48 protein-coding genes and 1 tRNA gene are annotated in these 47,375 nt (G+C 34.2%); 27 read left to right on the top strand and 22 right to left on the bottom strand.

The genetic code is table 11. From position 1 onward, the window contains the following. Positions 1-242, bottom strand: a 242-nt coding sequence (locus ES677_RS12560; protein WP_148381428.1) for an ISAon1 family transposase N-terminal region protein, incomplete at its 3' end; no start/stop codon positions are given. A gap of 62 nt (positions 243-304) precedes the next feature. Between ES677_RS12560 and ES677_RS12555 the strand changes: the two genes are divergently transcribed. The 7 genes from ES677_RS12555 to ES677_RS12525 all read left to right on the top strand — a co-directional run bounded on the left by ES677_RS12555 (position 305) and on the right by ES677_RS12525 (position 6,270). Continuing rightward, positions 305-562, top strand: coding sequence for a hypothetical protein (locus ES677_RS12555; protein ID WP_148381427.1), 258 nt, complete (start codon positions 305-307; stop codon positions 560-562). 357 nt (positions 563-919) lie between these two features. Then, positions 920-992, top strand: a tRNA-Lys gene (locus tag ES677_RS12550). A gap of 438 nt (positions 993-1,430) precedes the next feature. Next, a complete protein-coding gene (locus ES677_RS12545) occupies positions 1,431-2,345 on the top strand; it encodes a MerR family transcriptional regulator (RefSeq protein WP_148367983.1) in 915 nt (304 codons plus the stop codon). A gap of 13 nt (positions 2,346-2,358) precedes the next feature. Continuing rightward, complete coding sequence (locus tag ES677_RS12540) at positions 2,359-3,825, top strand: phytoene desaturase family protein (RefSeq protein WP_148367984.1); 1,467 nt, start codon at positions 2,359-2,361, stop codon at positions 3,823-3,825. Next, on the top strand, positions 3,825-4,664 hold the full coding sequence (locus ES677_RS12535; protein WP_148367985.1) for a phytoene/squalene synthase family protein: 840 nt from the start codon (positions 3,825-3,827) through the stop codon (positions 4,662-4,664). The genes ES677_RS12540 and ES677_RS12535 overlap by 1 nt, the downstream gene beginning before the upstream one ends. Then, entirely contained in the window at positions 4,664-5,113 is a 450-nt protein-coding gene (locus ES677_RS12530; RefSeq protein ID WP_148367986.1) for a sterol desaturase family protein, read from the top strand. The genes ES677_RS12535 and ES677_RS12530 overlap by 1 nt, the downstream gene beginning before the upstream one ends. Next, the gene (locus ES677_RS12525) at positions 5,068-6,270 is read left to right on the top strand and encodes a lycopene cyclase family protein (RefSeq protein ID WP_246124537.1); all 1,203 of its coding nucleotides are present in this window, start codon (positions 5,068-5,070) and stop codon (positions 6,268-6,270) included. The genes ES677_RS12530 and ES677_RS12525 overlap by 46 nt, the downstream gene beginning before the upstream one ends. Here the strand turns inward: ES677_RS12525 and ES677_RS12520 are convergent. From ES677_RS12520 to ES677_RS12495, 6 genes are all read right to left on the bottom strand, one after another. Continuing rightward, positions 6,265-6,828, bottom strand: coding sequence for a TlpA family protein disulfide reductase (locus ES677_RS12520; RefSeq protein ID WP_148381425.1), 564 nt, complete (start codon positions 6,826-6,828; stop codon positions 6,265-6,267). The genes ES677_RS12525 and ES677_RS12520 overlap by 6 nt on opposite strands. 129 nt (positions 6,829-6,957) lie before the next feature. Then, entirely contained in the window at positions 6,958-9,222 is a 2,265-nt protein-coding gene (locus ES677_RS12515) for an aconitate hydratase (protein ID WP_148381424.1), read from the bottom strand. Between the two features lie 349 nt (positions 9,223-9,571). After that, positions 9,572-10,525, bottom strand: coding sequence for an AAA family ATPase (locus tag ES677_RS12510; protein WP_148381423.1), 954 nt, complete (start codon positions 10,523-10,525; stop codon positions 9,572-9,574). Positions 10,526-10,538: 13 nt separating this feature from the next. Further along, entirely contained in the window at positions 10,539-11,987 is a 1,449-nt protein-coding gene (locus tag ES677_RS12505) for a peptidylprolyl isomerase (RefSeq protein WP_148367991.1), read from the bottom strand. After that, the gene (locus ES677_RS12500; protein WP_246124535.1) at positions 11,950-12,774 is read right to left on the bottom strand and encodes a peptidyl-prolyl cis-trans isomerase; all 825 of its coding nucleotides are present in this window, start codon (positions 12,772-12,774) and stop codon (positions 11,950-11,952) included. The genes ES677_RS12505 and ES677_RS12500 overlap by 38 nt, the downstream gene beginning before the upstream one ends. 16 nt (positions 12,775-12,790) lie before the next feature. Continuing rightward, positions 12,791-14,728, bottom strand: coding sequence for a peptidylprolyl isomerase (locus ES677_RS12495; protein ID WP_148381422.1), 1,938 nt, complete (start codon positions 14,726-14,728; stop codon positions 12,791-12,793). Between the two features lie 221 nt (positions 14,729-14,949). On the opposite strand from ES677_RS12495, the gene ES677_RS12490 reads away from it, so the two are divergent. The 3 genes from ES677_RS12490 to ES677_RS12480 all read left to right on the top strand — a co-directional run bounded on the left by ES677_RS12490 (position 14,950) and on the right by ES677_RS12480 (position 16,382). After that, positions 14,950-15,411: an SRPBCC family protein gene (locus tag ES677_RS12490; protein WP_148367994.1), complete on the top strand. Its 462-nt coding sequence runs from the start codon at positions 14,950-14,952 to the stop codon at positions 15,409-15,411. After that, entirely contained in the window at positions 15,398-15,637 is a 240-nt protein-coding gene (locus ES677_RS12485) for a hypothetical protein (protein ID WP_148367995.1), read from the top strand. The genes ES677_RS12490 and ES677_RS12485 overlap by 14 nt, the downstream gene beginning before the upstream one ends. 127 nt (positions 15,638-15,764) lie before the next feature. Beyond that, positions 15,765-16,382, top strand: coding sequence for a hypothetical protein (locus ES677_RS12480; protein WP_246124533.1), 618 nt, complete (start codon positions 15,765-15,767; stop codon positions 16,380-16,382). Here ES677_RS12480 and ES677_RS12475 read toward each other — a convergent pair. Next, complete coding sequence (locus ES677_RS12475; protein ID WP_148381421.1) at positions 16,379-17,899, bottom strand: GH3 family domain-containing protein; 1,521 nt, start codon at positions 17,897-17,899, stop codon at positions 16,379-16,381. The genes ES677_RS12480 and ES677_RS12475 overlap by 4 nt on opposite strands. 264 nt (positions 17,900-18,163) lie before the next feature. Further along, positions 18,164-19,636 (bottom strand): IMP dehydrogenase, encoded by a 1,473-nt coding sequence (gene guaB, locus ES677_RS12470; RefSeq protein WP_148367997.1) that lies wholly within the window; start codon positions 19,634-19,636, stop codon positions 18,164-18,166. 234 nt (positions 19,637-19,870) lie between these two features. Between guaB and ES677_RS12465 the strand changes: the two genes are divergently transcribed. The 7 genes from ES677_RS12465 (at position 19,871) to ES677_RS12435 (ending at position 24,722) form a co-directional block, all read left to right on the top strand. Continuing rightward, positions 19,871-20,434, top strand: a complete 564-nt coding sequence (locus ES677_RS12465) for a TetR/AcrR family transcriptional regulator (protein ID WP_148367998.1) — start codon at positions 19,871-19,873, stop codon at positions 20,432-20,434. A gap of 66 nt (positions 20,435-20,500) precedes the next feature. Then, positions 20,501-21,052, top strand: coding sequence for a carboxymuconolactone decarboxylase family protein (locus tag ES677_RS12460; protein WP_148367999.1), 552 nt, complete (start codon positions 20,501-20,503; stop codon positions 21,050-21,052). A gap of 97 nt (positions 21,053-21,149) precedes the next feature. Beyond that, positions 21,150-21,464 (top strand): EthD family reductase, encoded by a 315-nt coding sequence (locus tag ES677_RS12455; RefSeq protein ID WP_148368000.1) that lies wholly within the window; start codon positions 21,150-21,152, stop codon positions 21,462-21,464. Positions 21,465-21,621: 157 nt separating this feature from the next. Further along, complete coding sequence (locus ES677_RS12450; protein WP_148381420.1) at positions 21,622-22,290, top strand: hypothetical protein; 669 nt, start codon at positions 21,622-21,624, stop codon at positions 22,288-22,290. Between the two features lie 32 nt (positions 22,291-22,322). After that, positions 22,323-22,967, top strand: coding sequence for a DsbA family oxidoreductase (locus tag ES677_RS12445; RefSeq protein ID WP_148368002.1), 645 nt, complete (start codon positions 22,323-22,325; stop codon positions 22,965-22,967). Between the two features lies 1 nt (position 22,968). Continuing rightward, a complete protein-coding gene (locus ES677_RS12440) occupies positions 22,969-24,051 on the top strand; it encodes an L-dopachrome tautomerase-related protein (RefSeq protein ID WP_148381419.1) in 1,083 nt (360 codons plus the stop codon). A gap of 2 nt (positions 24,052-24,053) precedes the next feature. Further along, positions 24,054-24,722 carry a haloacid dehalogenase type II gene (locus ES677_RS12435; RefSeq protein ID WP_148368004.1) on the top strand — a complete coding sequence of 223 codons (669 nt, stop codon included), beginning with the start codon at positions 24,054-24,056 and terminating at the stop codon, positions 24,720-24,722. Between the two features lie 181 nt (positions 24,723-24,903). Here the strand turns inward: ES677_RS12435 and ES677_RS12430 are convergent, their stop codons facing one another. The 7 genes from ES677_RS12430 to ES677_RS12400 all read right to left on the bottom strand — a co-directional run bounded on the left by ES677_RS12430 (position 24,904) and on the right by ES677_RS12400 (position 34,076). Beyond that, complete coding sequence (locus ES677_RS12430) at positions 24,904-27,330, bottom strand: TonB-dependent receptor domain-containing protein (RefSeq protein ID WP_148368005.1); 2,427 nt, start codon at positions 27,328-27,330, stop codon at positions 24,904-24,906. Continuing rightward, a complete protein-coding gene (locus tag ES677_RS12425) occupies positions 27,311-28,678 on the bottom strand; it encodes an HTTM domain-containing protein (RefSeq protein ID WP_148381418.1) in 1,368 nt (455 codons plus the stop codon). Before ES677_RS12425 ends, ES677_RS12430 begins: the two co-directional genes overlap by 20 nt. 76 nt (positions 28,679-28,754) lie before the next feature. After that, positions 28,755-29,870, bottom strand: coding sequence for an imelysin family protein (locus ES677_RS12420; protein ID WP_148381417.1), 1,116 nt, complete (start codon positions 29,868-29,870; stop codon positions 28,755-28,757). 150 nt (positions 29,871-30,020) lie between these two features. After that, positions 30,021-31,235, bottom strand: a complete 1,215-nt coding sequence (locus tag ES677_RS12415; RefSeq protein WP_148381416.1) for a DUF4856 domain-containing protein — start codon at positions 31,233-31,235, stop codon at positions 30,021-30,023. Positions 31,236-31,394: 159 nt separating this feature from the next. Next, positions 31,395-32,258 (bottom strand): hydroxymethylglutaryl-CoA lyase, encoded by an 864-nt coding sequence (locus ES677_RS12410; protein ID WP_148368009.1) that lies wholly within the window; start codon positions 32,256-32,258, stop codon positions 31,395-31,397. 124 nt (positions 32,259-32,382) lie between these two features. Further along, complete coding sequence (locus ES677_RS12405; protein ID WP_148381415.1) at positions 32,383-33,000, bottom strand: LysE family translocator; 618 nt, start codon at positions 32,998-33,000, stop codon at positions 32,383-32,385. Between the two features lie 38 nt (positions 33,001-33,038). Further along, complete coding sequence (locus ES677_RS12400; RefSeq protein WP_148381414.1) at positions 33,039-34,076, bottom strand: quinone-dependent dihydroorotate dehydrogenase; 1,038 nt, start codon at positions 34,074-34,076, stop codon at positions 33,039-33,041. Positions 34,077-34,204: 128 nt separating this feature from the next. On the opposite strand from ES677_RS12400, the gene pepT reads away from it, so the two are divergent. Further along, positions 34,205-35,446: a peptidase T gene (gene pepT / locus ES677_RS12395; protein ID WP_148368290.1), complete on the top strand. Its 1,242-nt coding sequence runs from the start codon at positions 34,205-34,207 to the stop codon at positions 35,444-35,446. Between the two features lie 435 nt (positions 35,447-35,881). Further along, on the top strand, positions 35,882-36,091 hold the full coding sequence (locus ES677_RS12390) for a YdeI/OmpD-associated family protein (RefSeq protein WP_148381413.1): 210 nt from the start codon (positions 35,882-35,884) through the stop codon (positions 36,089-36,091). Positions 36,092-36,230: 139 nt separating this feature from the next. Here ES677_RS12390 and yajC read toward each other — a convergent pair whose 3' ends face one another. The 4 genes from yajC to ES677_RS12370 form a co-directional block, all read right to left on the bottom strand. Further along, the gene (gene yajC, locus ES677_RS12385; RefSeq protein WP_148368013.1) at positions 36,231-36,515 is read right to left on the bottom strand and encodes a preprotein translocase subunit YajC; all 285 of its coding nucleotides are present in this window, start codon (positions 36,513-36,515) and stop codon (positions 36,231-36,233) included. Then, a complete protein-coding gene (locus ES677_RS12380) occupies positions 36,515-37,012 on the bottom strand; it encodes a DUF1573 domain-containing protein (RefSeq protein WP_148368014.1) in 498 nt (165 codons plus the stop codon). Before ES677_RS12380 ends, yajC begins: the two co-directional genes overlap by 1 nt. 54 nt (positions 37,013-37,066) lie before the next feature. Beyond that, positions 37,067-37,978 carry a transcription antitermination factor NusB gene (gene nusB, locus ES677_RS12375; RefSeq protein WP_148368015.1) on the bottom strand — a complete coding sequence of 304 codons (912 nt, stop codon included), beginning with the start codon at positions 37,976-37,978 and terminating at the stop codon, positions 37,067-37,069. Positions 37,979-38,109: 131 nt separating this feature from the next. Then, complete coding sequence (locus ES677_RS12370; protein ID WP_148368016.1) at positions 38,110-39,216, bottom strand: Glu/Leu/Phe/Val family dehydrogenase; 1,107 nt, start codon at positions 39,214-39,216, stop codon at positions 38,110-38,112. Positions 39,217-39,361: 145 nt separating this feature from the next. On the opposite strand from ES677_RS12370, the gene ES677_RS12365 reads away from it, so the two are divergent. Continuing rightward, a complete protein-coding gene (locus ES677_RS12365) occupies positions 39,362-41,119 on the top strand; it encodes an ABC transporter ATP-binding protein (protein ID WP_148368017.1) in 1,758 nt (585 codons plus the stop codon). A 76-nt stretch (positions 41,120-41,195) separates the two neighbouring features. Then, positions 41,196-41,603: a PUR family DNA/RNA-binding protein gene (locus ES677_RS12360; protein WP_148368018.1), complete on the top strand. Its 408-nt coding sequence runs from the start codon at positions 41,196-41,198 to the stop codon at positions 41,601-41,603. A 78-nt stretch (positions 41,604-41,681) separates the two neighbouring features. On the opposite strand, the gene ES677_RS12355 is transcribed toward ES677_RS12360, so the two are convergent. Beyond that, complete coding sequence (locus ES677_RS12355) at positions 41,682-42,017, bottom strand: tRNA-binding protein (RefSeq protein ID WP_148381412.1); 336 nt, start codon at positions 42,015-42,017, stop codon at positions 41,682-41,684. A 168-nt stretch (positions 42,018-42,185) separates the two neighbouring features. Between ES677_RS12355 and ES677_RS12350 the strand changes: the two genes are divergently transcribed. The 6 genes from ES677_RS12350 to ES677_RS15815 all read left to right on the top strand — a co-directional run bounded on the left by ES677_RS12350 (position 42,186) and on the right by ES677_RS15815 (position 46,994). Beyond that, entirely contained in the window at positions 42,186-42,512 is a 327-nt protein-coding gene (locus tag ES677_RS12350; protein WP_148381411.1) for a DMT family transporter, read from the top strand. Between the two features lie 480 nt (positions 42,513-42,992). Beyond that, positions 42,993-43,685 (top strand): hypothetical protein, encoded by a 693-nt coding sequence (locus ES677_RS12345; RefSeq protein ID WP_148381410.1) that lies wholly within the window; start codon positions 42,993-42,995, stop codon positions 43,683-43,685. A 145-nt stretch (positions 43,686-43,830) separates the two neighbouring features. After that, positions 43,831-44,868, top strand: a complete 1,038-nt coding sequence (locus ES677_RS12340; RefSeq protein ID WP_170235066.1) for a hypothetical protein — start codon at positions 43,831-43,833, stop codon at positions 44,866-44,868. Between the two features lie 58 nt (positions 44,869-44,926). Then, a complete protein-coding gene (locus ES677_RS12335; protein WP_148381408.1) occupies positions 44,927-45,550 on the top strand; it encodes an outer membrane beta-barrel protein in 624 nt (207 codons plus the stop codon). A gap of 208 nt (positions 45,551-45,758) precedes the next feature. Continuing rightward, positions 45,759-46,145 carry a hypothetical protein gene (locus ES677_RS12330; RefSeq protein ID WP_148381407.1) on the top strand — a complete coding sequence of 129 codons (387 nt, stop codon included), beginning with the start codon at positions 45,759-45,761 and terminating at the stop codon, positions 46,143-46,145. A 36-nt stretch (positions 46,146-46,181) separates the two neighbouring features. Continuing rightward, entirely contained in the window at positions 46,182-46,994 is an 813-nt protein-coding gene (locus ES677_RS15815; RefSeq protein WP_148381406.1) for a M23 family metallopeptidase, read from the top strand. A gap of 257 nt (positions 46,995-47,251) precedes the next feature. On the opposite strand, the gene ES677_RS15885 is transcribed toward ES677_RS15815, so the two are convergent. Beyond that, positions 47,252-47,375: IS3 family transposase (locus ES677_RS15885; protein WP_394349293.1), on the bottom strand; the 124-nt coding region annotated here is incomplete at its 5' end.

Here is a 47,375-nt window from a genome sequence, read left to right as displayed (position 1 = left end):
AGAGTCCATCGTCTACGCTTTATATGGAGCAGTACCGATTTGCCTCTTAAAGGGAAATCTTCAACGGTTATCTCAGGCAAGAAGCCTTTGGATTGCGCTAATTCTGATTGGTACTCCTTGGGCAGCAAGTTCTTTTCTTCTAGGTAAAAATGAACATTACCTTCTGATGATTTATGGTCTACAATTTCAAAATAATCCATAACGCCTTCCGGTAACAAATACTGTGCTAATTTTATATCCAAGATCTAATCTGTTTTTGTCAAAGATAAAGTTTCTCCCCAAGTTTTACGTTTGATCCGTCGTTGTGCCAACCTTAAATGCAGAGTTAACAATAGGATTAAATAAAGGGTATTTTAGTAGGCGCTGGAGCTTAAATGAGCTAAAAAGCATAGTAACGCATGCGCAACTAATACTGAAAGGAACTAAAGCCTATTTTTTAAGTGCGAAAGTAACTTTATGCGATATCGTGTATTTATATAATAAAGAACCTTCTGTAACCGTAAACTTTATAAATTACCCTAAATTTCCTTATAAAGAAGCATCCTTTAAAAGTGGCGTGTAATAGATTGCCAAAATACTAATGCGTACACTAAAACAAAATCGTATGATCATTTATTCTATAATAAAATATAGAAGTACTTAAACACCGTAACATTTTAGCTTCTGCTTTTATACATCGACTTGTATTTTAATCGCTTTTGTTTCCAATTAAGGTTAATCAATTTCCCGAAAACACAATTTTAAGCTAAATTAATATCCTCAAATTGGTTAACCCTATTTTATTATTATTTGTAAATAGTTGTTATGATGTAAGTTGTGTTTTTTTTGAATATTTATTAAATTATAGGTGCTATATATTAATAAAAGATACTATCTTTGCACCCTCAATAACATAGGTTATTATTGATAAAAACAAAATGACCTGGTAGCTCAGTTGGTAGAGCATCTCCCTTTTAAGGAGAGGGTCCTGGGTTCGAGCCCCAGCCAGGTCACTAAAAAAAGTTAAGCATCGCTTAACTTTTTTTTTGCTTTATACTCAACGTAACGTTTTATGGATCATTCCTAAATACTGTGTTTAGCCTCCTCTATGTGTTGATCTTTGCGTTAAATTAAAGCGCAAAATTCTATACAGATTTAAAAAGTATTAAATTGATCCCAACGAGCGCAGTCTAGAGATGACTTATAAGAATGAAACAGTAAATAATTACTAATTCTACTAATTGATAGTTTTATTTTATGCTCAGGACTAACGAAGATTTCAATCGGTAGTAAAGACAATAATTAAATATTCTATTTTGGCTGTTTAAAATGCAGACCAAATCAACATCTACAAACAATTTTTAAAAATGATCTAATACTTCTCCCCTATTTAGTTTTTAAAATTAAAAAATAGCGCTTATTTAATTTTGTTTAACTATTTTTGCTAAACAATGAACAATATTAAGACTCAATTTAGCATAAAAGATTTAGAAAATCTATCAGGCATTAAAGCGCATACCATTAGAATATGGGAAAAAAGATACGCCTTATTTGAGCCAAAGCGTACTGAAACAAATATCAGATATTACGACCTAAAAAGTCTTCAAAAGGTTCTAAATATCTCATATTTAAACAGAAACGGCTATAAAGTATCTAAAATAGCAGATTTAAACACCGCAGAAATTTCCAATCTCGTAAAAGAAATAGCTTTAAAAAAAGATCGTAATCGTTACAGTGTAGATAAATTTAAAATGTCTATGTTAAATTTCGACCACCATTTATTTGCGTCTACCTATAACGAGTTAATCAAAGAGCATAATTTAGACTTTATCTTTTTGGAGGTCTTTACCCCCTTGCTTAGCGACATTGGTTTCCTTTGGCAAACCGATTCTATAACACCTGCGCACGAACATTTTATCGTAGAATTAATCAAACAGAAAATTCTTTTAAACACAGATAAAAGAATAAATCATTCGCTGGCTAAAGAAAGTAAAACTACATACGTTTTATTTTTACCAGAAAACGAAGTTCACGAATTAGGTTTGCTTTTTATCAATTATAAACTCGCTGAAAAAGGCTGCCACAGCGTCTATTTAGGTCAAAGTGTTCCCATTGCAAGTTTAGAGCATCTTTTAACACACTTTAATAATATTACATTTATTTCATCATTTACCGTTAGTCCGGATAAATTTAAAATTAATGATTACCTTAAAAACTTTTACCAATCCCTTTTAAACAATACAAACAATAAGCTAATAGCTTTCGGGTTTCTTACCCAATATGTGGAAATTGATACATTAAACGATCAAATATCATTGCACAACTCTACAAAAGACGTTGTTAACGTATTAACGCCACAAGTGTAAACATTTACTAATTATGACTAAAAAAATTTCTATAATAGGTTCTGGTTTTGCTGCCTTATCTGCGGCTTGCTATCTTGCAAAAAGCGGACATAATGTTACCATTTTTGAAAAAAACGAAACTATTGGAGGGCGGGCTAGACAATTTAAAAGAGAGGGTTTTACTTTCGATATTGGACCCAGTTGGTATTGGATGCCAGATGTTTTCGAGCGCTTTTTCGCCGATTTTAACACAACCCCAGAAGCCTATTATTCACTAGAAAAGTTAAACCCAGCTTACAGTGTTTACTTTGGCAAGGACGATTTTATTACGATAGAAGACACCTTAGAGAAAATATACAAAGCTTTTGAAGCTGAAGAGCCTGGCAGCTCAAAAAAGTTAGTAAAGTTTATTGCGAATGCACAAGACAACTATAATGTTGCTATTAAAGATTTGGTATATAGACCTGGATTGTCTCCTTTAGAATTGGTAACACCAGTAACTATCAAAAAAATCAATCAATTTTTTGGCACAATAAAAAAGGATGTAAGAAAAGAGTTTAAAAACAATCGTTTAGCGATGATTTTAGAATTTCCTGTTCTATTTTTGGGTGCCAAACCTGGCAATACCCCTTCGTTTTATAGTTTTATGAATTATGCCGACTTCGGAATTGGCACCTTTCATCCTAAAAAGGGAATGTATCAAGTTATTTTAGCTATGGAATCCTTAGCAAAATCCTTAGGTGTAATTATAGAAACCGAAAAACCTATCGATAAAATTATAGTTAGTAACGGTAAAACTGAAGCTATTGTTTCAAAAGGAATGACATACCCATCAGATATTGTTTTGAGTGGCGCTGATTATCATCATACGGAAACACTATTAGAACCACAGTATCGTCAATACTCAGAGTCGTATTGGGAAGGTAAAACATTTGCGCCCTCCTCATTGCTATTTTATATCGGTTTTGATAAAAAAATTAAAAATGTAAATCACCATACTCTATTTTTTGATGTTGATTTCGAAGCGCATGCAAAAGATATTTACGATGAACCTAAATGGCCAGACAACCCTTTATTTTATGCGAATTTCCCCAGTATTACCGATGATAGCGCCGCACCTGCAGGCAAAGAAGCGGGGTTCTTTTTAATACCATTAGCACCGGGTCTGGAAGACACTGAAGCCTTAAGAGCTACTTATTTTGATAAAATAATGACAAGATTTGAAAATTTAACCTCGCAAGATGTAAGAAAATCAATTATCTTTAAAGAGTCCTTTTGTGTTAATGATTTTATAAAAGATTACAATTCTTACAAAGGAAACGCTTATGGAATGGCAAATACGTTATTGCAAACTGCTTTTTTAAGACCAAATCTAAAAAGTAAAAAACTAAGTAATCTTTATTTTACAGGACAATTAACCGTGCCTGGACCGGGAGTACCTCCGGCACTTATTTCGGGAAAATTGGTAGCAGATTTAATTAACAAACACCATAAAAATTAATGAAAACTTTATTTGATTCGGTTTCCTATAATTGTAGTAAAATAGTTACGCAATCTTACAGCACTTCGTTTTCTATGGCCACAAAAATGCTATCGCACACGATACGTCAGGATATTTACAATATTTATGGTTTTGTACGTTTCGCAGACGAAATTGTAGATTCTTTTCATGATTACGATAAAAAAGAGCTATTTACGAATTTTGAAAAAGAACTCGAATACGCTTTAACTCATAAAATAAGTTTAAATCCTATTCTCAATGCTTTTCAGCATACGTATCATAAATATAATATTGAAAAGCATATGGTAAATTCCTTTATGGAAAGTATGCGGTTAGACTTATATAAATCAGAATACTTAACCGTAAACGAATTTAAGAACTATATTTACGGCTCGGCTGATGTTGTGGGTCTAATGTGTCTTAAAGTATTTGTAAAAGGGGATGACGATAAATATAACGCCTTAAAAAGTGGCGCTATGTCTTTGGGCTCTGCGTTTCAGAAAGTAAACTTTTTAAGAGATTTAAAAGCCGATTTCCATGATTTAGAACGCTCATATTTTCCAAATACAGATTTAAATAATCTAGATGAAGAAGCCAAACAAATTATTATTAAAGACATTGAAAAAGACTTCGAGTTAGGCCTAGCCGGAATTAAGTTATTACCGATTGAAGCCAAATTTGGTGTTTTTATGGCCTATAGATATTATAATCAATTGCTTAAAAAATTAAAGAAGACACCTGCTTTAGAGATTAAAAACACACGAATTCGTGTACCCAACTATAAAAAATTTGAGCTTCTTACCCGAAGCTATGTAAAATATCAACTTAAATTATTGTAATGCAAACACTATATTGGATACTTATATTTTTAGGAACTTTTGGTATAATGGAGTTTAATGCGTGGTTTACGCATAAATATATTATGCACGGTTTTTTATGGAATTTACACAGAGACCACCATAGAAAAGACCACGGCAGCTGGTTCGAGCGCAACGACGTTTTCTTTATCTTTTATGCCGTAGTAAGTATGACCTGCTTTTATTTATGGAGTTATGAAGGTGTATGGTATGGCTTACCTGTAGGCTTAGGCATTATGTCTTACGGCGCTGCTTATTTTTTAGTTCATGACATCTTTATTCATCAACGGTTTAAAATTTTTAGAAACGCTAACAACTGGTACGCTAAAGGCGTACGACGTGCTCATAAAATGCATCACAAACATATTGGAAAAGAAGAGGGCGAATGCTTCGGAATGCTTATCGTACCCTTCAAGTACTTCAAACGCTAATTATAGTTCATATTATGGTTACTAACCACTTCGATTATATTATTGTCGGCAATGGTTTAGCCGGTTTCCAACTTGCTTTAGCACTTTCTAACGATCCGTATTTTAAAAACAAACAGATCGCCATAATCGATAAAAATCCTAAAACAACGAACGACAAAACGTGGTGTTATTGGGAAAAAGGTGTTGGTAAATGGGACCATCTAATTACCAAATCATGGAAAACTGCTCATTTTTTTTCCTCTAATAAAGCCTTAAAATTACACTTAGAACCATACACCTATAAAATGCTAGAGTCCATTCATTTTTATAATGATGCACGACGCGTTCTCTCTAAAAACGAAAATATTCACAGTATTTTGGAAGCAGTGATTTCTGTTGAAGAGCAGTCTAAAATTACAGTAATAACTTCTGAAGCTAATTACACCGCAACACACGTTTTCGATAGTAGAATTACACCAGATTTTAAAGCGCAGAAAGACAGCTATATATCCATTGCTCAGCATTTTAAAGGGTGGACGATAGAAACAGAAACGGCTGTTTTCGATACCAAAGCGTTTACGATGATGGATTATAGAATAAAACATAACAACCAAACAACCTTTACCTATGTTCTGCCCATTACACCAAAGAAAGCACTAATAGAGTTTACCTATTTCACTCCAGAACTTGTTGCCGATAATGTCTACGATATTTTTTTAAAAAGATACATTTCTGAAATTTTAAATATTAATAACTATACAGTCACCGAAGTTGAAAAAGGCATTATACCTATGACGAATTTCCCATTTAAGTCCTACTCTACCTCAAACGTTACGAAAATTGGTACCGCTGGCGGATGGGTAAAAGGGTCGACAGGATATTCCTTTAAGCACACAGAGAAGAAAGTACACCAGATTATTGTAAATCTAAAAGCAAACCGTTTACCTTCGGCACACTTGTTTCAGGAAAAATATGGTTTTTACGACAAAGTTTTTCTAAAAGTACTTCAAGATAACAACGAAATGGGCGAATGGATTTTCGAACAATTCTACGCTAAAAATCCCGTGCAAACAATGTTTCAGTTTTTAGATGAAGAATCGTCTTTTAAAGAGGAGTTTAAAGTTATGAAATCATTGTTTTCAATCGCTTTCATTAAAGCCTTTTTTAAAACACTATAACACTAATAATTCGTCTATTTTTGCGCGGACTTTATCGCTATTCCAATTCGCGGCGCCAGTCTCATCAATAATAATATTACCTTGTCTATCTATTAAAAATGTACGTGGAATACTACGACCGCTAAATGTTTCAGGACTTTTGCTAATCGCGGAATACACAGGAAATGTAAACGCATTATTATTTAAAAACTTAGAGATTATGTCCTTGTTTTCATTGGAGACTAAGACAAAATCTATTTTATCTCTGTAATCGTCATGTAATTCTTGAATTGAAGGCATTTCGGCAATACAAGGAGGGCACCACGTTGCCCACAAATTCACTAAAACTACTTTGTTTTTTGTTGTCTTAAAATCGAAGGTTTCTCCATCTAAGCGTTGCAAATCCCAGTTATAACTACTTATTTGTTCAGCATCTTCCGTCGCCTTAATACTCGGTCCAAATAACGCTTTCCCTTTATTTAAAACAATCTGTATCTGTTTACGCGATTGCGGAACGATAAGCGCTACAATAATAACTAGGTAAATAATATTTTTAATCGAAAATGTGCTTTTTTTCATATTCTAAAGATAAAAAATGAATCTGTTCTAGATCCTTTTATGTGATAAAATTAATGAATTTAAAAATGAGATAAAAAAAAACTCCTGAAGCATATTCAGGAGTTTTTATAATGTGACGTTCTTAACGAATTAAGAAACGTTTTGCTTTTTGATTAAGTTTAAAGCCGAACCTTCTTTATACCAGTCTATTTGTGCTTGGTTATATGTATGGTTTACTTTAATAGTGTCTTTACTACCATCTGCGTGCACTAACTCAATAGTTAACGTCTTGTCTGGTGCAAATTCGTTTAAATCTAAGAAGTTAAAGGTGTCGTCCTCTAAGATTAAATCATAATCTGCTTCAATAGCAAAAGTTAAACCTAACATACCTTGCTTTTTAAGGTTTGTTTCGTGAATTCTAGCAAAAGACTTTACTATTACAGCGGCAACACCTAGGTGTCTTGGCTCCATTGCTGCGTGCTCTCTAGAAGAACCTTCACCGTAGTTATGATCTCCTACTACTAATGTTTTAATTCCTGCTGCTTTGTATTCGCGGGCAACATCTGGTACACCACCAAATTCTCCTGTTAATTGGTTTTTAATGAAGTTTGTTTTCTTACCAAACGCATTAACCGCTCCAATTAAACAGTTGTTAGAAATATTATCTAAATGCCCTCTATAACGCAACCAAGGTCCAGCCATAGAAATATGGTCGGTAGTACATTTTCCGAAAGCTTTAATTAATAGTTTAGCACCTTTAATTTCGGTACCGATAGGCTCGAATGGTGTTAATAATTGTAAACGCTCTGATGTTGGACTTACCACAATATTTACTCCAGTTCCATCTTTAAGAGGCTCTACGTAACCCGTTTCTATAACATCAAATCCTAATGGCGGTAATTCTATACCTTTAGGCTCATCTAATTTCACTTCTTCACCATTTTCATTGATTAATGTATCGTTCATTGGGTCGAAATCTAAACGACCTGAAATGGCGATAGCAGCAACCATTTCTGGAGATCCTACAAAGGCATGTGTGTTCGGGTTTCCGTCCGCACGCTTAGAGAAGTTTCTATTAAAAGAGTGTACAATTGTATTTTTCTCATCACCTTTTTTATCACTTCTATCCCATTGTCCAATACAAGGGCCACAAGCGTTAGTGAATATAGTTGCATCTAAGTCTTCAAATACTTTTAAGATACCATCTCTTTCTGCTGTAAAACGTATTTGTTCTGATCCTGGATTGATTCCGAAATCTGATTTTGCTTTAATGTTTTTATCTACAGCTTGCTTAGCGATAGAGGCAGCACGTGTTAAATCTTCGTAAGACGAGTTTGTACAAGAACCAATTAATCCCCAATCTACTTTTAGTGGCCATCCGTTTTCTTTAGCTTTAGGTCCTAATTCTCCTACAGGTGTAGCTAAATCTGGAGTAAATGGTCCGTTTAAATGCGGACGTAAAGTATCTAAATTGATTTCGATAACTTGATCAAAATGTTTTTCTGGATTTGCATATACTTCAGCATCCCCTGTCAAGTATTCTCTAATTTTATTAGCTTCATCTGCAATATCGCTTCTATCGGTAGCACGTAAATAACGCTCCATAGAATCGTCGTAACCAAACGTTGAAGTTGTTGCTCCAATTTCGGCACCCATATTACAAATCGTTCCTTTTCCTGTACACGATAAGTTGTTAGCACCTTCGCCAAAATATTCAACTATAGCACCAGTTCCTCCTTTTACAGTAAGGATACCCGCTACTTTAAGGATAACATCTTTCGACGAGGTCCATCCGTTTAATTTTCCTGTTAATTTAACACCAATAAGTTTTGGGAATTTAAGCTCCCAAGCCATACCAGCCATAACATCTACAGCATCTGCTCCTCCCACTCCAATAGCGACCATTCCTAAACCACCTGCATTTACAGTGTGAGAATCAGTACCAATCATCATTCCTCCAGGGAAGGCATAGTTTTCTAAAACTACTTGGTGAATAATTCCTGCTCCTGGTTTCCAGAAACCAATACCGTATTTATTAGATACTGAAGCTAAGAAATCAAACACTTCGCTACTTACATCGTTAGCACGTTTTAAATCTATTTCAGCGCCTTGTTTTGCTTGAATTAAGTGATCACAATGTACCGTTGTTGGCACTGCTACTTGCGTTTTACCAGCTTGCATAAATTGCAATAAAGCCATTTGTGCAGTTGCATCTTGACATGCAATACGATCTGGAGCAAAATTTACATAATCTTTACCTCGAGTAAACGCTTTTGTCGCTTTACCATCCCAAAGGTGGTTGTATAATATTTTTTCAGAAAGTGTTAATGGTTTACCAACAACGTCACGCGCAGCATCTACACGCTCAGCCATTTGGTTGTAAACCTCTTTTATCATATCAATATCGAATGCCATAGAGTATAATTTTATAGTTATATTTAATAATCATTTTAAGTCTCGCAAATTTACGAAAATTAAAAGTATTTAGAAAGTATTTAATAAAAACGAGGAAAGCTTAAACATAATTCATTATTTCCCCCAATCTACTACTTTTAATTAGCAAAAAAACAAGATAATGATCAAAATAATTATAATTTAACAAATTACCTTGTGTAAAACCTCTATTTTTTATGCAGAATCATTTTAAACTAGGCTCTGTTTTAATACTTTAATTTCTGTTATTTCTACTGCTCATTTTTTATGTGGAAGCGAAAAAATTAAGAATAACACTTCAGAGAGAGATTCTGTATCGTAAGATAGTTCCTTAAAACAAACTCGTAATAATCTGTTCTTCAGTGACTCCTTCAGCCTCAGCTTTGTAGTTTTTTATAATTCGGTGTCTTAAAACACTAAAGGCTACGGCTTGCACGTTTTCTATATCTGGAGAAAATTTCCCTTGTATCACCGCGTGCGTTTTCGCAGCTAGTATTAAGTTTTGAGAAGCTCTTGGTCCTGCTCCCCAATCGATATATTTTTTTACTAATTCGCCAGCCGTATCTTTATTAGGTCGCGTTTTAGCCACCATAGAAACGGCATATTCGATAACATTATCTGCTACTGGTATTCTTCGGATAAGGTCTTGAAAATCTACAATCTCTTGAGCAGTAAACAGCGCATTAACGCTTGATTTCACATTAGAAGTTGTCGCTTTTACCACATCTACTTCTTCTTGAAACGACGGGTAATCTAAATGTATGGCAAACATAAAACGGTCCAATTGTGCTTCTGGTAACGGGTAGGTGCCTTCTTGTTCGATTGGGTTTTGCGTTGCCAACACAAAATAAGGTAAATCTAATTTATAATGATGTCCAGCAACTGTTACCGAACGCTCTTGCATTGCCTCTAATAAAGCTGCTTGTGTTTTAGGAGGTGTACGGTTAATTTCATCAGCAAGAATAATGTTAGAAAATATTGGTCCTTTTAAGAATTTAAAGGTTCTATTTTCGTCCAAAATTTCACTCCCTAATATATCACTAGGCATTAAATCAGGTGTGAATTGTATGCGTTTAAAATCTAACCCTAAAGCTTTGGCAATCGTGTTTACCATTAACGTTTTTGCCAAACCGGGCACTCCAATTAATAACGCGTGACCTCCAGAGAAAATAGAGATTAATATTTGATCGACTACAGCATCTTGCCCAACAATAACTTTGGCAATTTCCTGCTTTAAATCGGTATATTTTTTTACTAGTTGATTAATTGCTGCTACGTCTGACATACTTTAAACTCTACTATTTTTTTAACCAGTTACTATTAAATTCGCAATCTTTATGACTATCACTTATTTTAATATAAGTGTCCATTATTTTTTCTTGCTGCCATTTATCGATAACGTTTAAGCGTTTTTCGTTTAACGCTAGTTCTTTAATTTTCAAGTAATCGCGAGCGTAATTCGCTTCGTGTTCGTCTATTCTATCGGTTACCGTAATTATCTTAAACTTTACATCTCCAGTTCTGTCTTGATCGGTAATTACTTTAGATATCTCGTTATTTTCTAACGCTTGAAGTTGGCCATACAATTCAGGATCCATTTTCGTTAATTCGAAATTATAATCTTGCGTTTGCGGATTAATTAACTGTCCGCCTTGAAACTTTGTCTTAATTTCGTCACTAGAGTCTTTAGCGGCGTCGGCGAAGGTAATATTTCCATTAATAATGTTTTCACGAATATTTTCAAGCTTATCTTTTGCTGCTTTTACTGCTTCCGAGGACACTTCTGGAATTAATAAAATATGGCGTACATCGTACTCCTGACCTCTAATTTTTTCTAATAAAACAATGTGGTAACCAAACTCCGATTTGAAAGGGTCTGAAATTTGTCCTTCTTGTAACGAAAATGCTACTTCTCTAAATTCCTTTACCATTTGTGGCTTGTTACGGTTTAACGTGTACAATCCTCCTTTTGCTTTGGATGCTAAATCGTCTGTATATAAAACAACTTTAGATCTGAAGTTAGCTCCATTTTCTTCAACGTCTGTTTTAAATTCTTTAAGACGATCGATAGCTCGTTGTACACTTTCTGGCGCGACTACAGGCTCTACGACAATTTGTGCCACTTTAAGTTCTGTACCAAATACAGGGCGCTCATCGACGGGTATATTGTTGAAAAATACGCGCACTTCTTCGGGCGTTATTTCAACTTCATTAATAATTTTCTTTTGCATTTCTGAAGCTAACTTGTTCGCCTTATTAATTTCGAACATTTCATCTTTTAACGCTTTTTCTGTATCCTTTTTATAAAAATCTAAGACTTCTGATAAATCTCCCTTAAACTGAATCTTAAACTGCTCAACTTGCTGGCTTACTACAGATCTTATTTCGGCATCGCTCACCACAATACTATCTTGAATAGCATGATGTGCGTATAATTTATCTTCTAAAAGCTTCCCAAAGAGTTCACATCTGGTAAAGTTTGAAGGGTCACCGCCCTGTGCTTTAATTTGCAATTCGGTTTTATCAATATCAGAATCTAAGACGATAAACTCGCCAACTACCGCGGCAACACCATCTATTTTAGATTCTTTAAATGGCTGTACACTATCTTTTACTATCGTTTCTTCTGGTGTATCTTCTATTATTTCTTGTGCAAAAAGTCCTGTTGCAGCAAAAAGAGAGATGCTTAACGCAATAATATGTTTCAAATTAATTGTAGATTTCAAATTGTTTATTTTTAATAGCATCTTTTGTGATGTCTTTTTCTAATTGTTTTATCAGTTCTAATTTCCTTCTATTTACCACTATCTGGCGTATTGTAGGTTTTACATACTCTAATGGCGCTGTATCATTTCTTAAAAGGACGTCGTTAATTTGCATCAAATATAATCCTAATGAGTCGTCGAGTTGTATAAAATTAGATTTTTTTAACAGTTTGTCTTTGTTTTCCAGATTTAACACCGGTATTTTATTAACCACTTGACTTAAACGAATCCATACCGAGTCGTTCAAAGAAAAGGATCTAAGCTGAATAGAAATAGAATCTAGTTCGCGTCGGTCTTTTTTATTAAAGCGTTTAAACTTAGTTTCTACGCTGTTTAAATCTAACCGATTAGGATCTAACTTTATATATCTAAATTTAATTAACTCTTCGTTTAATTTAAAAACACTTTTATTTTCTTCGTAATAAGCGGCAGCTTCTTTAGTGCTAACTACGGTGTCTAAACTCTTATAAACTAAAGCCTCTAGATAGGCTTTACTGTACAAATCGGTTTTGTATTGTGCGACTAATTCGTCAAATTCTTCTTGCTTTTCTTCTTTTAAGTTAAGCTCGGCACCTCCAACCAATAACTTACGAGTTGCCCATTGATTAATGTAATTATTAACCAAAACAATACTATCTTCTTTGCTATAATTTTCTGGTAAAACGTCTTCCAAATCACTTCTATATAAATAGGAATCGTTAGCCCTTGCCACAGCATCGTCTTCTTTGGGTTTAAAATACGCACAAGAAGACACTAGGGTAGCGAGCAATATGTAGATTATATTTTTAATTGTTTGCGGGTTTTAGTAGTGTATTTACGTCCTTTAAAACGTCATCGTTTATTTTTATTGTATAAGAATTGGCTAAGTTTACAAGCCATTCTTTTTCTTTTTGAGCTTGATAATCGCTAATAACCTGCCCTTTAGACTCTTTATAACTTTTTTGCTTAGCCTCTGTAATGCCCTCTATTTTTACCACAACATAAGCATCGTTATGTTTGTAGACCTTAGAAACGCCTTGAGCAATTTTTAATTTCTTAGGGAACGCCTGATGATCGATTTCTAAATCGCCTATTGTAAAGCTTACAGCGATAGTGTTTTTAGTATTTAACTCTTTTTTAATCGCTGTAACGGACGTCTCTTTTTTTAAGGCTTTCGCTACCGATTTAATAGTGCGCTTTTCAGCTGAAGACGCCACTATTGCGTTAACCGTTTTAAGCGTTACATAGTTGTTTTTGTGCGTATCGTAATAATTTTTAAGACCAAGACTATCGTTTTTAGCGGCATTCCAAATTTCAGTTTGCATTAAGTTGAACAATAAAATACCATCTCTATATTCTCCTATAATATTAGTATATTCTTTATTTTCGTTAATTAAATGGTCTTCTTGGTATTTAAAAAGCGCTAATTCAAGGAATGTTTTATAAGCTTGTTCTACCCATTTGCGTCCGTCTTTTTCGGTTAGATTTCTATATTGATAACCGACTAAAAACGTACCAAAATCACTGTTTTTAAACTGTTTGTCTTCGATTTTTAAGAACATTTTTTCTGCTTTAAAATCTGAGGGGAGCTCCCATTTTCTTTTTAGAAAATCTGGCGTTAGGATCGACACGAAATAACTTAAATCGGCAGTTTCTTCATTAATGGTGTAACGCGCTTTTAAACCTTCTAACCGCGATGCATTAATAAGTTGGGAACGCGAATCGCGTTTAATTTTACTAATCAATTCATTTTTTAAGTCACTTAACGGCGGTATGCCTTTCTTTTCGTATAATTTGATAATATGCCAACCGTATTCACTTTTAATAGGCTCTGTAATATCTCCAACCGTTTTTATATTGAAAGCCGCATCTTCAAACTGAGAAGAACTCAACGCGCCGCTAGAAAACGGTTTTAATTTACCGCCGTTATCCGAAGAACTCGGATCTTCTGAAAACTGCTTAGCTAACGACTCAAATTCTTCGCCTTGCTGGATACGTTTATATATTTCTCTTACTTTAGACGCATCATTTTTAATCATAATGTGCCCCACAGTAATCTCTCCTTTAGTTTTTCTTTTATCCAAAACGTTTACAATATGATAACCAAAACGTGTTTTAAAAGGCATAGACACCTCTCCTACCGGCGTTGTATAGGCTATATTCTCAAATTCGTAAACCATTTTTAGAGCTGTAAAATACCCTAAGTCTTCGGCAAATACGGTTTTGCCATTATGCACTTTTTGCTTAACCGCATTAAAACCATACGTTTTAATATCGTTACGTATGTTTAATAACGTGTTATAAGCTGTCAGCGTATCTTGTGGCGTAGCCGACGCGTCTAGCATTATTAAAATGTGGTTCGCGGCAACCTCATTCTTTAATCGGAAATAGGCCTCGTTTACCAATTCTTCAGTAACCTCGGTGTCGAAAATAAAGTTTTTAGCTAATTGTTTTTTATAACCGTCAAGTTCTTTAACATAGTCTGCTGCTTCGTCCAACTTTAATTTTCTAGCTTCCGCTAATTTTAACTTATATTGAATGAAGAGCTTTAAATAAACAGCAACATTTTTTTGAGATTCGTCTTGAACTAAATCTAGATTTTTATTATAAACTCTAACAAATTCTGAAGCAAAAGCAGGTGTTCCGTTTACGGTAAACAATACTTTCTCGTTATCTTGAGAAAACCCATTAAAGGCGAAGCCTAAAAACAAACAAATAAAGCAAAGGACGTTTTTTAATCTCATTATATCTTTTGGTTTTAATAATTGCAAAAATAAGAATATTAGACTAGTAAGCAAACAGATTTACAACGGACTCTAAACTTTCTTTCTTATTATAATTAGCGTAACAAGATAGTTACTAATTTAGAATTAAAAGTAGCTTTTATCGATTAAAACACGTCTTAATCGAGACTTTATCGACAGTTGTAAAAAAACACATATATTAGCCGTTTATATCTCATTTTATGAAGTATACACACACCATTATCATTAACATTTCGTTACCTGAATTTGTTAAAGTACTAACAGACTACAACGCCTTAAAATATTGGCAACGTGGTTTTATTAGTTTCGAACATCTCTCGGGCGATTTTAGTCGTGTAGGGGGTAAAATTAAACAAAATTATAATTTTGGAAAAGATAGTATATCTGTAATACAAACTGTTACGCATAGTAATTTACCGTACGAAATTTTCGTAAATTATGATACGGAAGGTATGTGCAATCGCCAAAAAAATCATTTTAGCCAGCTTTCAGAAAACCAAATAAAATGGGTGTGTAAAACACAGTGCATTCCAACGTCGCTATACACGCGAATGCTTACCGTTTTTATGCCTAGAGTATTTAAAAAACAAACCGCCATTTACCTCAACGATTTTAAAAACTATGCCGAAAAAGGCTTATCTGTAAACAATGAGAAAACTTAAACTAATTTGGGACTTTAAAGGACCTGATGGTCTAAAAACTGCCGAACATCATGAAATTCATCTTAAAGAGTATATCGCGCTTGAAAAGCTAAGCTTAAATATAACGGGTTTTGATGCGATAAATGAGGGGCATAGCATCGCTTTTATGGTGGTAAATGATGACGAAATGCGTCCCGTTCGCGATGCTCTTAAACCACATCGTGGGCAATTATACACCGAAGACTAACGAAAGCGTAGTGTATTGGTTTTGCCAATGGCTAGTGCTTAGCAGTGATTATAACGTTAAAATAGTTAGCGATTTACGTTAAATATTTTCTGAATTTAAGGATATCTTTTATATTATAATACATAAAATGAAATATATACTAATATTTACAGCAATCATAATTTATATGCCAATACACGCTCAACGTAGTATTCCTAAAGTTATAGCCGAAGAGATTGAAACTGCTCTCACCTATTATCCAGAGCTAGAAAATACACGAATAGAATTTAAGTTTAAAAAGAATATCAAGAAATCTACAATGCAGGCACAGCCTACCTTAGGTAGCTTTTTTAGGAATAAAAAAAAACGAAGTTATGTTATTTTAATTAGTGAAACAATTAAAATTTCAGACGCTACCTTTTTCACTAAAGATATACCCAGTCCAATTTTAATTGGGTGGATCGGTCACGAATTGGGGCACGTGATGGACTATAGAACACGAAGTAACCTCAACCTACTATGGTTTGGTATTAAATACTTGTTTTTAGATAAACATATTGTTGAAGCCGAACGCACAGCCGACACCTTCGCCGTACAATCTGGGATGGCCGATTATATTTTGCAAACAAAAGATTTTATTTTAAATAACTCTAGTATTAACGACGACTATAAAAAACGTATCGTTAAATATTATTTGTCGCCTGAAGAAATAATGCATCTTATTGAAAAAAAGGACAAAACTGAGGCAGCAAAGAAGCCACTTTAGGGAGCGACAAAATCTTCCCAGTCTTTAAATTTATCTTCACCCATTACACGTTCCATTTTTACTTGACCGCCTTTCTTTTTATTGGCACCACTCCAGTTGAGAAAAACGTCGGGCGATATCACAGTCACTTTAACCCCCTCTAAAGCTTTCCCTCTAGCTACTTTATAATTTTTATTAGCCGATTTTAGAAAGGCATCTAAAGCGCTCGCAATAACGGACGCATCTGCTTTCAAATCGTTAGAGCCTATGTACCACGTATGGTAAAAACCGTCATTAAAACGTTTGGCACATAGGGTATATTCTGGAATGGTAGTCGAGAACTCTGCTTCTAAAAACTGGATTGCATCATCTAATTTATTAACCGATAATTGCGAACCGACCGTATTTAAAAAGAATTTGGTACGGCCTGTAATTTTAATTTCCGCCCGTTCTACATCTGTAAACGCAATGGTATCCCCTATTAAATAACGCCAGGCACCACTCACTGTACTAATTATTAATACGTAGTCTTGATCCAATTTAACGTCTTTCAAGGTAACGCTCGGTGCGTTTTCTACAATAGATCCGTCTGGTTTAATATAATCCGGATGGAACGGAACAAATTCGAAATACACCCCATTATTAGTTACTAACTGCATCGCCTCTGTTTCTGGTCGGCTTTGAAAAGCAATAAATCCTTCGGAAGCCAAATAGGTATCGATAACCGTAATTGGTTTTTCCAAAAGCGCATTAAAACTCTTTTCATAAGGCCCGAAAGCCACGCCTCCCGAAGTGAACACTTGTAGATTAGGCCAAACCTCATGAATATTTTTTACCTTATGGTACTTAATGACTTCTTTCATCATTAGTTCAATCCACGATGGAATGCCACTCAGTGCACCTATATCCCAACTTTTTGCACGCTTTGCAATGGTTTCAACCCGTGTTTCCCAGTCGTCAATTTTAGCAATATCTTCTCCTGGTTTGTAATACCCTTTAAACCAAAACGGAATATTACTCGCGCTAATACCACTAATTTCTCCTTCTAAATGATTGTCTTTTTCAGCTAGCTTCGTAGAACTCCCTAACATCATCACTTCTTTACTAAAAAAATCGGCAGGCAAATCGAAATTATTTAAAGCGGTAACTTGTTGTATTCCGGCATGACGAATAGCATCGACCATTGCATCGGTAACCGGAATTCGTTTACTTGAATTTCCTGTCGTTCCAGAGCTTAATGCATAATACGACGGTGTTCCTGGCCACGTCACATTCTCTTCACCATTGTGCAATTTACGCCACCACTGCTCAGATATCTCGTTGTAATCAAAATACGGAATAGTAGCTGCAAACGCTTCAGCAATCGTATCACTTTCTAAAAGGCTCTTAAATTTATAGGCTTTACCAAACTGCGTGTCTTTTGCTGTTTCTAGCAAGTGTTTTAAAACCTGTTCTTGCGCTTCAATAGGATTTACTTCGGGAGTTAATTTATCTTTTAAATTTATTGCTCCTTTAATTAAATTACCTAAAATTTCCATTGCAGATTTGTTTTCGATTCGTTTGATTAAATATAGAAATATCGCCCAACATTTCTACTTACTTTAATGTAATCTTAACAGAAAAATAGATTCCGCTCATTATTGTACGTGTTGCCCTTCAATTAAGGATTAGTAAGAAAATTTGGTTGTAATAAAGTGCTATGTCTACATTTTAACATAATACTCATTGTAAACCCTTCCGCTTAGACCAAAAAAAAGCCGCAACTATTAGTTGAAGCTTTAATCTATAAACTACCACTTGAATTATCGTGAATAATTAGGCGCTTCTTTTGTAATAGTAACATCGTGCGGGTGACTCTCGTTGATTCCAGAGGCTGTAATTTTTACAAAACGCCCGGTTTCTTTTAAGGTCTCGACATCTTTAGCACCGCAATAGCCCATACCAGCGCGTAACCCGCCAATAAATTGATGAATACTTTCATTCAACTCACCTTTATAGGCCACACGACCAACAATACCTTCTGGTACTAATTTTTTAATATCGTCTTCAACATCTTGAAAATAACGGTCTTTACTCCCTTTTTTCATAGCTTCCACAGATCCCATTCCGCGATACGATTTGTATTTTCTACCTTCAAAAATAATAGTTTCTCCTGGAGATTCTTTTGTGCCCGCTAAAAGCGATCCTAACATGACACAGTCGGCTCCTGCAGCAATAGCTTTTGGAATATCTCCAGTATAGCGAATACCACCATCGGCGATAACAGGAACGCCGCTACCTTTAATTGCCGCTGCTACTTCTAGTACAGCAGAAAACTGAGGAAAACCAACGCCTGCCACCACACGAGTTGTACAAATAGAACCGGGGCCTATTCCTACTTTAACCGCATCGGCTCCAGCGTCTACTAAATATTTAGCCGCTTCGGCAGTTGCAATATTACCGACTATAACGTCTAGTTTTGGGAATTTACTTTTAATTTCTTTTAATACGGTCACCACTCCTTTTGTATGACCGTGAGCGGTATCGATAATAATAGCATCTACACCAGCATTTACTAACGCTTCTGCGCGCTCTACGGCATCTCCTGTTACCCCAATAGCAGCGGCTACGCGCAAACGTCCAAAAGTATCTTTATTTGCAATAGGCTTTTGTGTGACTTTAGTAATATCTCTAAAGGTGATTAAGCCTTCCAGTTTATAATCGTCGTTTACGATTAATAACTTTTCAATTTTATATTCTTGAAGAATTAATTCTGCATCACTTAATGAGGTACCAACCGCTGCAGTTACTAACCTTTCTTTAGTCATCACTTCGGTAATTGGGCGCTCTTTTTTGTGTTCGAAACGTAAATCTCTATTTGTAACGATACCTTTTAAAATCCCCTTCTCATCTACAATAGGAATACCACCAATGTTATGTTCTTTCATCGCTTTATTGGCATCCTCGACAACCGCAGTTAGTGGTAAAGTTACAGGATCTAGAATCATACCGCTTTCGGCACGTTTTACTCTCCTGACTTCTTGAGCTTGCTGCTTAATAGTCATATTTTTATGTAACACACCTATCCCGCCCTCGCGAGCCATAGCAATAGCTAAAGCACTCTCGGTAACGGTATCCATCGCTGCAGAAACGATAGGAACGTTAATTGTAATATTTCTAGTAAATTTTGTTTGAATGTTGACTTCTCTTGGAAGTACTTCGGAAAAAGCAGGAACTAAAAGGACGTCGTCATACGTTAATCCTTCACCAACTATTTTATTTTCGTGTGCTGTCATTGCAATTGGAATTAATTGCGTGCAAATTTAAACTATTTATTTTATTATGTCTCTATCAAATTAAATTAATATGAAATGCTATTCATTTAACTCTTCATTTTGAGTATTATTATTAACGTCTTGTAAATGAAACACCTTTTAGTTTGTTGCTCGTTTTTCACCTTATTGTTAAAATTTTATAAAATGTTTTTCTATTTCAAAGCAAGTGCTTAGTTTTGCTAAGTAATAAAAACAATGGCACGTAAAAAACAATATATAGAAGAAGAGGTTATCGAAAAAGCAATGCATCTTTTTTGGCGTAATGGTTACGAGGCTACCTCTGTACGTATGCTTGAAAAAGAAATGGGCATAAACCAATTCTCTATCTACTCTAGTTTTAAAAACAAACAAGGAGTTTTTTTAGAAAGCATTAAATATTACAAAAAGGAAATAAATAGTATTAAAGACACGCTGAGACGCTCCAATAACGGTATCACTGGTATTAAACAGTATTTTTATAATTTTCTAGACTTCTCTACAGAAGGCACTTTATGTAAAGGCTGTTTAGTAACCAATTCTGTTAATGAAATAAAAGACGCTGCAGATCTTGAAGTTATGATTGTCTTGAAACAATTTGCTTCAGAAATTAGAGATTTGTTTGTAAGCAATTTAGAACAAGACGACCAAAGAGCAACTATCGAAATAGAAAAGCAAGCCGATTTTTTAATGAATTCTATTCTTGGACTCTCTATCGCATCAAAAGTATTTAATAAAAATCAGTTAGAAAATATAATAGAAGTTACATTCACAAATTTGTAACTTTTTTTTACAGCCTAACTAAGCGATTGCTTAGTTATAATTAGAATAAAATTAATAAAAGAAATTATGACAACTTTAAAAGTTCACAACCTTGAAACTGCTCCAGAAACTAGTAAACCATTAATAGAAATCTCTCAAAAATCTTACGGTATGATTCCTGGATTACACGGGGTTTTAGCAGGAGCTCCAAAAGCTTTAGAAGCGTACCAAACGTTACACGAATTATTTGTAAACTCATCATTTAACGAAGAAGAGTTAACCGTCGTTTGGCAAACCATTAATGTAGAGCACGCTTGCCATTATTGTGTGCCAGCACATACAGGTATTGCACAAATGATGAAAGTTGATGATGCAATTACAGAAGCTTTACGTAGCGAAACCCCTCTTGAAGACTCTAAGTTAGAGGCGTTACGTACTATGACTTTAACTATTGTTCGCAACCGAGGCCACGTTACTCCAGACGATTTAAACACTTTTTACGCTGCTGGATTCGGCGAACAACAGGTCTTAGAAATAATTTTAGGGGTCTCTCAAAAAGTAATTAGTAACTATACTAATCACATTGCAAATACGCCAGTAGACGCCGCATTCCAAAAATTTGCTTGGTCTAAAAAATAAACTCTAAAATTATAAACACAGTATAACTATTGGTAAATTTGAATGGCGCTATTTGTCAGTTTTAAATTTACCAATAATTATATAAAATATAAAAATTATGATTAAAGTATCCGTTATGTATCCGAACAGTAAAGAGGTGCAGTTTGATGCAGACTATTATAAAAACAGTCATTTACCAATGCTTATTGAAGCGCTGGGAGCGGCTTTAAAAGGAATAGAATTAGATTTAGGAGTAGCGAGTAGAATTCCAGGAGAGTTGCCGCCTTATGTGGCTATCGCCCATTTAAAATTTGATGATGTAACTGCTTTTCAAACCGCGTTTGGTCCGCACGCAGAAACCTTTGCTGCAGATGTTAAAAATTACAGTAATGTACAAGGAGAGCTTCAAATTAGTGACTTAGTACCATTTTAAAAAAGAAAAAATAAGAGTGAATTAATAAAAACAAATACCTAAAGTTTTTTCTTTGATATAAATAAACGCTTTTAACTTTATCAAAATCATAAAATACTGTAATGAAGTTTTAAAGGATAAAAGGATTTCAAAAAAACAAGAGATTACTTAAGTTAGTATGGAAATAAAAAAGATCAACATAAAAAAGATTGCGCAGTATTGTATTACAAATGTGCTTAGAACAGATACCGACAAGCCGGGATTTGTTCATCTTGACTTTGGCAATGATCTCACCTCCTATAAACTTAGGTCTATTATGGTTGCTTTAAAAGAAGAACTATCAAATTTCACTACTCAAAGATTCAATAGTAGATTAACCTATCATTGGCTAGTACGCTTTGACCAGCAAGTAAATACACCGTTCCATTTAGATAATGCTGAAGAGCAATCACTCTTGATGCTAGGATACGAGCCCAGTGAAATAAAAAGTGAGCTATACCTAGCCGATTTTTTTAAATATGCCAAAGATAGCAAGGCAGTTCCAAAAGAGTATATTAAAGAAATTACTCCAATATTTAAAGACGATGAATCATTACTTGCTTCTTATACCACCAAAGTAAACCCTTTTTATAGAGATTCTTATAGTATTGTTTTGATTAACAATAGCAACCCAAAGTCACATTCAGAAATGCTAGGCGTTTTCCATAAAGTAATAATTATGACACCCGATTTAAATAAGAGCAGAATAGTAAACTCTATGATTCTTAATATGTTACCAAAAGGCGAAGTCAATAAAAACGAACCTAATGAAGCTGAATTTTTGAACACTAATGCAATAAGCAAATAGCTTTTCAAAAAAAATATACTAAAACAGAAATTATGAAGACTAAAATTAAAATAGATGTCGTTTCAGATGTTGTTTGTCCGTGGTGCGCCATTGGTTACAAACGGTTAGAACAAGCCATTACAGAAATGGGTATTCAAGATAAAATAGAATTAGAATGGCAACCGTTTGAGTTGAATCCTAATATGCCTGCTGAAGGGCAAGATGTAGAGGAGCATATTATAGAAAAATATGGTTCTACGCCAGCACAGCAAAAAGAGTCGCAAGAACAGATGACTGGTTTAGGAGCCGAACTCGGTTTTAAATTCGATTATTTTAAAGGGATGCGTATGGCAAATACTTTTGATGCCCACGTATTATTAGAATATGCCAAAGAAAAAGGCAAGCAAACAGAACTTAAAATGCGTTTAATGAATTCATTCTTTGGAGAACGCAAAGACGTTTCAGATAAAGACGTGTTAAAACAAGCACTATTAGATGTGGGTCTAAACGCTGAAGAGGCTTTAATAAGATTAGATAATGAAGAAATGCGTGCTAATGTAAAATCTGTAGAAAGTTACTGGCAAAATTTAGGAGTGAGCTCTGTACCCACCGTTGTTTTTAATAGAAAAAGTGCTGTTAACGGCGCGCAGCCTGTAGCTGTTTACAAGCAAATATTGACCGAATTATTAGAATCTTAATATGAAAAATTTTAGCTACATTTTACTCCTTTCAATGCTACTTTTCTCTTGTAAGGATAAACCGGTGAACACGTTAGAAACGACTGCTTCTACAAGACCAATAGAGGCACCAGAGGTTATAGAGGTTGCCTCTTTTAAAGGCCAGCAAGTAACTGGTGTTTCCGTTACTAATGAAGGACGTGTTTTTGTAAATTTCCCGAGATGGAGAACAGGGGTTACTAATTCTGTTGTAGAACTTTTAAATACAGAGACACATTCTCCGTTTCCGAATAAAGAGTGGAATTCGTGGGAGGTTGGAGATAAAGTTGAAGCTAATAAATTTGTCGGCGTACAATCGGTCATTGCTTTCGAGGATCTATTATATGTTTTAGACACTAGAAGTGCGCTGTTTCAAGACGTACTAGAGGCGCCCAGAGTGTTTGTTTTCAACTTAAACACCAACGCTCTAGTAAATACACATATTTTAAACAACAATAGCTATCACCCCAACTCTTATATTAACGATTTACGAGTCGATAAAAAGAACAATAGAATTTACTTTACAGATTCTGGCAATTCTGGACTTGTAATTTTAGATTTAGAAACGGAACAGTTTACAAGAGTTTTAGACAATCATAAATCCACAAAGGCAGAACTAGAGTATCTAAGATTTGGTGAGACAAAATGGACAAACACCGTCCATTCTGATGGTATTGCTTTAGATACCAAAAATGATAAATTATACTATCACACACTTACAGGTTACAGTTTATATAGTATATCTACAGCTGCTTTGGTTTTAGATAATGCTATGGAAATTGCAAACGCCGTCACTTTTGAAGCCAAAACATCGGCCCCAGACGGAATGATTTTTGACGACAATGGCAACTTATTCTATGCCAATTTAGAACACAATAAAATTATGTACCGCAAACCAGATGGTAGCACTCATACTTTTATTGTAGGAGAAAAAGTGAGATGGGCAGATTCGTTTAGTATCTACGATAACCATTTATACTATACTAATTCTAGGATTAATGAAGTAACAGCAGGCATCTCTGCTATGAAATTTACGCTTAATAAAGTAGCTTTACCAAATAATTAATTATGAAATACACTTTAGCTTTCGATGTTTACGGCACATTAATAAATACCGATGCCGTACTAACTTCTTTAAAAGAACGAGTCGGTAATACTCTTGCTAAACCTTTTATGGACACGTGGCGAGACAAGCAATTAGAGTATTCGTTTAGACGCGGATTAATGGACAAGTACATAGATTTTTCTGTATGTACAGACAATGCACTCAATTATGCGTGTAAAAAATTCGACGTTGATTTAAGTTCCGAACAAAAAGCAGCGCTTTTAAACGACTATAAAGTGTTACCTGCTTTTAATGATGTTGCACAAGGTTTAGAGGCTCTTAAAAATGCTGGTCACCTGTTATTTGCTTTTTCTAACGGAAGTAAAGAAGCGGTAACGAAACTACTTACAACGGCTAATATTTTACATTATTTTGAGGATGTTGTTAGTGTAGAAAATGTAAAAATGTTTAAACCTAGTCCGATTGTTTATGACTATTTTTTAAAAACTGCTAAGGCAAAAAAATCTGAAAGTTGGTTAATTTCTAGTAACAATTTTGATGTTATTGGTGCTAAAATGTTTGGTATGCATTCTGCTTGGGTGCAACGCACACCAGATTCAATTTTTGATCCTTGGGGAGTAGAACCAACCACTGTAATACATAAACTAACAGATTTAGCTAAAAACTTATAATTTTTGCATTCAGAATTCATTTACACCCCCTATTCTTCACGATTTTAGCACCATTAAAATACGGTAAGCGGCATTGATAATTAGACTGCTTACAATATTCTAAAATTAAGAATCATTATATTATTGATACCACCACTGTTCTTGTCAGCGCGTTTATAAAAGTATTTCAATAAAACACGTTCTAAAACTTAACTTGTAGCGTCGCGTAATAATTTCTTGGCGATGAAGGAATAATTCCCGGGCCTGGATAACCGGTGGCACGTCTTGTAAAATAAGCGTTATCTAAGACGTTATTAATACCTGTTTCTAATTTGAAACGCTTATAACTATACGACAAAGAGACATCTAAAATATCGTAGGTAGGGATTTCCCCAATAACGCCACTAATTCCTGCGGCCTTAGAGTTTGTAGCGTCTGTAAACTGCTCTGATAAATAAGAATATTGAACATTAGCTAAAAGATTTTTATACCCGAATTTCATTCCTGTTTTAATATTGTAATCCGGTACAAATTCGACTTTATTTCCTTTAACTCCGGAAACTTTTGAAGCGGTATACTCTGAATTTATAAAGGAGGCATTTACAAAATAATTGAAGCTAAAATTAGAGTTTAACTGTAAAATCTTTTTCAAATTAAAATCGACTAAAGATTCTAAACCAAACGTTCTCGCATCTCCTACATTACCGCGTTCACTAACCACACGGTTATCGTCTAACTTCTTTTGGATAAAACCAATCCTTCCGTTGTAAAACAAAGCAAAAGCTCCTATATCGTAAGACACAATAGTATTTAAGGCACCTCTAATTCCTAAATCGGCAGTAAAACCATCCTCGTCTGTAATATCTGGACTAATCTGAAATGCTGGGTTAGAAATATTAATATCAGAAAAAGTTACCGAGCGGTAGTTTTGAGACCAATTAGCATAGAGTTCTAATGCCGAACTTGGCTTATAGCTTAGCCCAACACCAAAGAGTATAAACGAACGCTCAAAATCTTGATTATCAGTTATCGTTTCTTCAAAAATAACATTATCTGCGCCATCTAAATTAATGTTTTTATAGACCCCATTACTTTGCGTTCGTATATATTCAAAACGGACTCCTGGCGTTATCGAAACCTTATCGTTTAAATAGAATATATTTTCTCCAAATACAGAGACGTTAAAGTTTGGTAAATCAAATTGCGATTGATTCTTATAACTTGAAAACGCGTTATTATAAAAACTAAAATCTGCACCGTAACCATCACTTCCTGCACCCTGTTGTTGTTTATTATCTGCATTATACACTTTAGCACCAATTAAGAAAGTGGCATCTTTGTCTAACACTTTATACTTACTTAACAGTCGTGTTTCAAAACCATAATTTTTAAAATCTCCTTTTATTAAATCACGTTCGTTTAAAGGATCGGCTTGATCTACGCGATTACTTCTATACCCTAAAGCATATCGCGAGGCATTCAATCCGAAAAAGTTAAACGTGAAATTGGTGTTTTCTGTAAATTGATGCGCAAATTTTAAATTATATAACAACCAATCCACCTGAAACCAGTTTCTTTCTCTGTTACTTTGATTAGGATTGGTATAAAACATAGTATCCGATAAGCCTCCCCCCTGTTGCGCTAAATACCGCATATAGGTTACTTCCCCGGTTAAAGACGTGTTCTCATTAAATTGATAGCCTAAATGCGCAAACACATTTTTAGATTCGAACTCTGAATGTGGTCTAAAACCGTCTCCTTTTTTGTAATTAAAGTAACTGTAATAACTCCACTTTTTCTTTGTGCCACTTACACTTGTAAAGTTAGTGTACAGTCCATTACTACCTACCGTATTTCTAGTAATGAGCTCGAAAGGCTTATTGGGATTTGGGGTTTTCATTTTAAAATTAATTAACCCTCCAAATTGTGTCCCGTACTGCAACGATGCCGCACCACGCACCACTTGTATTTCTTTAATTCCTTCGCTGGCTGGCGTGTAATAACTTTCTGGATATCCTAAAACGTCGGCACTAATATCGTACCCATTTTGGCGTGTGTTAAAATTGGCCGTTCTGTTAGGATCTAAACCGCGACCTCCAATATTTAACTGTAATCCAGCGTCATCGTTTTGGTAAATATTTAAGCCCACCACCTGACTAAAAATCTGTCTCGCGTTATTGCTTGCCAAATTAGCCATAGACTGTTCTACTAAAACCACTTCGGTTTTTTTACCTGCAAAAATAGAGGTGCCTTCCACGTCTTTTAATCGCGATAATTCGAACACCTTTTCTTTTCGCGCTGAGATTTCAACTTCGGAAAGTGTCACGCCCAAAGGTTTTAAACTGATGTTTATTTGCACATCATTATCTACTGAAACAAGACGCTCTTCAACTTGAAAATCGTAAGAAAAAAACACTAATTGCAATTGCGGTCTGTCGGTTTGAAACGTGTAAGACCCGTCGGCATTAGTTTCTGTTAGCTGCCCTTTTGCTTTATTATAAATCTGAACATCTGCAATACCTTCTCCCGTATCAGAATGAGTAACCGTTCCAGAAATAGTATGTTGCGCCAAAGCATAACTACTTAATAATAGGGTAATCGCTAATAATTTAAAGTCCTTTAATCTCATCGTTAAATGGTAAAATCCACGTTTTATGTTTAAATGATTCTTTTTCTTGATATAAATCGACCATTTTGTTTATAAATGGCCGACTTCTTCTTCCGTTTAAAGCCACATAGCTCTCTGCAAATACTTGTACATTTTTATGCCCTTGACTTCTAAAATGATCACCCAAATAATGCGCATACTCCAATATAAAATCGGGCTGAGCACTCATTTCTTTTTCTTGAAATGAAGAAAGGAAATCGGAGTTATTTACTATAAAAGCGTCTCCGCTTTCTCGGTCTACTATTTTAAAGGTGGTATAGCCAGATTTTTCCATAAGCATGACACGCCACGAAAACCGGTAGCCTTCTTCCGTCCAAAACAATTCGCCGGGATACAACGCATAGCGAAACGGCAAAAATAATTGAATAGCGAAAAATAAAGCCAATACAGGCAAAATAAATCGTTTAGATTTCGGGTAATTATAGTGTGCACTTACAGATACTTCTTTTGAAAACCCGAAACGTTTAAATACACGTTTTAAAAGGTCTATTATTTTAAGATGAAGTGACGCATCGAAGAAAATTAAAGTCGCCACAATCATAATAAAAGGAAACATTCCGATTGGGAATAACACGCGTGTAAATACGTGAAAAACCACGACTATTAAGAAAGCAAAACCGCGTGTTCTTTTGTACAACAACAAAAACGGAATACATATATCGTACAACATACCGCTCCAGCTCATTGTAAAATGAAACCACTCTTGTTGCATAATATTTGTGCCTAAAAAAGGCATATCGTAATTAGACGGTAGCCATATTTTTAAAGGCATTGCTTTAAACAACCAATCGGAGTTTATTTTAGCCAAACCCGCATAAAAATAAACCATTCCCAATAACAGTTTCAAACAATCGATAGTCCATTTTGGCACCATTGTAAACGACATTTTTTTAGTGTATGCATCTAAAGAGAATGAAACATTGGCAGGCAAAAAAATCATTAAAAAGCTTAATACGCTTATAAAATAGTAGTGATTTAAATACGTGGTTTTATCCATAAACTCGATATAAGTAAAACTTAAAAAGAACACACAGATAGCAAGCCTGTATTTATAGCCTAAGGCGACAAACAACGCAGAGATTCCTGCACTAATAAAAAGAAGATAGGTGTATATACCCACTGGCTGAATCCACTCCAAACCATAATAAGAAAAGTGAAATTTTGGGGCGATGTAGAGCGTGTCTATCCACCCGTGATACCAAAACCTAACAATACTATACAACATCATAATACCAAAGAGCATTCTAAATACAGCTAAAGGTGCTGCATTAGTTTGCGATTGAAAGTATGTTTTAAGTGTTGCTGTCATTTGGCCAAATTTGTACAAAAAAAAGATCCTCCAAAAACAGTTTAGAGAATCCTTTAGTATTATGTTTTATAAAGTATTAATCGCCATCATTATCTACATACCCTTGATCTAAACTAATTTGCATCGCCTGAATCATATCAACTTTTAATAAAACAACACCTACTTGCAACGCGTCGTAAACTTGCGTCATTTTGCTACTATCGTCTTGTATTTGCTGATTAAAATTAGGGTTAAGCACTTGCATTCGCGTTCGCGCTTGGTCGTACTGCGTTACAATAGACGATGAAATATCTGTTTTGTTTAAGTAGCCCAAATACGCCTTTAAACTCGGGCCAGTAACTGTAGAATTGTAAGCCTCTCCAATAAAAAATTCTTGAACCGCATTTAACGCTTCAGCTGCTAATTCTTTAGAATATATTTTAGAGTAATACCCTTCTACCTTTTCTGGCAAAGGGCTATTTGCAAACACTCCAGCTGGAATTCCAAACTTCAGAGATCGTAAACCGCGTTCGTAATAATTAATATAGTCGTTTACCGTTTCGTTAACACCACTTGTTGCTGAGTTACCCGATCTACTTATATAATCATTTCTATAACCAGAATTCCAACTTGTTACCACTGTTTGCGTTAACGTTTTCATTTTTTCTACAACATCCGACAGATACGCAGTATAATTACTTGCATTTACACTCGTAGAATATATAGCAACAATATCAGTATCTGTTGTCGCTACTCCAAATAATAAATAATCTAAAGCAGGGAAACCAACGGCAGCATTATTACCACTATTGCCTAAATCGTAAGATCCATTTGAAATATTACTCTCGATTAGAGTTACATTACTCGGATAGATATTCATTTGCTTGAAATATGCTAACTCATCCGCTTTACCAATATTAAACATTTCGGCATATTGCCATACTTTGTAAGCCGATAACCAAGCCGTTCTTAGACTAACTAAATTAGCTTGATTAGGAGTTGTTACAAACGTGTTCTTTGCTTGTACCAGCGCCTCTAACTCTATATTAACATCCTCTAAAACTGGAATGATAAAATTATCTGCCCAATGGGTAAGCATTGCTTGTCTATCAAAATTATCAGAAGCTCCTCCATTAGTATTGCTATCGTCTGAAGTACTACACCCCACGATAACCAATGCTAATACTAGTATTGAAATACCCTTTTTAATCATCCTTTTTATATTTGTTTTTAAAAAGCTTTGCAAAGATACTAAATACCTAAGTATCTCATTTATTAAAGCTTAATAAGCTTATTCTTTTTTATTACTGAATATCGAAGACGCAGAGGCATATTAAAATCTCTGCTTTTCTAGATTGTATTCTTATAAGGCCGCTTGAACCGTAAACCCAAATCGCGTTGCTATAGTTTCAGACATCGCGTTTAAAGTTGCAGGAGTAACCTCCCAAAAACCGTTACCTTCCATTAGTTGCGCCGTAAAATCATTAACCTCTGTAGCGAACACATAAGGCGTATCTGCGTTTGGTTCTCTTGTAAATTGTAAACTATAGATAAAACCGAAGCCTTCTGATAATTGGTGGAATGTTTTTGCCATATCACCAGTAGCTAATGCATTTTTACCACCTTGTAAATAATGCACGGCGCGTACTGCAGTTACTTTAGAAATATTTTCTCTAAGGATAGTAATTTGCTCATCTCTTAAATCGTAATCGTTAGCAATAATTGCTGCTCTACCTAAAGCAAAAGCCTTAAATACTGTGTTTGCAATTCCGGCAAAATCACCATCTTCATTCACTTTTCCTAAATAATTATTTAGAAATGAATCGCCATCTAAAGTTGGAAAAGCAGGGTTCGCTTCAGCCCCATATAGGTAACCAAAAGCTTCATCCCATTTATGCTCCATAGTCGTGTACATTTTTCCACTTTCCACAACTTTGTTCGTATTATTTGCTCTATTAGCACCTTCGTCTAAAACAGCATCACTTAAGTAATTATTTAATATTTGATCGGTCATTAACCCTCCAATTAACCCTTTAGCCACTGCTTGATTTAATTCTAATCCTTTACCATTTACATAGCGAATAGAACCACCACCTGCTTCTTGCTTAAATCCTGCTGTTCCCGATGTTGCTTCTACGCTCCAGTTAGGAAACACTATTGTTGCTTGCTCTGTAATCCAAGTATCAAATTCTGCTTTAATAGCGTTAGCACCTGTTGTATTTGCCGAGAAGTAATCTCTAGACGCCGCTACTTTACTCCGAATGCTTTTTCCTGATGCATTAAGGTCAGCCTCTGAAAAATCTGCATTACCTTCAACGTGTGCAAACATATTGTTCAATTCCGTTTCGGTAGTTGTGTTTATTTTCAAAGCGGAAACCAACTCGGTAGTCATTGCTATTCGTGTTGTTTGTCCGCCAAAACTTACTGTCGATTCACCGTTACGTAAAAATTCGTAAGACGTAGGCTGTACTACTCCTGGTTCCTGACTTACTGATAAAACGTTATCATTATCACTATTACAGGCTGTAAAGGCTAATGCTGCTGTTACTATTGTTACTCCTAAAACTACTCGTTTCATTTTTACTATTTTTATTTAGACTTGTTATAAATAATTATGTTTTGAGTCCACAAAAGTAAAAGGGATAGACGTACTATGCAAGTTTATTTAGAATTATTTTAAATAGTTTTTTTAAACCTTATAGTCACAGTATTAATTTGGATAGATAGCAATAGGAAATTAATGGTGATTTTTAAAGATTTTTGTTGCTTCGTTATAAGCACTTTCAAAGGACAATGCGTTTAGTTGCGAGTCGTTTTTAGTGGTTAAATAGGAAAGTAATTTCTCGGTAGGCATATTTCCGGTAAGATCATCTTTTGCCATTGGGCACCCTCCAAAACCTTGGATAGCACCGTCATATCTGCGGCAACCTGCTTTGTATGCGGCGTCAATTTTTTCGTGCCAAGTCGTTGGTGTTGTATGTAAATGTGCCCCAAATTCTATGTCGCTATATTCAGTAATTAAGTGAGAAAACAAATAGTTAATATTCTCTGGGTTCGATGTCCCTACCGTATCACTTAACGATACGATTTTAACGCCCATTTTCGATAACCTTTCCGTCCACTCCCCTACAATATTTACATTCCAGGGGTCGCCATAAGGATTCCCGAAGCCCATTGAAATATACACCACTACTTCTTTATTGTGTTTATTAGCAATATCTAAAATCTCTTGAAGTGCCACCACCGATTGTGCAATAGTTTTGTGTGTATTTCGCATTTGGAAATTCTCTGAAATAGAAAACGGATACCCTAAATAATCAATTTCTGGATGTTTACAAGCATCTTCCGCACCGCGAACATTAGCAATAATAGCTAATAATTTACTGGTCGTTTTACTTAAATCTAATTGCGATAAAACCTCTGCTGTATCTACCATTTGTGGAATGGCTTTTGGTGATACAAAACTACCAAAGTCTATGGTATCGAAACCCACGCGCAATAACGATTGGATGTATTGAACTTTTTGCGCCGTAGGAATAAATTGCTTTATACCTTGCATAGCATCACGCGGACATTCGATAACTTTTACTGGTGTTTTCATAGGGTGTCAAAGATAAAAAAGATTAGTAGTATCTAAAACGTTTTACAATGGTATTTTTTTTAGATGGAATAGATAACCTTCAACGACCAATATAAAACAGACCCCCCAAATTTTAACTGCCTAATTATAATAAGATTAAAATAGCAATTGCGACAAACACTACAATTTGTACCCATTTTAAAACGACACCAATGTGCTGATGGGTTTTTATAGCCGAGGAAATCAAGCCTGCTAAGATAGCGATGCCCGAGAAAATAATAAAGGAGGTTAGCATAAAAAGCAGACCCAAAATGTAAAATTGAGTAACGGTACTAAGACTGTCGTCGAATAAAAAACCAGGAAAAAACGCTAAAAAGAAGATAGATACTTTGGGATTGAGAACATTCATAATAACCCCTTGTTTAAACAATTGCCCGTAGGTTTTTTTAGGAACTGCCGCCTTAGACAACGCAATTTTATCTGGAGCCGTATAGACCTTATAGGCTAAGTATAATAAGTAACCAGCGCCAAAAAGCTTAATAATAAAAAACAGATTTTCATTTGCTTTTAAAATAGCAGAGACCCCAAAAGCCACTAACGTCGTGTGCAATAGACAGCCAGAAATTAAACCACACACCGTGGCAATGCCATATTTAGTACCGTGCGTAATACTTTGTAATAATACATAGATATTGTCCGGCCCCGGAGAGAATGCCAAAGCCGACGTCGCGATTATAAATGCCAAAAGAATATCGTAGTGCACGAATGTGTTTTAAGTTCGGTTAAATGGAGCGTTACCTACTACCGTCCAGATTCTAAAATAACTTTGTTAATTTTTTTTATTAAGCTTGGTCCTTCATAAATAAAACCAGTGTAGACTTGTACCAAGTCGGCACCAGCATCAATTTTTTCTAAAGCATCGTCTGCCGAGTGGATGCCGCCAACCCCAATTATAGTAAACGCCTTATTACTTTTATCGGCTAAGTATTTAATAATCTGTGTCGATTTCTCTTTAATTGGTTGTCCGCTTAAACCTCCATTTCCAATCGCTTCTAATTCAGCCTCCGGTGTTTGTAAACCAGAACGATCTACCGACGTATTACTGGCAATAACACCATCTAATTTGGTGGTAATAACCAAATCGATAATTTCATCTAGTTGCACCGTATTTAAATCTGGTGCTATTTTTAGCACTATAGGTTTCTGCACAGCGAAGGTATTATTAACGTGTTGTACAGCACCAATTAATTCTTCCAAATAATCGCGATCGTTAAGCTTGGCGTGACTTCCTACATTAGGGCAACTCACATTCAATACAAAATAATCTACATAGGGGTGCAACGCAGTAAAACACGTAACGTAATCTTGTGTATAATGTTCTGGTGCAGTATCTGTATTCTTACCAATATTCCCCCCAATTATTAGTTTCCCTTTATTTTTCTTGAGCTGAGAAATGGCCGATTCTAATCCGTCGTTATTAAAACCCATTCGGTTAATAATTCCTTTATCGGCTTGCAGCCTGAAGAGTCTTTTTGTCGGATTCCCAACTTGTGCTTTTGGTGTTACCGTACCTATTTCTATAAAGCCAAAACCGAAATTGGCAAGCTCATTATACAACACTGCATTTTTATCGAATCCTGCGGCTAATCCTACCGGATTTTTAAAGGTTAATCCTAAAACATTACGTTCTAGTTTCTTGTCTTCAATCGTATATAAACTTCTAAATAATGCTGGAAAACCAAGGATTTTAGAGCTTATTTTTATTAAAGAAAAAGTGACATGATGAATTTTCTCAGGATCGAAAAGGAAAAATAATGGGCGCAGTAAAACTTTATACATTGGTGGGTGTTTGGACAAAAATAAGCCTAAAAAAAAAGATGAACAATTCAAAAGTCAAAAAAATTAATAATCGTACTTTAGCAAATCATATTGAGCACAAATTATACACCTTAAAATTGTCATTAAAAATGATTTCTAAAGAAGATATTATTAAACGCTTTGTAAGTTACGTCACTGTAGATACAGAGTCTGATCCAGAAAGTAAGACGACACCAAGTACTGAAAAACAATGGAATTTAGCCAATGCCTTAGTCATTGAGCTGAAGGCTATTGGTATGCACGAGGTAACCATAGACGATAACGCCTATATTATGGCGACTTTACCAAGTAATGTCGACCACGAGGTGCCAACTATTGGTTTTATCTCTCACTTCGATACCTCTCCAGATTTTACGGGTGCCAATATAAATCCTCAAATCATTGACAAATACGATGGTAAAGACATCGTTTTAAATGCCGCTGAAGACATTATTTTATCTCCAGATTATTTTGAAGATTTATTGCAATATAAAGGTCAAACATTAATTACAACAGATGGAACGACACTTTTAGGTGCCGATGATAAAGCTGGAATTACTGAAATTATTTCGGCCATGGAGTATTTAATTCAACATCCAGAAATTAAGCACGGAACCATTAAAGTTGGGTTTACACCAGATGAAGAAATTGGTCGTGGTGCTCATAAATTTGACGTTAAAAAATTTGGTGCTGATTGGGCCTATACAATGGATGGTAGCCAAATTGGAGAATTAGAATACGAAAACTTTAACGCTGCGGGTGCAAAAGTACGTTTTAAAGGGAAAATTGTACACCCAGGTTATGCGAAAGGAAAATTAATAAACTCTATGTACATCGCGACAGAGTTTATTAACTCACTACCGCGTTTAGAAACTCCAGAACACACAGAAGGTTACGAAGGTTTTTTCCACCTTTATTCTATAAATGGAGAAGTGGAAGACACGGTTTTACAATATATTATCCGTGATCACGATAAAGAGCATTTTGAGGCTAGAAAAGAAGTAATGGCGAAGTTAACGGCAGAAATTAACTCGCAGTACGGACGTGAGGTCGTAACTATTGAAATTGAAGACCAATACTTCAATATGAAAGAAAAAATAGAGCCGGTAATGCATATTGTAGATCTTGCTGAAGAAGCAATGAAACAATTAGGTATTAAACCGCTTATTAAAGCTATTCGTGGTGGTACAGATGGGTCGCAGTTAAGTTATATGGGATTACCTTGTCCGAATATTTTTGCTGGAGGTCATAATTTTCACGGACGTTACGAATACGTGCCTGTAGAAAGTATGATTAGAGCTACGGAAGTGATCTGTAAAATTGCAGAACTTACGGCTCAAAAAAGTAAATAAACATTTACTGTAGTGCAGTAAAATGAGATCATAAAAAAAGCCACTCTACCTTTTTAGAGTGGCTTTTGTATTTAGCCTAATTCCTTGCGTAATTTTACTCAGCACCTAAAAACTATAGGTTAAAACACCAGCGACATTTCTTGATGTATTTCGCCGCTATACGTTTTTTTGATTAGACCTTACTATTTTCATTCGCTGCGGTTTCTTTTTGTGTGGTTTTAATGAAGGTATTTGCAAAGGCTACTGTTTCGATATTTTGGTTACAAATTGCATTTTGAATCTTAGATTGAGAATAACTGAATTAAAAGACAAAAAGCGCTATGAATAATAGTGGATTAGTCCCCACTACATAACACTTATCAAAAAGTAAAATCAGATAAAGCGTCTCTAAAAATAGATCCCACTGTGAAGAAAGACGCTCTAAATTGAGAGCTATTGAAAATAATAAACTCCAAAAAAGATTGGCAGCCGCAACGCTGTACAAAATCCGTAACTATTCCTAAAGCATTACAAACTGCTTTGAACGAAAAAAAATCCTTTTTAATAACCTTTAAAGAAGTATCTCTAAGAAAACACCCTAAGATAGGCGTGCATATTGAAACCGTTAAACGCGAGGCTACAAAACAGTCACGCTTGGAAAAATAACAGTACTTATACTTAAAGACGCAGAATTATATGATAAATATAAAACTGTTACGGGTTAAAATTATTTAAAATATAAACAAAAAAAAAGCTCCAAGTCGATACTTGAAGCTTTTTATATAGTCTGAGCGTTCTGCTCTATTTACTTTTCGGGAGCGTTAACTACCTTACTCAATTCCATAGAAATTGAAGAACGATCGAATTTTAATTTTCCTGACATCGTTTCAATAATACAGCTACGATCTTTATCGTTAAGCTCTAATATTTTTCCGTGTAGTCCACTTTTGGTAACTATTTTGTCACCTTTTTTCAATTCAGCAGCGAACTTTTTTTCTTGTTTAGAACGTTTCATCTGCGGTGCAATCATAAAGAAATACACAACAGCGAACATTGCTAAAATTGGTAAAAAACTTGTAATATCTCCCATTACTTAGCTACGGGTACAATTGCTGCAGAACCTGCTCTTTTTGGAGCGTTAGGATCTGGTTTAACAAATGCAGATATTTTAACTACTTCTCTACCTTTTTCTGTGTTTGCTGTTACTGTTACAGCTTTAGACACTTTGTTTGTTCCTTTACCGTTAAATTTAACTGTGAAGCTTCCTGTTGCTCCTGGAGCTAATGGTGCTTTACTCCAATCTTTTGGCACAGTACATCCACAGGTACTTTTAATATCTGTAATTACTAAAGGAGCAACTCCTGTATTTGTGTAATTAAAAACTGTTTCTACGTTAGTACCAGAAACAATTTCTCCAAAATCGTGCTCGCTCTTATCAAAGGATAAAACAGGAAATTTAGAAGATTCTGCATCTCTCTCTGCAGCTGCAGCTACGTTATTATCATCAATTTTTTTTGTTGCATCTTCTTTACAAGATGTAAATGCTATTAAGCACATTGCACTAAATGCTAATACTACTTTTTTCATAACTAATTTATTATTTTTAATTTAAAGATTTGTAAAAGTAACAATTATTTTAGACTACATCAACCCTCTTCCTATTTTATTTAATTTTCCTTCACTTTCGTATTCTTTAACGAGCTTGTCTAAAATTCCGTTTATAAAAATGCGACTTTTTGGTGTCGAGTATTCTTTAGAAATTTCTAAGTATTCGTTAATAGTTACTTTAGTAGGAATAGAGGGGAAATTTTGAATCTCGCAAACGCCCATTTTCAGTAATAATAAATCTATTTGTGCAATACGCTCAGAATCCCAATTGGTAGTTTTATTGTTAATTTCTGTGGTTAAGGCACTCTGATTTAGTAGAGTTTTGGTGATTAACTTAATTGCAAATTCTTTATCCTCTATATCTTTATATAATTTAGGGATAAAATGAAAAGGGCTAGAGTCTGGTTTTACTTTGCGTAATAATTTTAAAACCGTTGTATTTACCGTTGGCAAGTCGTCTAACCACGTTAATTTTTTGTCTTCTAGGTAATCGTAAAGTTTATCGTTTGGTGCTATAATATCTTTAAAGACATCTTCTATAAAGGCTTTGTCTTCTTTAAAAGAAGATGTACGCGTTTCTGTATAGTCTTTGTATAAATCGCTCTTTAATATCGCTTTAAAAATTAAATCGACATATTCCCCGTCAAGTTCCCAGTTAGAAATATTAAATTCTTCAAACTTTGCTTGTAATTGCTCATTTTCGACAAGCATTTTAAGCACTTCGTTATTAACAAACTTTCTATTCGGATTTTTTTCTTCTTTGGTTGCTAAGTGTTTGTTTTGAGATTTTATAAGATAATCTTCTGCTTTTTTCTGCACCTCTATTAATAAAGAGATATTTAATAAATACAGGTTATACATATTATCGATACTGGTCAATAAAAACCTTTTGTCTTTTCCAAAATCGTCACTTTCTGTACCATTAAATGCATATAAACCTTGCATTACTTTTACTCTTATGTGTCTTCTACTTAGCATAATTACAAAGAACTTTATCTTATTATTTTGAACGGGATTAAAAAAAGGCGAAAAGTTAATTTAACTTTCGCCTTGCAAAAATAGTGTTTTTATGAATATTACTTATTCATATTTTCTTTTTTTCTAGCATCAATTCTACCTTGAGCTATATTTAATGCTGCTTGATAAGTCGTAATATCGTGAGATTCAGCATTCGATAAAATTTCTAAAGTGGTATTGTAAATATTTTCCGTTTTACGCATTATTTCGGCTTTACCATAATTTTCTAATTCTGCGTAAACGTTGATAATACCACCTGCATTAATTAAAAAATCTGGAGCGTAAACAATACCTCTATCTTTTAATGCTTGTCCGTGGATAACTTCATTTGCCAACTGGTTGTTTGCAGCACCTGCAATAACTTTAGCTCTTATTTTCTTTACAGTATCATCGTTTAAAGTTGCGCCTAAAGCACACGGAGCATAGATATCTACATCTTCGCTATACAAATCTGATCCTCTATAAATAGTAGCACCATATTTTTTACTTACCGCTTCTAAACGTTCTTCGTTAATATCTGAAATAATAACTTTAGCGCCTTCGTTAGATAAATACTCTACTAAGGTTTCACCAACGTGACCAATACCTTGAACAAGTACTTTTTTATCTTCTAAAACGTCTGAACCAAATTTATATTTAGCCGCCGCTTTCATTCCCATAAAAACACCGTAAGCTGTAATTGGAGAAGGGTTTCCTGCTCCGCCTCTTTCTTCAGATATTCCGGTTACATAAGGTGTAACGTCGCGTACAATATCCATGTCCGCCGTTTCCATTCCTACGTCTTCCGCAGTTATATATTTTCCGCTTAATGAGTGCACATAAGCGCCAAAACTTCTCATTAATTCTGGAGTTTTTTGTGTTTTAGCATCACCAATAATTACGGCTTTACCACCACCAAGGTTTAATCCTGTAATGGCCGATTTAAAACTCATACCACGAGACAGACGTAAAACATCGTTTAATGCTTCCCATTCGTTAGCGTAATTCCACATTCTGGTTCCTCCTAAAGCAGGACCTAATACTGTATTGTGAATACCTATTATTGCTTTTAAACCCGTATCTTTGTCGTTGCAAAAAACAATTTGCTCGTGATTATCGAAAGATAATTGACCAAAAACTGGGTCTATTTTGTGTAGTTCGTTCGTGTTTACAACTTCAGCTGTCATTATAATTGTAATTTAAGTTAATAAAGGTGCTATTATTAATTGTGTGAAATAAACGTGCAAAAATAGTTTAATATTAATGGTATAACAAAAATTAGACCTTAAAAAAAGAATTATTTAAAAATACATTAACCTTTTGGTTTATCAAATGAAAGAATTACAACACCTTAACAAGTACTTTTTAAAATATAAATACCAAATCATTATAGGTATTATCATTACTATTGTGTCTAAAATATTTATTGTTTTTGTACCGCAATTAATTGGGTCGACAATAGATATTGTAAATGAGCAAACGCAAAATCCAGAGGCCGATTTAACCGTCTTTAAAAAAGAACTCCTTCACAATATTTTATTAATAGTTGGTACTGCTGTTGTTGCGGGTATTTTAACCTTTTTAATGCGCCAAACCATTATTAATGTGTCCCGATTTATTGAATTCGATTTAAAAAATGAAGTGTACCAACAGTATCAAAAATTATCACTTAATTTTTACAAAAAGAATAAAACCGGTGATTTAATGAACCGCATTAGTGAAGATGTTGGCCGAGTACGTATGTACGCCGGTCCCGCTATAATGTATAGTATAAATACCATCACCCTATTTTTGGTAGCTATCTTTTTCATGTACCAGCAAGCGCCTTTATTAACCGTTTATACCATTATGCCTTTACCTGTTTTATCGGTGCTAATTTATTTGATTAGTAAAGAAATTAATAAGCGAAGTACCGTGGTGCAACAATATTTGTCAAAATTATCGGCGTTTACTCAGGAATCATTTAGCGGTATTTCTGTAATAAAAGCGTACGGATTAGAATCTGAAACCTTTAAAAATTTTAACGAACTGTCTATCGCTAGTAAAGAAAAGCATTTAAGTTTGGTGCGTATTCAAGCCTTTTTCTTCCCAATAATGGTACTGCTCATTGGTATTAGTAACCTAATCGTTATTTATATTGGTGGGAAACAATATATCGATGGCCTAATTAGTTTAGGAACCGTTTCAGAATTTATTATTTATGTTAATATGTTAACGTGGCCAGTGGCAACGGTTGGTTGGGTAACTTCAATCGTGCAAGAAGCCGAAGCCTCGCAAAAACGTATTAACGAGTTTTTAAAACTAGAACCGGAGATTAGAAATAATGCGACGTTGCCTTCGGATATAAAAGGAACAATTGAATTTAAGAATGTTCATTTTACTTACGACGATACGAATATTAAAGCCTTACAAGGTTTAAGCTTTAAAATAAACACTGGAGAAACCCTAGCTATTATAGGTAATACCGGGTCTGGAAAATCAACTATTTTAGACTTAATTAGTCGTCTCTACGATGCTGATTCCGGTGAAATACTTATAGATGGTAAAGAAGTGTCTTCACTTAATTTAAACAGTTTACGAAACGCTATTGGTTACGTACCACAGGAAGCCTTTTTATTTAGCGACACTATAAATAACAACATTAAGTTTGGTAAAGAAGATGCCACAAACGATGAAGTTATTGAAGCCGCTAAAAACGCTCAAGTACATAAAAACATTAACGAGTTCACCAATAAATACGATACGGTTTTAGGAGAACGTGGGGTAACGTTGTCTGGCGGACAAAAACAAAGGGTGGCTATTGCGAGAGCCATTATTAAAGATCCTAAAATACTGTTGTTTGACGATTGTCTGTCGGCGGTAGATACAGAAACCGAAGAAAAAATATTAAATAATTTGAAGACTCTGTCCAAAGGAAAAACAACAATTATTGTAAGTCACCGTATTTCTTCCGCTAAAAATGCCAACCATATAATTGTGTTAGATAACGGTAAAGTGGAACAAAAAGGGACGCATAATGAACTGATTGCCACCGACGGTTACTACAAATCGCTGTACTTAAAACAACTTAACCAAAAAGAAATGCAGTAATTAGTTGTGTGATTTCATTTTTTTTTAGATTTTTGAAAGATAAGAACGTAAAACAATAACTTAAATAATATAAAGGATGCATAATAACGAAATGATGGAGAAGGAAGAGATTTATTCGAAAGTTTTAAGAGCAGGGAGGAGAACGTATTTCTTTGATGTAAGATCTACAAAGGCAGGAGATTATTATTTAACAATTACCGAAAGCAAAAAATTTACTAACGACGATGGTTCCTTTCATTATAAAAAGCATAAAATATATTTATATAAAGAAGATTTTACAGAGTTTAATTCGATTTTAAAAGAGATGACCGATTACGTCATTACTGAAAAAGGAGATGAAGTTATTAGCGAACGCCATCAAAAAGATTTCAAAAAAGAATACGACGCACCTAAAGCAGAAGAAAAAACAACTGAAGACGTAGAAGATGAATCTACAGCTACAATTGAAAGTCGTTTTACAGATATCGATTTCGACGATATTTAATTGCGAAGACCTATTACAACAGAAAAAACCGTTACTCTTTTTAAGACTAACGGTTTTTTTTGGTTTTACTAGTAACGTCTAACTCACTATACTTCCATTTGGCACCTTACTTTCAGGGTGTAGTAATAGCACTTCTTTTGCGTTTACAGCACCAACGACTAAGCAATCGCTCATAAACTTCCCTATTTGCTTGCGTTTAAAATTTACTACTGCCACAATTTGTCGCTGTAGCAAATCAGATTTCGAGTATAATTCAGTGACTTGTGCCGATGATTTTTTAATCCCCAAAACACCAAAATCTATGGTGAGTTTGTAGGCCGGTTGTCGCGCTTCGGGGAAGTCTTCCACTGCTATAATAGTCCCCACGCGTAAATCTATCTTTGTAAAATCGGTGAATGTAATTGTCGTGCTCATACTGTAAATATATTATTATTTTTAAAAGGATTGCACATTTGCAAACCCTAAAAGCAACCTAACCTTTAGGCACGGCAACGCTTTTAAAATTGTAGCTACGTAATTCTAAATTAAATAGTATTTTTACCGCAATAACTTTATTTAAGCGCTCTCTTAATTTTATTACTAATGAACTGGATTTTACTTATTATTGCTGGCCTATTCGAAGTTGCTTTTGCGACCTGCTTAGGCAAAGCAAAAACAGCAACAGGAAACGCAGCCCTATTCTGGTACACAGGCTTTTTAGTGTGCTTAATTATAAGTATGTCACTCTTGGTAAAAGTAACCCGAGAACTCCCTATTGGGACGGCTTATGCGGTTTGGACTGGTATTGGCGCCGTGGGCACAGTACTTATTGGTATTTTTGTATTTAACGAGCCCGCACACTTTTGGCGCTTACTCTTTTTAACGACGCTTATTTTATCTCTGGTTGGTTTAAAATTTGTCTCGCAATAAAACGCATGCTAACATATTTAAAATAAAACTGATCTTTTTTCATTTTTTCTACATGTTTTAGGTCTTTTATGTAAATCCTTATGTTGTATAATAGTCATAAATTTCAGTATTTACGATTTTTTACATTGCGTTGGCTTTGAATTAAACATATGTCACACTCTTAATTATGGTTTTGGTATTTGATTAAAAAGTTTATTATTATCACATAGCTAAGTTCCCACCAATATTAAATTTAAGAAACTTAATTTTAAATAATAGAACAGCCAAAATAACTCTTATAATAATTTAAAATGTACGGATGAAACACTAACCAAATATAATTAGGAAAAAAAAACGACCTGAACATTCCTTAAAAAGAAGTAAGGCAAAACTTAAATAATATGAAAAAATTAATTTTTGGTACAATGGCACTTGCAATGGAATGTTTATTTATTCTTGTGAAAAAGGAGATGATAATAACATTAATAGCGGTAAAAAAAAATGACCTCTAATATAGTCGAAGAGTTAAATAGTATTTTCGGTGATATTGAGAGTGATAATTCATCTTTTAAGCTTAATGTTCAATTAGCTAATGAAAACAACCCTTTTGATTCTGTTGGAGTTAAACATAATGAAGTACTTAGTTACCTCAATTCTCTTGAGCTGACCGAATCTACCATATGCAATTCTCTAACAGAAGCAAGCAGAGAGTTTGATACTAGAATAACATTAAATTGTCAAGAAATATTAAATGTAATTAATAATGGTACATCTAAAACATTTGATGATTTAGGTAATTATAAAGCAGATTTACTAGACGAATTGTTGAGTACTGATAAAATAAGTGAAAATGAATATTCAATAGTTAATACAACCATAGAAAATGTATATAATAATAATGATTTGAATCAGAGAATTCAATTACTAAAAGCTTCTGAGGAATACACCAAAAATTCACAAGTTTTAACTAATACTGAAAAAGGAAGGATTCAAAGAACCTTTGCAATATACCGTTATAGCACTTATTACTGGGAGGTTGAGACTAATAAATTAGCAGGTCCAGGCGCTGATTTAGCAGATGCAAGTGCAGAACATTGGCTATTAAATTCGCCTATCTCTCCTGCTCAGGATGGAGCAGATGTCTCTGTACTCTCAGGTCTAATATCTTTAATGTATTTCGTACTAGGATACTAAAATTGATTCTTAACATTACATTAAAAAAGTATAACCACGACGTCGTGGTTATACTTTTTACTTAATTAATTATTTTCCTATTTGTTAATACCTAAAAATGAAAACAATGCTAAAACACCTCCTTTTTTCACTCTTATTTATTTCAATGTCCTACAGTCAGACAGAAAACACTGTAGCCCCCAAAAACGAAAAGGGCAAAATAATCTTGTTTGGTGAGGCCCATTTTGTTAAAGAAAAATACGACGAAATGAAAGCGTTTATTTTCGAAAAGTTAGAAAACGTGGCATCAAAAGAAAAGGTTACTATCTTTTTCGAACTCCCCTCTAGTTTAAATTATGCCATAAGTAGAATTAAAGAAGACCAGGACACCACACTATTTGAGGAGTGGTTTAACCATGTTTACAAAGCAAAAGAAATGAAACCCTCCTTTTTCTGGACCGATTATAGAGCGTTTATTTTATCGTTACTGGAATACGCAGAAAAAAAGGACATCCAATTAGAACTAAAATGTATAGATGTAGAATTAGAGTTTAGAAGAACCGCTTTTATTTTATCATCTTTTAAAACGAAGTTAAACAGCAAAATGGATAGCTTAATACAGAAAGAGCATATTCCAAAGAGTTCGGAAATTAGAACCACGCTCTTAAACTATGTTAATGAGTTAGCATTAATTTCAACCGATCCTCACGAATTAGAAGTTTTAAAAACTTTACAGGTTTCTCTTTTAATTGACTGTACTATTTGTAGAAAACGCGACCGTTTTTTGTATGACCGCTTTAAAAAGTATTATGATCCAACCGATGCTATAGTATTTGGCACTTTTGGCTTAGCGCACGTAATAAACAAACCAGACTTTTCTAAAGTTAGTGAATTTTTTAAAATAGACCACAAGGTAGATACCACAAACCATAAATCGATGTCTAAATTCATGACCACAGATTTTAATGATAAAATATTTAGAGTGGGTATAATTGCATTACAACACAATTTGCGTTTGTCCGATTATCAAAAACCTGTAGATTATAGCTACATAATGAATACGGAAGAGCGTAATTACATTAAAACATTATTTAAAGATAAGGAAGTGGTGAGATTATATCCTTACGAACACAAAGTGTTAAGCAATTTAGCATCGAACCTTGATTATTTAATTGTTTACAAGAATTCTAACTATAGGTATTAGAGCTTATCTTTAATAAAAATAAACCCGAATATATATTAACATAAATAGAACAAAACCAATGAAAACTTCAACCTTACTTTTAACACTAGGCTTCATCCTTAATGTTGTAGTTCTTCAAGCACAAGAAACGAACACATCAAAATTTAATATCGTTGCTTATGGCGGTATCGGTTACACAAAAGTTATAAATGATGATGCCCCAAACTACGATTTAAATGTAAATACAGGCGATTTATTACTTAGTTACAATGCTTGGAAAACCATTGGTATAGCAACTGGTTTAGGGTATTCAGAATTAAGTGGTAACGGGTTTAACACCAACGGTAATTTTTATCAAGAGCGTACGGTTATTAAAATACCGCTGTTATTGACTTTAAATAAAGACATTACTGAACATTTAATTGTGACAGGAAATTTTGGTTTTTATGGACAAACCATTGTTAAAGATGAATTTCAGTATATAGATAGTATTGAAAAAGACGTTTATGAAGGGTTTAATTTCGGAATGCAATTAGGTTTGGGAATAGGCTATAGATTTGACGAGCGCCTTGGTTTTGGAGTTCATTTGAATTCACAATCCGATTTTAGTAGTTTTGAAACCAGCAATAACGCAACCTTTAAAAACGAACAAAAGCATAAGAACTTAACATCAATAGGGATATTTGCAACACTTAAATTGTAACGATTTCTGATAAAAATGAGGTTAATGCCTAAAAGACATCAATCGATTATAGAAAAATTTGGTGATTATATCTAAATTTAAGATCTTAATACTCCTATTATATCATAAAATTAAAAAACTCTTACTCCTACTAACATTTTTTATTCTGATTTCTGCCACTGCCAAAAAAAATAGTGACTTAGAATTAATCTGCTTTGGCAAGTGGTCTATGGAATATGTGGAATCTTCCGAGCAACAAATTCCAATCCCTGGAGATGTTGATGAGAATTGGATGATATTTCATAAAAACGGAAAACACGAAGTAATGTCTCTAGGAGAGATTCATTTCGGAAAATGGGTCTATACTAAAGACGACAGAACAATTAGGTTGTCTGAAGAAGAAAACTATATCAATCAAAAAACAGAACTAATAAACAATCAGAAACTCATTCTATCATTTACAGCAGATAGTGATTTTTTTAAAAATGGGATTAAAAAAATTACACCAATAAAAACAGAAAAATTAACTACTATAAATACAAATTACGCCTATAATTTACCGGTATACTCATTAATAAATCACCCACACGATAAGCGAAATGCTCAAATGCAATGAAATAAGCCCTCTAATCTACCCCAAAAACGAAACGCAATGAAATTTTACACATTACTTATTATAATCTTTATCACAACTATCTGTAGCGCAGAGCCCGCAGTAAAAATATACTATGAACAAATTGAAAATGGCTATATTATTTATGCAGATAACCAAGAGCTCTGCCCAATGAGTATAAAAATCGATTTCACTACTAAGAATCTCAATATAGATGGTGGTAACAATAATATTTATATTATCGATCCGATAAAAAAAAGACAGTTATTAACAAAGTTAACGGTCTCTAAAAAGGGAAAAGCTTACAAATTCTCTTATAAATACTGGTCAAATTACGGAAATCATAATAGTGATAACTATAATACCGATTTTGCATACAGCCTCCCTTTTCCAAGTTCCAATACCTTTAAAGTGTACCAAGGTTATAATGGTGATTTCTCTCATCAAAAAGAAAATGCGCTTGACTTTACAATGCCAATAGGAACGAAAATAACAGCGATAAGAGAAGGCATTGTAATTAATGTTGTTGAAAGTAACAGCAAAAACTGTGGAAAAGAAGAATGTAAAAAGTATAATAATTTTATTATAATCTATCACCCAGATGGGACCTTTGCAGAATATACTCATCTAAAACGAAGTGGCTCCATCGTAAAAATTGGAGATAAAGTAAAACAAGGAGAGTTAATTGGATATAGCGGAAATGTTGGCTGGAGTACTGGCCCGCATTTACATTTAGTTGTTTATCTTCAAAAATTAATGAAAAGAGAAACTATAAAAACTAAATTTAAAACTGGTAATGGTGAAAAATTAGAATACCTCACAGAAAAGGAAGAATATTTTCGCAATTATTAGAAATTAACTTCTAACTTATTTAATAATAAAATCTGTAATACTCTTAAAAAATCATTATTGTCCAACAAAAGAATTAAGACCGTTTCACTTTCAATTTAAAGAGTTAAAACATAACAGTAATTTATTAAAAATCAGGAGTTAATATAATCACAATGTATTTAATTCATATAAAGCCTAAAAGTAAGCTGCAAATATTGAAACCTTAAAAAAACGTATAGAATAAGGACTGGACATGCAAACAAAAAGTGCAGTATAAGTTAAGCAGCATATTTATAATTAATTTTTAAGTTATTAAATTCTTTAATTGTCAGATAATTGAGTGTTGAGTGCCTTCTCTTTTTATTATACCAAAGTTCAATATATTCAAAGATATCTCTTTCC

Source organism: Bizionia gelidisalsuginis (genome assembly GCF_008086185.1).
In the GTDB taxonomy this organism is placed as follows: domain Bacteria; phylum Bacteroidota; class Bacteroidia; order Flavobacteriales; family Flavobacteriaceae; genus Bizionia; species Bizionia saleffrena.
Note: the sequence above shows the minus strand (reverse complement) of the source record. Positions and strands in the feature narration are given on the sequence as shown.

Excerpts from the sequence above, each read along its gene's own strand:
- ES677_RS12545 (WP_148367983.1), top strand. The coding sequence starts at position 1,431 with ATGAACAATATTAAGACTCAATTTAGCATAAAAGATTTAGAAAATCTA.
- ES677_RS12540 (WP_148367984.1), top strand. The coding sequence starts at position 2,359 with ATGACTAAAAAAATTTCTATAATAGGTTCTGGTTTTGCTGCCTTATCT.
- ES677_RS12535 (WP_148367985.1), top strand. The coding sequence starts at position 3,825 with ATGAAAACTTTATTTGATTCGGTTTCCTATAATTGTAGTAAAATAGTT.
- ES677_RS12530 (WP_148367986.1), top strand. The coding sequence starts at position 4,664 with ATGCAAACACTATATTGGATACTTATATTTTTAGGAACTTTTGGTATA.
- ES677_RS12525 (WP_246124537.1), top strand. The coding sequence starts at position 5,068 with ATGCTTCGGAATGCTTATCGTACCCTTCAAGTACTTCAAACGCTAATT.
- ES677_RS12520 (WP_148381425.1), bottom strand. The coding sequence starts at position 6,828 with ATGAAAAAAAGCACATTTTCGATTAAAAATATTATTTACCTAGTTATT.
- ES677_RS12515 (WP_148381424.1), bottom strand. The coding sequence starts at position 9,222 with ATGGCATTCGATATTGATATGATAAAAGAGGTTTACAACCAAATGGCT.
- ES677_RS12510 (WP_148381423.1), bottom strand. The coding sequence starts at position 10,525 with ATGTCAGACGTAGCAGCAATTAATCAACTAGTAAAAAAATATACCGAT.
- ES677_RS12505 (WP_148367991.1), bottom strand. The coding sequence starts at position 11,987 with ATGCTATTAAAAATAAACAATTTGAAATCTACAATTAATTTGAAACAT.
- ES677_RS12495 (WP_148381422.1), bottom strand. The coding sequence starts at position 14,728 with ATGAGATTAAAAAACGTCCTTTGCTTTATTTGTTTGTTTTTAGGCTTC.
- ES677_RS12490 (WP_148367994.1), top strand. The coding sequence starts at position 14,950 with ATGAAGTATACACACACCATTATCATTAACATTTCGTTACCTGAATTT.
- ES677_RS12485 (WP_148367995.1), top strand. The coding sequence starts at position 15,398 with ATGAGAAAACTTAAACTAATTTGGGACTTTAAAGGACCTGATGGTCTA.
- ES677_RS12480 (WP_246124533.1), top strand. The coding sequence starts at position 15,765 with ATGAAATATATACTAATATTTACAGCAATCATAATTTATATGCCAATA.
- ES677_RS12475 (WP_148381421.1), bottom strand. The coding sequence starts at position 17,899 with ATGGAAATTTTAGGTAATTTAATTAAAGGAGCAATAAATTTAAAAGAT.
- guaB (WP_148367997.1), bottom strand. The coding sequence starts at position 19,636 with ATGACAGCACACGAAAATAAAATAGTTGGTGAAGGATTAACGTATGAC.
- ES677_RS12465 (WP_148367998.1), top strand. The coding sequence starts at position 19,871 with ATGGCACGTAAAAAACAATATATAGAAGAAGAGGTTATCGAAAAAGCA.
- ES677_RS12460 (WP_148367999.1), top strand. The coding sequence starts at position 20,501 with ATGACAACTTTAAAAGTTCACAACCTTGAAACTGCTCCAGAAACTAGT.
- ES677_RS12455 (WP_148368000.1), top strand. The coding sequence starts at position 21,150 with ATGATTAAAGTATCCGTTATGTATCCGAACAGTAAAGAGGTGCAGTTT.
- ES677_RS12450 (WP_148381420.1), top strand. The coding sequence starts at position 21,622 with ATGGAAATAAAAAAGATCAACATAAAAAAGATTGCGCAGTATTGTATT.
- ES677_RS12445 (WP_148368002.1), top strand. The coding sequence starts at position 22,323 with ATGAAGACTAAAATTAAAATAGATGTCGTTTCAGATGTTGTTTGTCCG.
- ES677_RS12440 (WP_148381419.1), top strand. The coding sequence starts at position 22,969 with ATGAAAAATTTTAGCTACATTTTACTCCTTTCAATGCTACTTTTCTCT.
- ES677_RS12435 (WP_148368004.1), top strand. The coding sequence starts at position 24,054 with ATGAAATACACTTTAGCTTTCGATGTTTACGGCACATTAATAAATACC.
- ES677_RS12430 (WP_148368005.1), bottom strand. The coding sequence starts at position 27,330 with ATGAGATTAAAGGACTTTAAATTATTAGCGATTACCCTATTATTAAGT.
- ES677_RS12425 (WP_148381418.1), bottom strand. The coding sequence starts at position 28,678 with ATGACAGCAACACTTAAAACATACTTTCAATCGCAAACTAATGCAGCA.
- ES677_RS12420 (WP_148381417.1), bottom strand. The coding sequence starts at position 29,870 with ATGATTAAAAAGGGTATTTCAATACTAGTATTAGCATTGGTTATCGTG.
- ES677_RS12415 (WP_148381416.1), bottom strand. The coding sequence starts at position 31,235 with ATGAAACGAGTAGTTTTAGGAGTAACAATAGTAACAGCAGCATTAGCC.
- ES677_RS12410 (WP_148368009.1), bottom strand. The coding sequence starts at position 32,258 with ATGAAAACACCAGTAAAAGTTATCGAATGTCCGCGTGATGCTATGCAA.
- ES677_RS12400 (WP_148381414.1), bottom strand. The coding sequence starts at position 34,076 with ATGTATAAAGTTTTACTGCGCCCATTATTTTTCCTTTTCGATCCTGAG.
- pepT (WP_148368290.1), top strand. The coding sequence starts at position 34,205 with ATGATTTCTAAAGAAGATATTATTAAACGCTTTGTAAGTTACGTCACT.
- yajC (WP_148368013.1), bottom strand. The coding sequence starts at position 36,515 with ATGGGAGATATTACAAGTTTTTTACCAATTTTAGCAATGTTCGCTGTT.
- ES677_RS12380 (WP_148368014.1), bottom strand. The coding sequence starts at position 37,012 with ATGAAAAAAGTAGTATTAGCATTTAGTGCAATGTGCTTAATAGCATTT.
- nusB (WP_148368015.1), bottom strand. The coding sequence starts at position 37,978 with ATGCAAGGTTTATATGCATTTAATGGTACAGAAAGTGACGATTTTGGA.
- ES677_RS12370 (WP_148368016.1), bottom strand. The coding sequence starts at position 39,216 with ATGACAGCTGAAGTTGTAAACACGAACGAACTACACAAAATAGACCCA.
- ES677_RS12365 (WP_148368017.1), top strand. The coding sequence starts at position 39,362 with ATGAAAGAATTACAACACCTTAACAAGTACTTTTTAAAATATAAATAC.
- ES677_RS12360 (WP_148368018.1), top strand. The coding sequence starts at position 41,196 with ATGCATAATAACGAAATGATGGAGAAGGAAGAGATTTATTCGAAAGTT.
- ES677_RS12355 (WP_148381412.1), bottom strand. The coding sequence starts at position 42,017 with ATGAGCACGACAATTACATTCACCGATTTTACAAAGATAGATTTACGC.
- ES677_RS12350 (WP_148381411.1), top strand. The coding sequence starts at position 42,186 with ATGAACTGGATTTTACTTATTATTGCTGGCCTATTCGAAGTTGCTTTT.
- ES677_RS12345 (WP_148381410.1), top strand. The coding sequence starts at position 42,993 with ATGACCTCTAATATAGTCGAAGAGTTAAATAGTATTTTCGGTGATATT.
- ES677_RS12340 (WP_170235066.1), top strand. The coding sequence starts at position 43,831 with ATGTCCTACAGTCAGACAGAAAACACTGTAGCCCCCAAAAACGAAAAG.
- ES677_RS12335 (WP_148381408.1), top strand. The coding sequence starts at position 44,927 with ATGAAAACTTCAACCTTACTTTTAACACTAGGCTTCATCCTTAATGTT.
- ES677_RS12330 (WP_148381407.1), top strand. The coding sequence starts at position 45,759 with ATGGAATATGTGGAATCTTCCGAGCAACAAATTCCAATCCCTGGAGAT.
- ES677_RS15815 (WP_148381406.1), top strand. The coding sequence starts at position 46,182 with ATGAAATTTTACACATTACTTATTATAATCTTTATCACAACTATCTGT.